The following is a 55923-nucleotide window of genomic DNA, read 5'->3' as shown; positions in this document are numbered from 1 at the left end:
TCGACCGCCGCGCGGATCTCTGCATGAACCTCTGACGCTGTCCGGTCGGTGGGTATGGACGCGCCAACGGTGATGGTCGGCACCCGGTTGCGGCGATGGATCAAGGTGTTCTGCACTTCAAAGCCCATCCCGTCGACAACCTGTTCCATTGGGACCGGGCTGCCATCGACCGGCGAATAGACAACCTGATCCAACACCGTCAGGCCCTCATTGCGTGGTGCCCGCACGATGATCGGGATCAACCGCTCATTTTCCCGATAGGTGCCCGCCGAGATCCCATCCGTTGCCAGCCGCATGGCGGTCGAGATGTCGTCGCGGGTGATGCCTGCTGCTTGCGCACGTTCGGTAGCGTAAAGAGGGCGTAGCACGATTTCCTGTTCGCGCCAGTTGTTGCGCGGGGCCAGGATGTTGTCGGAATTGGCCAGCATCACCTGTTCCGCCTGATCGGCCAGATCGCGCAGCACCGCCGGGTCGCTGCCGGAAAAGCGCACTTCGATCGGGTTTCCGCCGCCGGGCCCAAAGACCAGCCGGGCGGTGCGGAACTCCGCCTCGGGGAAAGCCGCCGCGCCGAACGCATCCAGATCGGCCTGAAGGCCGGGGATCTGGTCAAGCGTTGCAGTGCGGATGATCAGGTGCCCATAGGCGGGGTTCGGGGATTCCGCCCCGTATGTCAGCATGAACCGCGTCGCGCCCTGCCCCACGAAAGTGGACACGGACACGACCTCCTCCCGCTCAGCCAGCCACTCCTCAAACACGCTCATGTTCTGTGCCGTTGTCTGAATCGGCGTGCCCTGCGGCAGCTGATAGTGGACAAAGAAAATCGGCGTGTTGCTGTCGGGGAAGAACTGTTGCCGCACCTGACCGAAGCCCCAGTAGCAGGCAACCGTCACCACCAGCAGCGTAACGACCACCAGCCAACGCAACCGCAGCGCCCCGCGCAGCACAGCACCATAGGCCCGGAAAAGCGCACCGGAATAAGCATCCGCCCCGCCCGACGTGCCGCGCTTGAAAAAATAGTGCCCAAGCAGCGGCGTCACGGTCAGCGCCAGCCCCCAGGACAGCAACAGTGAAATGCCGATGACGGCGAAAAGCGAGAACAGGAATTCACCCGTCGCATCAGGCGACAACCCGATCCCGGCAAACGCCATGATGCCGATCACCGTCGCGCCAAGCAGTGGGATCTGCGTCTTACCCGCCGCCTCATCCGATGCATCGCGGGAAGATTTGCCGCGCAGCATGGCGATCTGCATCCCCTCCGCCACCACGATGGCGTTGTCCACAAGCATCCCCATCGCGATGATCAGCGCGCCGAGCGAAATCCGCTCCATCTCGATGGCGAAGATCCCCATGAAGAAGAGCGTCCCCACAACGGTCAGCAGCAGGGTTGCCCCGACGACCACGGCGGCGCGCCAGCCCATGAAAATGGCCAAAACACCCACCACGATGGCCACTGACATGGCAAGGTTCACCAGAAACGCACCAGAGGCTTCGTCCACCACGACATGTTGCTGGTATATCGGCTGCAACTCGACCCCGTAGGGCAGCTCCGGCAACAGCTCCGCCAACCGCGCATCCACCCGGTTGCCCACATCGACGATGTTTTCGGTAGCCAGCCCCGCAACGCCAAGCGTGAAGGCCTCCTGTCCATTAAACCGGATGATCTGCGCCGGGTGGTCCTGCCGGCCCCGGCTGACAGTGGCAAAATCGACAAGGTTCAGCACCTCGCCCCCCACGCCCACGGACAAACCGGCGATTTCTGACACGCTGTCGGATCCTTCGGGTGACTGGATGATGGTGCGGGTGCGCGCATCGCTTAGCGACCCGGCGGGCGCGACCGAGTTAGAATTGGCCAACGCTTCAAGGATCAGCTGGGGCGAGATATTCTGATGCACCGTGAGCGCCAGGCTGGGCTCTACGAAGATCGCCTCATCGGGCAGGCCCTGTACATCCACATCGGCCACGCCATCCACGGCCAGCAATTCACGCCGCAGGAACCGGGCCAGTTCATGTTGCTCGGCGTCGGAAAAGCCATCTGCCGTCACCGCGAAGAAGATGCCGAACACATCGCCAAACCCGTCATTTACCATCGGTGGGCGCACCCCGTCGGGCAAGTTGCCGGCCGCGTCTGTTACCCGTTCGCGCAGGTCGGTCCAGATTCCGGGAAGTTCATCGCCGTCATAGGTCGAGACGATCTCGACCTCGATCCGCGACAGGCCGGGCCGATTGATCGAAGTGATCCGGTCGACCTCTCCCATCCGCTGAATGGCGGCCTCGAGGGGCTCGGTCACTTCGGTCATCACCTGCTCCGCCGAAGCGCCGGGATACTGGGTGACAACAACAGCGGTCTTGATGGTGAAGGCCGGGTCTTCCAGCCGCCCCAGCGTGGCGAAGCCCCAGATGCCGCCAAACAGGCTGATCAGGATCACGATCCATGTCAGGATCGGCTTGTCGATGGACGCGCGCGCGATGTTCATGGCCCGGACCCTCAGTTGCCGAAGCCGGTGAAACGGCGAACGGTCAGGCCGTCTTCCAAGGCATTCACCCCGGTTGTCACGATCTCGTCGCCATCCGTTATCCCCGACAGCACGACAAAGCCGCCATCGCGCGCCGGTTCGATCTCGATCGCGACCAGTTCAACGTTTCCAAGCCCGTCTTGCCCCTCCACGAACCGCAGCACACCGACCGAACCGTCATTGCCGGTGTGAATGGCAGATGCCGGGATGACCAGAGCCGGATGATCGGGCACCAACCGGGCAAAGACCGTGGCAGATGACCCCGGCAGGATCGACGTATTCTCGGGCCGGGGCATCGCCAGCGTCAGGCGAAAGGTCTGCCCCACGGCCGAAGCTTCGGCAACGAATTCGCGGATCGTCAAAGGGTGTGTTTCACCGCTGACCGGGAACTGCGCCCACAGCTCCACGTTCGGGTTCTGACCGGCCTGCTGGAACAGCACCTCCGGCACGTCGATTTCGATCCGAAGCTCTGACATGTCATGCAGGCGCACAACCGGGCTGCCGGCGCCGATGGTGGTGAAATTGGCGACATTGCGGGATGCCACCAATGCATCGAAGGGCGCGACCAGAGTCGCATGTTCCAGCGCGTATTCGGCGTTCTGAACCGCGATGCGCGCCAGTGCCACCTGCGTTTCGGCGTCATCGACGCTGACCTGAGACACCGAGCTGCCCTGCAACTGCGTCAGCCGCGTCAGTGTCCGTTCCGCCTGTTCCATCTGAACCCGCGCCTGATCGAGCTGCAGTTCGAACGTCTCCAGATCCAGCTGCGCGATCAACGATCCTTCCGTGATCTCCTGCCCGTCCAGAACCGGGAACTCCACGATGCGCCCACCGACCTGAAACGCCAGATCCACCGTCTGTGCTGCGACGACCTGCCCGAAAAACTGGCGCGTCACCCCGTCGGAGTTGCTGGTCACCGTCATCAGCCGAACGGGGCGAATAACCTCGGCGGCAGTATCCTGAGCCATGGCGGCGGGGCTGGCCATAACGGCCATCAGGGCGGCAAGAACTAGGGCTTTCATCAAATCTCTCCTGCGCAATCAATGCTGCGGTATGGGGCTTCGCTGACCTCGGCCAACAGGCGGGCCAGCGTGTCTATGTCATCGTCGGGAAGGCCCGTGGCCTCGGTGAAAATCGCGGCGGCACGGTCGGCCATCCAATGGCGCAGGCGCTGTCCGTCTTCGGTCAGAAACAACCGCCAAGCTCGCCGGTCGTCGGGGTCGCGCTGGCGCCCGATCAGCCCCTTCGCCTCCAGCGAATCTGCTATCGCGGTGATCGAGGACGGTACGGTCTGCAATTCCTGCGCCAGCGCCCCCATCCGCGTAGGCTGCGACAGAACCACCAGCAGATGCCGTTCCGGCTTGGTCAGGGCGGGCTCGGTGCTCAACGCTTCCAGCTGCTCTTCGATCTTTCGAAACAGCATGTGCACCCCCAGGATCGCGCGGGTGCGCGGACCAAGGTCCATCAGCGGGCCGGGGGTGGGAATGAAATCTTCAGAGGACATCGGGTGCCTTTCATGTTGCACGCCAATTTACTTCATATTATGAAACATTCAAGATTAGAAATTTCGAGCCGGGCCACCCGATGACCGAATCCCTGACACCCGACCTACACCCGTCCCGTGATATTCTTTTAACAGAGGGCGGCGGCAGGGCGCGGCTGGTCTGGTATCTGGATTTTTCCTGCAAGCACACACGCCGCATCCGCGATGTAATGCAACGCTCTGCCGGTCGCTTCGGCCCGCAGAACGTGTCGATGGCGGTGCGGTTCCTGCCCGGCGGGGCCGAGCATACCGGGTCCGAGATCGCCGCGCGCGGGGCCATCGCCGCCGCCCATCAGGGTGCGTATGAGGATATGCACCGCGCCCTCTTTTCTCGTCCGCCCCGCTATACCGAGGCGCTGATTCTCTCAATTGGCGAGGTGCTGGGCCTCGATCTGGACCGCCTGAAAGCCGACATGTGGTCCGAGGCGACCGATGCAAGATTGGCCGAAGATCGTATCGTCGCTCATCGCGCTGGTGTCCGCGACACGCCCGCTCTGTTCATCGACGGCAGGCTTTATGACGGGGCCTGGGACGAAACCTCTTTGACGGAAGAGGTGCAAAAGCCAATTGGCGTGCAGATCCGCATTGCCAGCCTGGAGTTCTTTCACTGGGCCGCCTCTGCCGGTTTGGTGCTGATCCTCGCCACGTTGTTGGCGCTGATCACCGTCAATCTGGGCCTGCACGACGCGTATGAACATCTGCGCGAATTGCCGATTGCCCTGTCCTTTGGTGAGACCATCTTTTCCCTTCCGTTGGAGATGTGGGTGAATGACGCGCTGATGGCGCTGTTTTTCCTGCTGGTGGGGATCGAGATCAAACGAGAGATCGTGAACGGCGAACTCTCCGATCCCGCCCGCGCCGCGTTGCCGATTATCGGGGCCATTGGCGGCATGGTCGCGCCCGCCATGATCTATGCGGCAATCAACTGGGGGCAGCCCACTGCCCATGGCTGGGGCGTGCCGATGGCGACCGATATTGCCTTCACCCTTGGCATCCTCGCCCTCTTGGGAGACCGCGTGCCCACCTCGCTCAAAGTCTTTGTATCGGCCCTTGCCATCGCAGATGACCTCGGCGCGATCCTTGTCATAGCGGTGTTCTACGGCAACGGCTTCCACATGCGGGAATTCGCCATCGCCGTGGTGATTTTCGCGGTAATGATAGGGCTCAATCGGGGCCGAATCTATTCCCGCACGCCGTACCTGATCCTCGGCGCGGCCCTGTGGTTCTACGTTCACGAAAGCGGCCTGCACGCGACCCTTGCGGGGGTGCTGACCGCCGCTGCCATCCCGTCGCGCCGGTCTGCCAATATCAGGGGCGTCGCCGCCCAAACCGCCGCGATTTTTGACGCGGAACTGCGCGACCCTGACACCCCCGTCGGCCATGGCACCCTATCCCGGCTTCAGCACGCCGTGGACCGGCTGCGCGAACCCGGCTTCCACCTGCAAAACGCGCTGGAGCATTGGTCGAACTTTCTGATCCTGCCGCTCTTTGCGTTCTTCAACACTGGCATCCTGATCGTCGGCGCGCAGTTTTCCCTGTGGGAGCCGGAGGCGTTGGGCGTTATGGCCGGGCTGGTTCTCGGCAAACCGCTGGGCATCTTTGTGCTGGTCTTCCTCGCCGTCCGTCTTGGCTTTGCGCAGATGTCATCCGAGATTAGCTGGATGCAGCTTCTGGGTGCGGGCAGCCTTGCGGGCGTCGGCTTCACCATGTCGATTTTCATTGGCAGCGCGGCTTTCACGGGCGAGCAGCTGGCATCGGTCAAGCTGGCCATCCTTCTGGCTTCGCTAACATCGGCCCTTGTCGGCTCGCTGATCCTGATCCTTGCGGCCCGGCACACCGACAATCCTGGCTAAGTCCAAGGGCCATCGTCGCGAAATAAGGAAAACCAGTCGCATTCTTTCCCGGAAAATTCCCGCTTTGGGGGCATTTTCATGCGCAAGGGGCGTCATTTCCCGTCTTCACTCAGTTCAGTGCCAAAAGCCAAGGGGGCCGCACCATGCCAACCGTCAGACAAGCCGATTTCGTCATTATCGGATCCGGGTCCGCCGGGTCGGCAATGGCCTATCGCTTGTCAGAGGATGGAAAGCACAGCGTCCTGGTGCTGGAATATGGCGGCTCCGACAAGGGCCCGTTCATCCAGATGCCCGCTGCCCTGTCCTACCCGATGAACATGGCGATGTATGACTGGGGCTTCAAAACGCAACCAGAACCACATCTGAACAACCGCAGCCTCGTCTGTCCGCGTGGCAAGGTCATCGGCGGCTCCTCATCGATCAACGGCATGGTCTATGTGCGCGGCCATGCGCGCGACTATGACCACTGGAACGACAGCGGCGCGGCAGGCTGGTCCTATGCCGACGTGCTGCCCTATTTCATGCGGATGGAGAACTGGCACGATGGCGGCCATGGTGGCGATCCAACCTGGCGTGGGAACAACGGCCCCCTTCACGTCACACGCGGCCCCCGCACCAACCCGCTGTTTCAGGCCTTTGTCGAGGCCGGGCGGCAGGCGGGTTTTGAACTGACCGACGACTATAACGGCGAGAAGCAGGAAGGCTTCGGCCCGATGGAACAGACCGTCTGGCAGGGCCAGCGCTGGTCGGCGGCCAATGCCTATCTGAAACCGGCGCTCAAACGGCCCAACTGCAACCTGATGCGTTGCTATGTGCGCCGGGTGATCATCGAAGAGGGCCGCGCCACCGGCGTCGAGATCGACCGGAACGGAAATATTGAGGTGGTAAAGGCCAACCGAGAGGTCATCGTCGCGGCCTCGGCCATCAACTCACCCAAAATCCTGATGCTGTCGGGCATCGGCCCCGCCGCGCATCTGGCAGACCACGGGATCGAGGTGATCGCCGATCGCCCCGGAGTGGGCCAAAACCTGCAAGATCACCTGGAGCTTTACATCCAGCAGGCCTGCACCCAGCCCATCACGCTCTACAAATACTGGAACCTGATCAGCAAGGGTATCATCGGCACCCAGTGGCTGGCCACACATACAGGTCTCGGGGCCTCCAACCAGTTCGAAAGCGCGGCCTTCCTACGCTCGCGCCCGGGCGTGGACTATCCCGATATCCAGTATCACTTCCTTCCCATGGCGGTGCGCTACGATGGGACAGCGCCGTCCGAGGGCCACGGCTTCCAGGCCCATGTCGGCCCGATGCGGTCAAAATCGCGCGGCGCGATCACGCTGGCATCGAACGACCCGAACGTCGCCCCGAATATCTTCTTCAACTACATGTCCGACCCTGAAGACTGGTCCGATTTCCGCCGTTGCATCCGCCTGACGCGAGAGATCTTTGCCCAGCCCGCCTTCGATGAGTATCGCGGTAAGGAGATTCAGCCGGGTAGCCACGTGCAAACCGATGAGGAGCTTGACGAGTTCATCCGCGACGAAGCTGAAAGCGCCTACCACCCCTGCGGCACCTGCAAGATGGGCGCAGCGGACGATCCTATGTCAGTCGTTGATCCAGAGTGCCGTGTCATCGGCGTCGAGGGCCTGCGCGTCGCCGACAGCTCGATCTTTCCTCGCATCACCAATGGCAACCTCAATGGTCCATCGATCATGACGGGTGAAAAGGCGTCGGATCATATCCTCGGCAAAGGCATGTTGCCCCGCTCTAACCTGGAACCGTGGATGCACCCCGACTGGCAGAACAGCGTCAAGGCCGTGGCGCGCTAACGTCTTTGCGCCACACGGCCGTGAATGCATCTGGGCAGCCACCGCCGCCCAGCGGGTCAAATTGCGAACCGTCTCTGGTCTTGGCTCAGGCTTAGTGATCGCCCGCAAAAGGCGCGTCATCTCCCCATAGCGCCGAGACGCGTGCATCGCGCCCGCAGGCTTCGCGATACAGCCCATAGGCCACCGATTTCCGGCGCGGACCAAAGCGGGTCAGGATCAGATCTTCGCTTCGGTAGTAATTCTGGTGATAGTCTTCGGCCGGCCAGAACGGCGCGGCGTCCAGAACCGGGGTAACGACCGCCTGTCCAAGCTGCGCCTCGGCCCCTGCAATCTCGGCCTCGGCAATCGCACGTTCCTCATCGCTGCCCGCGAAGATCGCGGTGCGATAGCTATGTCCCCGGTCGCAGAACTGCCCGCCATCATCGGTCACGTCGATAGATCGCAGAAACAGGTGGATAAGCTCCTGATAAGGCAACCGCTCGGCATCATAAGTGATTTCCACCACCTCGTAATGCCCGGTGTCGCCACGCGTCACCTCTCGATAGCTGGGGTTGTCCAACGTGCCGCCGGCAAAGCCAGACACCGCCTCAATCACGCCATCGACGCTTTCCAGATCAGCCTCAACGCACCAGAAACAGCCACCCGCGAGGACGGCAGTACGTATCTCTTCCGCATGTGCACGGCTGTGGCTTGCCAAAAGGCCAAGGCCAATAAAAAGGGCAAGGGCGGGGATCTTCAGGTGTTCTGCAATGCGGATGCGGGGCATGGCGTGGGTCTCCTATCTGATCCATGCATCCCGTCAGAGCCGATGAAATACAACGCAAGAGCGCGTGAGCTCACGCTGGCTTGAGCCTCTGTTACACCGCCGCCGGCCCGCTTGCGAAATCGCTCTTCCGTCTGTACGGGGGGAGCACGGGGGGTGTACGCCCGGTGTACGAGGGGTGATCCATGAAAATCGCGATGTGGTCCGGGCCGCGCAACCTGTCGACGGCGATGATGTATGCCTTTGGAAACCGCGCCGATTGCGCCGTGGTGGATGAACCGTTCTATGCCTCTTACCTGGCGAAAACGGGGCTGGATCATCCTATGAAGCCGCAGATCCTCGCCGCCCAGCCGCATGACCCCCAGATCGTTGCCGATGCCCTGTCTGGTCCCAACCCGGATGGGAAAACCCATTGGTATCAGAAGCATATGACCCAACACATGATCTCTGGCGTCCCGCGTCTGTGGATGCGAGGGGTGGTCAATGTCTTCTTGATCCGCCACCCGGCGCGGGTGATCGCCAGCTACGCCGCCAAGCGAGAAAACCCAAGTCTGGACGATATCGGATTCCGCCAGCAGGCTGAACTGTATCGAGAGGTGCTGGCATTCGACGGAAACCCGATTGTGATCGACAGCCACGATATCCGCGACAACCCCCGCGCGATGCTGGAAAAGCTCTGTGATGCCATAGGGTTAGACTTTGACCCCGAAATGCTGAGCTGGCCCGAGGGCGGCCACAAGGATGACGGTGCCTGGGCCCAGCATTGGTATGGCGCAGTGTGGAACAGCACCGGTTTTGCAGGCGCAGAAGGTCCGTTGCCAAAGCTGGACGGCGACGCCGCCGCCCTGATGGACGAAGCGATGCCGTTTTACGAGGAGCTTTCCGCGGTCAGGATCGGGTAGGAAGACGGCCCTTGGAAGGGCCGTAAAAAGCGGTTTCGAAACCACTTCCCCGCGCCCGGTCAAAGCCGTAGTTCACCCCTTCAACAACTGGCTCAGCTTCATCGCCACCGCAGGGTTGCCACTGACCTTGAGCTTGCCCATCATCAGTCCCGTCATCGGGTTGAGCTTACCCGACAGCAGTTTCACCAGATTTTCCTGGCTGAGCGACAGGGTGCAGTTCGCGTCCCGATCCTCGGTCGTGGCCCCGCCATCGGCCAGCACGATCACGCCATCATCGCCGCAATCGAACTTGAGCGATCCCTCGAAAGGCTTGTCCGCCAAACCTGCGTTGATGCGGTCCGCGATCTCTTCCAGTGCCATGTCAGTCCCCAATTGAAAAACCCGCCCAAAGGGATGGGCGGGTCTTCACAATCTGGCAATGCTGACGTGGCTGGAGGTTCAGCCGTTCAGCCGCCGGTTCCGCATCGCGATCAGGCGCAGGCGAAGGGCATTGAGCTTGATGAAGCCCTGCGCGTCCTTCTGATCGTAGGCACCAGCATCGTCCTCGAAGGTCACATGCTCTTCGGAATAGAGCGAATGATCCGACCAGCGGCCCACGCAACGCGCGAGGCCCTTGTAGAGCTTCAACCGCACGGTGCCGGTCACGTGCTCCTGCGATTTGTCGATAGCCGCCTGCAACATCTCGCGCTCGGGGCTATACCAGAAGCCGTTATAGATCAGCTCTGCATATTGCGGCATCAGCTGGTCCTTCAGGTGCATCGTGCCGCGATCCATGGTGATGGACTCGATTGCGCGGTGTGCTTCCAGCAGCAGGGTGCCGCCAGGGGTTTCGTAGATGCCGCGCGACTTCATGCCGACGAAGCGGCCTTCGACCAGATCGAGACGGCCACAGCCATGTTTGCCACCCAGCTCGTTCAGCTTGGTCAGCATCTCGGCGGGGCTGACCGCCTGGCCATTGATCGAGACGGCATCGCCGTTCTCGAACCCGATCTCCACATATTCGGGCTCGTTCGGGGCATCTTCGGGATGCACGGTGCGCTGGTAGACATAGTCAGGCGCGTCAACGGCCGGGTCTTCCAGAACCTTGCCCTCAGACGAGGTGTGCAGAAGGTTCGCATCGACGCTGAAGGGCGCTTCGCCGCGCTTGTCCCTGGCAATCGGGATCTGGTTCTTCTCGGCGAAATCCAGAAGCTTCGTGCGGCTGGTCAGGTCCCATTCCCGCCACGGCGCGATCACCTTGATATCGGGGTTCAGCGCATAGGCCGACAGCTCGAACCGCACCTGGTCATTGCCCTTGCCGGTCGCGCCATGGGCGACGGCATCGGCACCGGTTTCCTCGGCGATCTCGATCAGGCGCTTGGAGATCAGCGGCCGCGCGATGGAGGTGCCGAGCAGATACAGCCCCTCGTACTGCGCATTGGCGCGGAACATCGGGTTCACGAAGTCACGCACAAACTCCTCGCGCACATCCTCGATATAAATGTTCTCCGGCTTGATCCCCAGCATGATCGCCTTTTCGCGCGCCGGTTCCAGTTCTTCGCCCTGGCCCAGATCGGCGGTGAAAGTCACCACTTCGCAGCCATACTCCGTCTGCAACCACTTGAGGATGATCGAGGTATCGAGACCGCCGGAATAGGCGAGAACGACTTTCTTTGGCGCAGACATGGGGTATCTCCGGGAATTCGATTGACCGGGGCGGCGATACCGGGTTTTCAAGGGGGAAGCAAGACAAGCGGAGTGTGAGCGTATGGACTATGGGTATCGGATGCTGCGGCATGTTGTGGCGCAGGTTTTTGGAAATCTCGGGCAAGCGGCGCGTCTGACGCTGGTGCCGACCTTCCTGCCAGCGGCCATCTTGCTGGCGCTGTTCATGAGCTGGGGCTTTTCCTACACAGCTTTCACTGATCCCACGGTTGACCCGTCGCAACTGCCCGATGTGAACCCCGGCGTGATCTTCCTGACCGTTCTGGCTGGCGTTGTTGTCAGCGTCATCACCTATTGCTGGGCCGCCGTCGGCTGGCACCGCTTCGTGCTGCTGGAAGAATACGGGCGCGGCGTGGTGCCGAACTGGCACGGACCCTACATCTTGTCCTATCTGGGACGCGCCTTCCTGATCGGGCTTTTCGCTGTCGCGGTCAGCATCGCAGCCATGATCGTGATCGGTATTTTGTTAAGCATCTTCCAGTCCACAGCCATCGCATTCGTTTTGCTGACAGGCTTCACCCTTGGTCTGACCTGGCTGATCACCCGCGTCGGCCTGATCCTGCCTGCCGCCGCACTTGGTGAGAAGATGACGTTCGGCGAAAGCTGGGAGGCCAGCAAACCCGTCGCCAGTCATCTTCTGGTGCCGCTGTTCTTCATTGCGCTGGCCATGACACTTGCGAACCAGCTGGTCGCGGTGATCTTCGGTCAAAGCGCCCTTGGGATCATTCCGATGGCGTTCCTTTACTGGATCCAGGTGCTGCTGAACCTGTCCTTGCTAACCACGCTCTACGGGACGCAGGTTGAACGCCGCACTTTGAACTGACCTGAAAAGGCCCAAGCCATGAGTGATTTTGCCGACAGGGCCCGCGCGGCCACCGCCGCGATGCGGGACCTGTTCCCGGCCACCCCCTTGCTGCGCAATGCCTTTCTGTCGGACCGCTACGGCGCCGATATCTGGCTGAAGCGCGAGGATCTGTCACCGGTGCGCAGCTACAAGATCCGGGGTGCCTTCAACGCCATGACAAAGCGGCTGGCAGAAGATCCGGACCGCACGCTGTTTGTCTGTGCCAGCGCCGGCAACCACGCGCAGGGGGTGGCCTTCGTCTGCCGTCATTTCGGGGTGCGGGGCGAAATCTTCATGCCCGTCACCACGCCCCGCCAAAAGATCGACAAGACCCGCGCCTTTGGCGGGGACTCGGTCGAGATCAAGCTGGTCGGCGACTATTTCGATGAAACGCTGGCCGCTGCGCAGGACTTCTGCGCTGAAACCGGTGGTGTGTTCCTGTCGCCCTTCGACGATCCCGATGTGATGGAAGGGCAAGCCTCGGTCGCGGTGGAATTGCTGGAACAATTGGGTGGCACGCCCGATCGGTTGATTCTGCCCGTGGGCGGCGGCGGTCTGTCGTCTGGTGTTTTGTCTTATCTTCAAGCGGTGCGGGCGGGAACGCGGGTCAAGCTGGTGGAACCGCTTGGCGGCGCCAGCCTTGCGGCGGCGTTGAAGGCAGGCGAGCCGGTGACGCTGCCCTCGGTCAACAATTTCGTCGACGGGGCCGCCGTGGCGCGGATCGGGGAAGCGCCTTTTGCGGTTCTGTCCACGACCGATCCGGGCGATGTGCTGGCAGCGCCCGAAAACCGCATCTGCGTGACGATTTCCGAGATGCTGAACGTCGAAGGGATCGTGCTGGAACCGGCGGGCGCGCTGGCCATCGACGCATTGAAAGACCTGGGCGCAGCTTTGCGCGGGCAGACGGTTGTTTGCGTCACCTCTGGCGGCAATTTCGATTTCGAGCGCCTTCCAGAAGTCAAGGAACGCGCGATGCGGTTCCGGGGCATAAAGAAATACTTCATCCTGCGAATGCCGCAGCGACCCGGCGCGCTTAAGGATTTCCTCGGGCTGCTTGGCCCGGGCGACGACATTGCGCGGTTCGAATATCTCAAGAAATCCGCCCGGAATTTCGGCTCTGTGCTTATCGGAATCGAAACCCGTGATGCCACGGATTTCGACGGGCTTTTCGCGCGGATGGAGGATCGGGGTTTTGCCTATCGCGACATCACCGATGACGAGGTTCTGTCAGAATTCCTGATCTAGGCTGCTGCTGCTGGAAGGTCCGTGCCAAACGCCTTGACCGACTCTCTGTACAGCCAGTTCAGGTGATCCGTATCCACAGCCTGCCCTTCCGAGGCCAGTTTCTCAGCCTCTGCGCAGGCGGCGGCGAAATCGGCGAATCCGAGGTTCAGCGCGCTGCCCCGCAGCCCGTGAAACGCATCGGAACCGGCATGGCCGGTCGCGTTGCACAACCCGGCCAGGGCTTCGGCCATTTCATCCAGAAACATCGCCGCAACCTCGGCAAAGTCTTCTTCTCCGATTTCTCTTTGGAGTTCTTTCACTCTCTCTCGGTCAATCACCTCTGCCTCCGGTTCATAGCGCCCCGAGGGGAAGGTAGCGCCAGGTCGTTAACGAGAGATTAGGAAACCGGCCTGGATAGAAAGCATTTTAGGCTTCACTTCGCCTTAACTCGTTGCTGCCACGAAGGGACGGTTTCACGAAGAGGGATGGCAGGTGCCCGATGATGCAACAGTAATGGCTGGCCAAAACGGGCAGGTGTCGGGGATGGTGGGGCTGTCCCATGTTCTGGTGCTGGAAAACAGCCCGGCACAGCGCCGATTGCTGGCGACTTTGCTGCGCAAATGGGGGCATGAGGTGACGGTGTGCGAAACGCCGGAACACGCGCTCGACATCCTTTCGCAACAGGACATCCCCATCATCCTTACTGACTGGATGATGCCCGGCATGTCCGGGCCGGATTTCTGCCGCGCCTTTCGACAGCTCGACCGCGAAAGTTATGGCTATGTCATTTTGCTGACATCGAAATCCGAAAAGTCCGAAATCGTACTCGGGCTGGAGGCGGGGGCCGATGATTTCGTGACAAAACCGGTCAATCCGAATGAACTGCGCGCCCGAATCAGGGCCGGCGAACGGATCGTTTCGATGCAGGCGGAACTGGTCAGCCAGAACCGCAAGATTCGCACAACGCTTGCTGAACTTCGCACACTCTACGACGCCCTCGACCGCGATTTGCTGGAGGCCAAGAGGCTACAGGAATCGCTGGTGCGGGAAACTTTTCGACCCGTTCAGAACGGATCTGTCGCGCTGTTGCTGAAATCCAGTGGTCATGTGGGCGGCGATCTGGTCGGGTTCTTTCCCATACCCGGCAATCGCCTGGGGCTGTTTTCGCTCGATGTGTCGGGCCATGGCGTCACGTCGGCGCTGCTGGCCGCGCGCATGGCGGGACTGCTTGGCACCGCCGCGCCGGAACAAAACGTGGCGCTGGTGCAGGCAAAGGGCGGCAATTGGATCGCCCTGCCGCCTGATGAGGTTGCCCACAAACTGAACCAAATGATGTTCGAAGAGGTGGAAACGGACCTCTATTTCACGATCTGCCTTGCTGATGTGGACCTTGAGACCGGCAAAACGCGCATGGTGCAGGCAGGCCATCCGCACCCCGCGATTCTGGGATCGGATGGAACGGTCGAATGGGTTGGCGAAGGCGGAATGCCAATTGGCCTGCTGCCCGGCGCGCGGTTCGAAACGGTGGAGTTTCAGCTGGCCCCCGGTGACAGGCTGCTGCTGCATTCCGACGGGTTTACCGAGTGTTCCAGCCCCTGTGGCGGCTATTTGGGGGAAGATGGGCTCGCAGAACTTCTGATCCGCAACGGCTCGACCACGCCCCAGGAAATGCTGCCCAAACTGGCCGAAGACCTACACGCCTATTCGAATCGCGATGATTTTGACGATGACGTGTCCGCGATTTGCCTGACATTCACGCCCTAAGCACAGCACGCAATTGCGATACGAAATACCGGTCGCCATCGACGCCCAACATCGTTTCCGCTTCATCCCAGGGAAGGAACACCGCGGTGTGATGGGGCTCGGTCGGTTCTGCCAGGCGCGGGCCCAGATGCGCCACGTAGATCGTGCACAGCTTTTGCGCCCAGATGTCATAGTCGGGCATGTAGGTATAGCGGTGGAACATCCCCAACCTTCGGGGGGAATGAATGCGATAGCCGGTTTCCTCGAACACCTCTCGATGCAGCGCCGCTAGGGGCGATTCGCCGGGGTCGATGCCGCCGCCGGGCAGTTGCAATTCCGCCAGTGGTTTTTCCTGAAATGTCGCCAGAATTCCGTCACCCGACAGGATCACTGCATAGACCCCACGCCGGGGAATATAGCGGCGGGCGGGGTCCGGTAGCTGGCCAAAACGTCGGTTCATGAAGGCTCTCCGGGCAAGCCAATGGCGGCTTATGGGTTGGCAAGGCGGTTGTTCCACATATATGGGCGCGGTATGCCAGCCCACGTGGCGGAAGGAAAGACAATGACCCTCAGCACCAAAATCGCATGGGACGACACCGTCCTGCCGTTTCAGCTCGACCGTTGCGACATCCGCGGCCGTGTCGCAAGACTTGACGGCACGATGGACCAAATCCTGTCCCAACATAACTACCCGCGCGGGATCGAAGCGATGCTGGCCGAGATGGCGTTGCTGACGGCGCTGATCGGCCAAACCATCAAACTGCGCTGGAAACTGTCCCTGCAGGTGCGCGGCGACGGCCCGTTGCGGATTTTGGCGACCGACATCTATGCCCCCGCAAAGGAAGGCGACAAGGCGCAGATCCGTGCCTATGCCAGCTATGATCAGGAACGATATGTCGAAGGCGCCGACCCGTTTGCGCAGATCGGTAAAGGCTATTTTGCGATCCTTATCGACCAAGGCGAGGGCAACACTCCCTATCAGGGCATCACGCCGATTGCGGGCGGCTCCTTGGCTGCCTGCGCCGAGGCCTATTTCGCCCAGTCCGAACAGCTGCCGACGCGCTTTTCGCTGTCCTATGGCCACAGCACGGAACCCGGCGGCCAAAGCGGCTGGCGTGCTGGTGGCGTGATGCTTCAACACATGCCCAAGGCCAGCCCCCATGCAACCGGCGAAGGCGGCTCTGGCGAGGGAGGGCTGTTGGCCGCCACCGATTTGCTGGACGATGACGACAGCGAAAACTGGAACCGGGCGAACATTTTGCTCGATACCGTCGAAGAGCTGGAGCTTGTGGGCCCATCGGTGTCCCCCACCGATCTGCTATTGCGCCTGTTCCACGAAGAAGCACCACGGGTGTTCGACGCCACCCCGGTCTCATTCGGCTGCACCTGTTCGGAAACCCGCGTGCGCGAAAGCCTGTCGATCTACTCGGCCAAGGACATCGCCCATATGACCAAGGACGATGGCCGCGTGACCGCCGATTGCCAGTTCTGCGGCGCGCATTACGATCTGGACCCGCTGACGCTGGGATTTCAGGCTGTGAAGAACCCGGATGGCTCCGATATCTGACCTGGGCCGCATAAGCCGCGCGTTGGCCGGGGCTGCCCCGGCCTCGTCGGACTATGACCTGAACCCGGGCATTGTGCTGCCGGAGGGGCGCAAGCTGAAACCCGCCGCTGTGCTTATGCCGATCATCGAGGCAGAGGACGGCGCGCGGGTGATCCTGACCAAGCGCTCCGCGCGGCTCAAGCACCATCCGGGGCAGGTTGCTTTCCCAGGCGGGCGCATTGACGACACCGACGCCGATGCCGCCGCCGCGGCTCTGCGCGAAAGCCACGAAGAAATCGGCTTGCTGCCAGAGAATGTCGAGATCCTCGGTCAACTGCCCCCGCATGAAACCGTGACAAGCTACAGCGTCACCCCCTTCGTGGGCCGCATTCGCGCCCCGTTTACCCCGGTGCCAGAGGCGGGCGAGGTGGCGGAGGTCTTTTCTGTGCCCCTGACGTTCCTGGTGAACCCCGCCAGCTACCGCATCGAACGCCGCCGCTGGCGCGGGGTCTGGCGATCTTACTACGTGGCCCCCTATGGCCCTTACTACATCTGGGGCGCAACCGCGCGGATGCTAAAGGGATTGGCGGATCGGGTGGCGTCATGATCCTCGACACCGACTGGCTGCATCACCAAGGCACGCAGGTGCTGTGCAAAGCGCTGGAGGCCGAGGGGTTTCATGCGCTCTTCGTCGGTGGTTGCGTCAGGAACGGTCTGCTTGGCCTGCCAACGGATGATATCGACATCTCCACCGATGCGCGCCCCGAACGGGTGATGCAGATTGCGGAGGCGGCCGGGTTAAAAGCGGTTCCGACCGGAATAGACCACGGCACCGTGACCGTGATCGCCGATGGCCTGCCGCATGAGGTCACGACCTTTCGCCGTGATGTGGAAACCGATGGCCGTCGCGCAGTAATCGCTTTTGCCGATCGTGTGGAAGAAGACGCCATGCGGCGCGACTTCACCATGAACGCGCTTTATGCCGATGCGGGCGGGAGGGTGATAGACCCGCTTGGCACGGGGGTGGCGGACTTGCGGGCGCGGCGGTTGCGATTCATCGGCGACCCGCATGACCGTATTCGGGAAGACTACCTGCGCATCCTTCGCTTCTTTCGTTTTCACGCCCACTACGGTGATCAGGCTGGGGGACTCGATGCCGATGGTCTTGCCGCTTGTGCAGAGATGGCGGACGGCATCGACCATCTGTCACGCGAAAGGATCGGGCATGAGATGCGCAAACTGTTGCGCGCCGCCGATCCCGCGCCTTCTGTCGCTGCCATGGCGCTGGCGGGCATCCTGCGTCACGCGCTGCCCGGGGCCGATGCCAGGGCGCTGCCGGTCCTTGTTCATGCCGAGACTGATCTGGGCATTGCGCCCGATCATTGCCGCCGTCTGGCCGCACTAGGTGGGGACAACCCCGGCGACGCTCTGCGCCTGTCCAAATCCGACGCCCGCCGAGTGCAGCTGCTGCGCGACGCGGTCGGGTCGATGATGGGCGCGGGCGAGTTGGGCTACCGTGAAGGGTTCGACACCGCCCGCGATGTCCTGTTGTTGCGCGTGGCGCTGCTGGAAATCCCGCTGGCGCAATCGGAACTGGGGGCCGCGCAGGCCGCCGACGGGTTGCAACTGCCTGTGACTGCCGCCGACCTGATGGCCATCGGGCTGCAAGGCCCGGCTTTGGGCGATCGGCTAAGGGAAATAGAAGCGCGCTGGATCGCCTCGGGTTTCACCCTTACCCGCGCAGATCTACTGCCTTGACAGCACCGTCGCGCTGCCGTCCTGTCTGCCGACCGCAATCAGGACCAAGCCCTTGGACCCGCTCTACGCCTTCGTTTTCGCCGGGCTGTTCTCGCCCGGACCGAACGTTATCCTGCTGACCGCCTCCGGCGCGCGTTTCGGCTTTCGCGCGACCCTGCCGCATGTGTTTGGCGTGGCCGTGGGCGTGGGTGTCATCGCGGCGTTGATGGGGCTTGGCATCGGCGCGCTTTTGCTGGCGCAACCGGCGCTGACGCTGGTGCTAAAGATCATCGCGGCGGGCTGGATTCTGTGGATGGCCTATGCCCTGATCCGCGCGGGCGATCTGTCTGGCGGCAAGGCGGGGGAACGTCCTTTCACCTTCTGGCAAGCCGTACTGTTTCAATGGGTGAACCCCAAGATCTGGGCCGTGGCCCTGGCAGCCGCCGCAGGCTATGGCATCGGGCTCAGCCCCTTGGGCGAAGCGCAACGCCTGGCGATGGCATTCTCCGGCATCAACCTCTTTGTCTGCCTGTTCTGGAGCTTCGCAGGCTCACTGCTTGCGTTGTTGCTGACCACCCCCCGTGCGTGGACGGTGTTCAGACTGTGCATGGGCGCAGCCCTTGCCGCCTCTGCTGTCATGGTCTTCCTGTAACGGTCGGGCTATATCTGCCCGCAACAGGACCATTTCCAGCGACGTTTTGATGTTTCGTTTCTTCGAAAATCTGGTTGATCCCTATACGGACTATCCCGAACAGGACAGCCCGCCGCGAAAGCTGTGGCCGTTCCTGTGGGACTATTCGCAGCCCTTCAAACGCCTGTTTCTGATCACCGCGATCATGTCGGTCGTGGTCGCGATCATGGAGATCTGGCTGATCTCTTATATGGGCCGTCTCGTGGACCTTCTGACCGGGGCGGACCCCGCTCAGTTCATCGCGAACAATGGCTGGGAATTGCTGGCCGTGGCTCTGTTCATCCTGTTCCTGCGCCCCATCTTGCAAGGGCTGGACGTGGCGCTGCTGAACAACGGCATTCTGGTCAATTTCGGCACGCTGATCCGCTGGCGGGCGCATCGCCATGTGCTGCGCCAATCCGTTGGCTGGTTCGAGAATGATTTCGCAGGTCGTATCGCCAACCGGATCATGCAGGCCCCCCCGGCCGCAGGCGACGCAGTGTTTCAGGTCTTCGACGCGATCACCTTCTCGCTGGCCTATTTGGTTGGCGCGGCCATTCTGCTGGCCGATGCCGATCTGAGGCTGGTCATTCCACTGCTGGTCTGGTTCGTGCTTTATGCAATGCTTGTGCGCTGGACGATGGCGCGCGTGGGGCCTGCCTCCAAGGCCAGCTCCGATGCGCGGTCCATGACCACGGGGCGTGTCGTCGACAGCTACACCAATATCCATTCGGTCAAGCTGTTTGCCCATCACGACAGTGAAATCGACTACGCGCGCGAAGCCATCGAGCACACCCGCCGCACCTTCGCCGCCGAGATGCGCATCTACACGATGATGGACGTCATGTTGACGGCCCTGAACGGCTTCCTCGTGGTGGCCGTGGTGGGCTGGGCCGTGTGGCTGTGGATCCAGGGCACCGCATCGGTGGGCATCGTTGCGGCTGCCACGGCGTTGACCCTGCGATTGAATGCCATGACCGGCTGGATCATGTGGGCGCTTTCCACCTTCTTCCGCTCGCTCGGCGTGGTGGCCGAGGGGATGGAGACCATTGCACAGCCCATCACGCTGACCGATGCACCGGGGGCAAAACCGCTGGAACTTACCCGCGGCGAGGTCTGCTTGGACGCCCTGCGCCACCATTACGGGCGCGGTTCCGGCGGCTTGCAGGACGTGACGCTAACCATTCAACCGGGCGAGAAGGTGGGCCTGATCGGTCGCTCCGGCGCGGGTAAATCGACACTCGTTAAACTGCTCTTGCGGTTTTACGATCCCGAAGGCGGCCAGGTTCTAATCGACGGCCAGGACATCACCAAAGTCACGCAGGACAGCCTTCGCAGCCATATCGGCATGGTCCAGCAGGACAGTTCGCTGCTGCACCGGTCGGTGCGGGAAAACATCCTTTACGGTCGCCCCGACGCCAGCGAAGGGGAGATGATCCAAGCCGCGAAACGGGCCGAGGCGCATGACTTCATCCTCGATCTGGAAGACCCGCAAGGCCGCAAGGGCTATGACGCTCATGTGGGCGAACGCGGTGTGAAGCTGTCAGGCGGTCAGCGTCAGCGCGTGTCGCTCGCCCGCGTGATCCTGAAAGACGCCCCCATTCTGGTACTGGACGAGGCCACAAGCGCGCTGGACTCAGAGGTCGAGGCCGCAATCCAGGACACGCTTTATGGCGTGATGGAGGGCAAGACCGTCATCGCCATTGCACACCGGCTGTCCACCATCGCCCATATGGACCGGATCGTGGTGCTTGATGACGGTCACATCGTTGAAAATGGTACACATGAGCAGCTGCTGGCGCAAAACGGCCTATATGCCGGGTTCTGGGCGCGCCAGTCGGGCGGGTTCATCGGAACCGAGGATGCCGCCGAATGATGACCCGCCTTGCCAACTTGATCGACGCTTTCCGCCCTGCTGATGGCCCGCCGCCGAACCGGCTGCTGGCCTTCTTCAACTGGTGCCTCAAGGGCGCGTGGCCAGTGCTGATCGGCGCGGCACTGATTTCCGGCCTTGCAGGCATGTTCGAGGTTGGTTCAGCGCTGGTCCTTGGCCTTGTGATCGACGCAGCCAGCTCCACTGATCCCGCCACAATGATCCAGACCCATTCGCCGCTTCTTCTGGCCGGGGTGGCCTTCTTCTTGATCCTGCGCCCGCTGGCTTTCGCAGCGTCATCGGCGGCCAGCACGCTTGTCGTCGGGCCCGCCGTCAACGTGCTGGTGCTGCAACGGCTGAACCGCCACACACTCGGCCAATCCGTGACCTTCTTTGACGACGATTTCGCCGGTCGCATTGCGCAGAAACAGATGCAGACCGCCAGCGCCGTGACCAATGTAGTGACCGAGTTTGTGAACGTGGTGGCCTTCGCGCTGGCGTCCCTCATCGGCTCGCTTCTGCTGCTGATCACCATCGACGGGCGCATGGCGCTGGCGCTGTTTGTCTGGCTGATTGCCTATTTCTCAACGATCAGCTTTTTCCTGCCCCGCGTGCGGAAACTGTCCAAATCCCGGGCAGGCGCGCGGGCGGCTGTATCCGGCCAGGTTGTCGATACGATCACCAATATCAAGACGGTCAAGCTTTTCGCCCATCACGATTTCGAGGACCGCTCGGCGCTGAACGCGATGGAGAAGTTTCGTCAGAAGGCCATCGGTTTCGGGCGCATCTCAGCCGGGTTCCGGCTGGCACTGATGACGGTTGCTGGCGCGTTGCCGGTGATCCTGATCGGCGGCACCGTCTGGTTGTGGACCCAGGGCATTGCCAGCACCGGCGACATTGCCGCCACTGGTGCCGTGTCGATCCGCATCGCGCAAATGACCGGCTGGGTCAGTTTCGTTTTGATGGCGATCTATTCCAATCTGGGCGAGGTCGAGGACGGGATGAACACGCTTTCCCCGCCGCACACCCTAACGGATCGCGACAACGCGCTAGAGGTAGAACGCGCGCACGGCCACATCCGGTTTGACGATGTCAGCTTCGCCTATGGGCGGCAATCGGGCGGGGTGGAACGGCTCAGCCTTGATGTGAAGCCGGGCGAAAAACTGGGCATCGTCGGGGCCTCGGGCGCCGGTAAATCCACGCTGGTCGCGCTGCTTTTACGGCTTTACGACGCCGAAGAGGGCTGTGTGCTGCTCGATGGTTGTGATGTGCGAGAGATCACGCAGGAAAGCCTGCGCCGCCAGATCGCCATGGTCACGCAGGAAACCGCGATGTTCAACCGCTCCGCCCGCGACAACATTCTCTACGGTCGCCCAGGCGCAAGCGAGGAAGACATGGTCGATGCCGCCAAACGCGCCGAAGCGCATGACTTTATCCTCGGGCTGGAAGATCACACGGGCCGCAAAGGCTATGACGCCTACCTTGGCGAACGTGGCGTCAAACTGTCGGGCGGACAGCGCCAGCGCATCGCGCTCGCCCGTGCCTTCCTGAAGAACGCCCCGGTTCTGGTACTGGACGAGGCCACAAGCGCGCTGGATTCAGAGGTCGAGGCCGCCATTCAGGACACGCTAGGCGAGGTGATGGAGGGCAAGACCGTCATCGCTATCGCGCACCGCTTGTCCACCATCGCTCAGATGGACCGCATTATTGTGCTGGATGACGGCCATGTCGTCGAAGAAGGTACCCATGACGCCCTGCTTGGCGCGGGCGGCCTCTATGCGCGCTATTGGAACCGTCAATCGGGCGGCTTTATCGGGATCCGGGAAGCCGCTGAGTAATCGAGGTGTGCCCATGGATCTGGAAACCGTCCCCGCCGAGGAATTCGGCCGCAGCCTGACCGGCATCGGCGTCAACCTGCTATCTCCCGATGTGCGCAGGTTGGCCGCGTTCCTGAAAGACGTCTTCGGTCTGCCCGCCTACCAGCTAACCGATGACTTCGCCATCATCCGCCACGGCAGCATGATGATGCAGCTTCATTCCGACGGCACCTATCACAGCCATCCGCTGCTCGGCTTTGTCCCGGAAGCGCCCCCGCGTGGCGGCGGCCTTCAGCTTTTCCTGTTCGGGATCGACCCCGATGACGCAGCCGCGAAAGCCGAAGCCGCAGGTCACATGGTTCTGGAACCGCCCGCCGACAAACCCCACGGGCTGCGCGAAGGCACGATCCTCAGCCCCGAGGGCTACGCGTTCAGCCCCGCGATCCCCAAGTCATAACGGCTTCCAGCCGGGCCGAAACCGCGCTATGCGCTGACCATGGAAATCACGATTCAAAGACTTGGCCATAAGGGCGACGGCATTGCCGAGGGCCCAATCCTTGCGCCCCTGACCCTGCCCGGCGAAACCGTTGAGGGCGACGTTCAGGACGGTCGCTTGGATGCCCCCCGCATCCTTACCCCGTCGTCCGATCGGGTAAAGGCGCCTTGTTCGCATTTCCGCCAATGCGGTGGCTGCGCGCTGCAACATGCCTCTGACGCTTTCCTCGCCCGCTGGAAGCAGGAGGTCGTCGAAACCGCCCTCTCCGCGCAGGGACTGACGGCTGAATTCCGCCCCATCCACGTCTCGCCTCCGCGCAGCCGCCGCCGCGCCACCCTTGCCGGCACCCGCACCAAGAAAGGCGCGCTTGTCGGCTTTCACGCCCGACGGTCAGGTACCATCGTGCCGATCACCGATTGCCACGTGCTGCACCCGGACCTGATGACAGTGCTTCCCGCGCTGGAACAGATCACCCGCCTTGGCGGATCCCGCAGCGCCACCCTGTCCTTCGCACTGACCCGCTCTGACACCGGCATCGACTGCGCCGTGACGGGCGGCAAACCGCTGGACGAGGCCCTGCGCCTGGCGCTGCCGCAGTTCATCCGCCAGTTCGCGCGGCTGACATGGGACGATGACACTGTCTTTACGGAATCGCCGCCCGTTCAGCAGTTTGGCACCGTCGCCGTCACCCCGCCCCCCGGTGCCTTCCTGCAAGCCACGCCCGACGGCGAAGCCACGCTTGTGGCCGCGATGATGGACGCCACGCAGGGCGCGAAACATATCGTCGATCTCTTCTCGGGCTCCGGCACCTTTACATTCCCCCTGGCCGCCCGCGCGCCCGTCCATGCCGTCGAAGGCGACCGCGACATGATCGCGGCGCTCGACCACGGCCTGCGCCACGCCACCGGCATCAAGAAGGTGACCACCGAGGTCCGCGATCTGTTCCGCCGCCCCCTGATGGGTGACGATCTGGCCCCCTTCGACGCTGCCGTCATCGACCCACCCCGCGCCGGCGCCGAGGCACAGGTCAGCGACCTGGCCGTGTCCGATATTGCCAAGATCGGCTTCGTTTCGTGCAACCCCATCACCTTCGCACGCGATGCAAAGACGCTCACCGATGCGGGCTATCGCCTCAATTGGGTGCAGGTGGTCGATCAGTTCCGCTGGAGCCCCCATGTGGAACTTGCCGCCAGCTTCACCCGCGCCCATATCTAGCGTTCGCACAAAGGAGGGATCACATGCGGCACTGGCTTGAAACCCAGCTGGAAACAGCGCTGGTACGCAACACCATCATTGGCGTGATCCTGTTCAACGCGGTGATCCTCGGGCTTGAAACGTCAGACGCCGCCATGGCGCAAGCGGGTGGGCTTATCACCGTGCTCGACCGGCTGTGCCTGATGATCTTCGTGATCGAACTCTCTGCCAAGCTCATCGCCTACGGCCCGCGCTTCTTCCGCTCCGGCTGGAACCTTTTTGACGCTGCAATCATCGGTATGGCGCTGGTCCCCGGCGGTCAGGGTTTCTCCGTTCTCCGCTCACTGCGCATCCTTCGTATCCTGCGGGTGATTTCGGTCGCTCCGCGCCTGCGCCGCGTGGTCGAAGGGTTCGTTCGTGCGCTTCCCGGCATGGGCAGCGTGTTTCTCCTAATGGGGATCATCTTCTATATCGGCGCGGTCATGGCGACGAAACTCTTCGGGGCCAGCTTCCCGGACTGGTTTGGTGATCTCGGCCGGTCCTTCTACACGCTCTTCCAGATCATGACGCTGGAAAGCTGGTCCATGGGCATCGTCCGCCCGGTGCAAGAGGTCTACCCCTATGCCTGGGCCTTCTTCGTCCCCTTCATCATGATCACCACCTTCGCCGTGGTGAACCTCTTGGTGGGCCTCATTGTGAACTCCATGCAGGACGCCCATTCCGAGGAGGAAACGGCCCTGACGGAAACCTATCGCGACGAGGTGCTGGAACGGCTGAAGGCAATCGAGGCACGGCTGGATCGGCACGGCTGAGGCTGCGTAAGGGACTGCCCGTCGCCCCTTCTTCTTGGCCTAAATACTCCCGCCGGAGGCATCCATCGCTGCAACCTGTTCCGGCTCACCCATGTGAGGCACCCACCCTTTCGGTATCCCGTGGCAACGCGGCCCGAGGAGGGCCCCAAAGGGGCTTGACGAGGGCCGCTCCCGGATCGACGCCGCAGGCGGCGAAACCGCATATCGTCTGCACGCATGGTGTTCGGAGGATGCACAGGGGGTGTACGCATGGCACCCCCCTTTTTCGACCCCTAGGCTTGGCGGCTCAGCCGCGCCACGCCGAGCACATCCAGCACCTTCGCCTCGATATGCTCCGCGTTCATCGCTGCCGTGGCGTACATGTCTTCAGGGCTGGCCTGGTCAATGAAAATATCGGGAAGAACCATGGATCGGAACTTCAGCCCGCGATCGAAAACGCCCTCATCCGCCAGAAGCTGCGCCACATGGCTGCCGAAGCCGCCAACCGCGCCTTCCTCGATGGTGATGAACGCCTCGTGATCAGCCGCGAGCTTCAGAATAAGCTCCGAATCCAATGGCTTGGCAAAGCGTGCATCGGCAATCGTAGGTGTAATTCCACGAGCGGCCAGAGCCTCGGCGGCCTTCTGCACCTCGCTCAGCCGGGTGCCGAAGGACAGGATCGCGACCCGCGCACCCTCTTGGATCATCCGGCCTTTACCGATCTCCAGCGGCACGCCGCGTTCCGGCATGTCCACGCCCACGCCCTCACCCCGCGGGTAGCGGAAGGCAATGGGGCCTTCGTCATGCGCCGCTGCGGTCGCCACCATATGCACCAGCTCTGCTTCATCGGCCGCCGCCATCACGACGAAACCCGGCAAATTGGCAAGGTAAGCCACGTCGAAAGACCCCGCATGCGTTGCCCCGTCGGCGCCGACTAACCCTGCGCGATCAATGGCAAATCTGACGGGCAGGCGCTGAATGGCCACGTCATGCACGACCTGGTCATAGCCGCGTTGCAGGAAGGTCGAATAAATCGTGCAGAAGGGTTTCATCCCCCCCGCCGCCATCCCCGCACAAAAGGTCACGGCATGCTGTTCGGCAATGCCGACATCGAAGACGCGCTTTGGGAACCGCTCACCGAAAATGTCCAGACCGGTGCCATCCGGCATCGCGGCGGTCACGGCAACGATCTTGTCGTCAAGCTCTGCCTCGCGGATCAGGCTTTGCGCAAAAACCTTTGTGTAGGAGGGCGCGTTGGACGGCGCCTTTCGCTGCTCGCCGGTCACCAGGTCGAACGGTGCGCGGGCGTGGCCCCTGTCGGGCGTACCTTCCGCGTGGCGAAATCCCTTGCCCTTCTTTGTGATCGCATGGATCAGAATTGGCCCGTCGGCGCGCGCCTTCACCGTCCGCAGGACGGAGACAAGCTGCTCCATGTCGTGCCCGTCGATAGGACCGACATAGGAAAAGCCCAGTTCCTCAAACAGCGTCCCACCCACGGTTGCCGCCTTGAGCAGTTCCTTTGCCCGTCGCGCGCCTTCCTGGAAAGGCTCGGGCAGCAACGAAACCGCGCCTTTGGCGGCGGATTTCAGTTCCTGAAAAGGCGCACCGGCATAGAGCCGCGAGAGGTAGGAAGACAGCGCGCCCGTGGGGGGTGCAATGCTCATCTCGTTGTCATTCAGGATCACGATCAGACGCTTGCCCAGATGGCCTGCGTTGTTCATTGCCTCAAACGCCATGCCACCAGACATCGCGCCATCCCCGATCACGGCAATCGCATCGCCCGCACCCGTATCGGGCACGCCCCCCAGGTCACGCGCCACGGCAAAGCCAAGCGCCGCCGAGATAGAGGTAGAGCTATGGGCCGCGCCGAACGGATCATACGGCGACTCGCTGCGTTTGGTGAAACCGGAAATACCGTCCTTCTTTCGCAAGGTTGGCATCGCATCGCGGCGACCGGTCAGGATCTTGTGGGGATAGCACTGGTGGCTCACGTCCCAGATCAGCTTGTCGCGCGGGGTGTCGAAAACCGAATGAAGCGCCACGGTCAGCTCCACCACACCAAGGCCCGCGCCCAGATGCCCGCCGGTTTGGCTGACTGCGGCAATGGTTTCGGTGCGAAGGTCGTCGGCCACACGGCGCAGCTCGACCACCGATAGCCCTCGCAAATCGGCCGGGGATTTGATCCGGTCCAGATGGGGCGTTTCGGGGCGGTGGCTCATGTGGCTCTCCGATTTCGGTTACTGGTCACGGGCGATAACGAAACGGGCCAGCTCCCGCAAGGTTTCGGCGTCGGAGCCATATGGTTCCAGCGCCTCAACGGCCTCATCAATCAGCGCCTTCGCGCGGAGCTTGGCTCCCTCCAGTCCGAGCAGAGACAAGAACGTTGCCTTGCCAGCCTCGGCATCCTTGCGCAGCGCCTTGCCGGCCTTTTCGGCATCGCCCTCCACATCCAAGATGTCGTCAGCGATCTGAAAGGCAAGGCCGACCGCGCGTGCATAGCGCCGCAGGGGGTCAGGGTCTGCACGGCCAAGGATGGCCCCCGCGACCACGGGCCATTCCAGCAGGGCCCCCGTTTTGTTGGCCTGCAATTCAGTGATCTGGGCAAGCGTCAGGGGGCTATCCGCCGTTTCAGCGGCAATGTCCTGTGCCTGCCCAAGCACCATCCCTTGCGGGCCAGAGGCGCGGGCAAGGGTCAGCACCAGTTCGGCACGCTGCTCGGCGTCGCCCGTTGCGGGATCGGCCAACAGTTCAAACGCAAAGCTTTGCAGCGCGTCGCCCACCAGCACCGCTGTCGCCTCGTCCCATTTCTTGTGAACGGTTGGCAGGCCCCGGCGCAGGTCGTCGTCGTCCATGCAGGGCAGGTCATCATGAACCAAGCTATAGGCATGGATACATTCCACGGCGCAGGCCGCCTGCATCGCGGCCACGTCGTTGCCCCCGGTCAGTCGTGACGTTTCCAGCACGAGAAAGCCGCGCAGCCGCTTACCGCCCGCCGTGGTGTAGCGCATTCCCTCGGCCACCCGGTCGGATCCAAGCACCGCCATGCGGTCCGTAAGGGCACGCGCAATCGCGTCCTGCGCCTCTTTCAACTTCTGTGTAAACAAGGGTTACAGCCCTTCGACCGGCTTCGCCCCCGTGGGCTGCCCATTGGCGTCCAGCGTGATTTGCGCCACCTTTTCCTCGGCTTTCTTCAGCTTCGTTTCGCAACGGGCCTTCAGCGCCGCGCCGCGTTCATAAAGCTTGATGGAGTCCTCAAGCGCCACATCACCCCGGTCGAGCTGACCCACCACCGTTTCCAGTTCCCGGATCGCTTCCTCGAAGCTCATTTCCTCGATCTTTTTCTGGTCGCTCATCCGCTTCTCTCCGTCAAAACGCGCACATGGGTGGCGGCCGAGGCCGCAAGGGCGTCCAGATCATAGCCGCCTTCGAGAGTCGAGACCATGCGGCCGCCGCAATACCGATCCGCAATATCGCAAAGCCGGTGCGTGAGCCACTCGTAATCCTCTTCGACCCAGGCCAGTTGCGACAGAGGGTCGGCGGCGTGGCAGTCGAATCCGGCGGAGGCGAGCAGCAGTTCTGGCCGGAACGCCTCTAACCTGGGGAACACCACGGCTTCGTAGGCCTCACGCAGGGCCTTGCCACCTGTGCCGGGGGCGAGCGGTACGTTCACCACGTTGTTATGCGCGCCGGTCTCTGAGACATCACCGGTATCGGGCCACAGCGGCATTTGCTGCGAGGTGATCACCAAGGCACGGGGTTCATCCCATAACAGCGCTTGCGTGCCATTGCCGTGGTGCACGTCGAAATCGACGATGGCAACGCGCGACAGCCCATGATGATCCAGCGCATATTTCGCACCCAAAGCCACGTTGCCGAAGAAACAAAACCCCATGGGCAGTTCCTGTTCCGCATGGTGCCCGGGCGGACGTATGGCGGCGAAGGCGTTGGTCAGCTCGCCTGACAGCACAAGGTCAATTGCACGATGAACACCCCCAACCGCGCGGTAAAGCGCAGGCAGGGAGGTGGGCGACAGGAAGGTTTCTTCGTCTGTATCCGGGTCCAGCATCGTGAACCCGTCCAGCGGTACAGAGCTGCGGATGTGATCCAGATAGGCGGGCGTGTGAAGCGTCAGAAGCGTGGCGTCGCTGGCCAACGGGGCCTCGTAGCGGAACACTGGCAACCCCTCCAACGCTTGTAAAACGCGGGCCAACCGGGCGGGCTGTTCATGGACATGGGCAGGCGTCACATGCGCAAGGCAATCAGGATGGGTGACTAGCCCGGTGGCCACCTCAGGCGTCCATCAGTTCGGAGACATGGGCCGCGACGGATGCCGCCAGGGCATCGAGGTTATAGCCCCCTTCCAGCGAGGACACGAGCTTGCCGCCGCAGGTTTCATCCGCGACCGTGCACAGTTCCCGAGTGATCCACGCGAAATCCTCGGTCGTCCAGTTGAGGTTTGCCAACGGGTCGTCTTCATGGGCGTCGAACCCGGCCGAGATCAGCAGTAGCTGGGGCTCGAACTCCCGCACGCGTTGCAACAGGCGAGAGGAATAGACTGAGCGCATGGTCGCGCCATCGGTTCCGGGCGAGAGCGGCGCGTTGATCACGTTTCCATGCGCGCCCCTTTCATGGGCCGCACCGGTGCCGGGATAGAGCGGCATCTGGTGGGACGAGATGAACAGCGTCCGCGGCTCGTCCCATAGAAGGTCCTGCGTGCCATTGCCGTGATGGACGTCGAAATCGACGATGGCCACCCGTTCCAACCCGTGACGTTCCAGCGCGTGTTTCGCGGCGATGGCTACATTGCCAAACAGACAGAATCCCATTGGGCGGGTCTTTTCGGCATGGTGGCCGGGGGGCCGCGTGGCGACAAAGGCGTTCTTTGCTTCACCCGCGAATACCGCGTCGACGGCGGCAAGGCAGCCACCAACGCCCCGCAGGGCGGCTTCCCATGTGCCGGGAGACATCGAGGTATCGGGGTCGAGCGCAACGTAGCCCGTTGCAGGTGCCACATCGCGGATGGCGTCCACATGCGCCGCAGGATGAGCCAGCAAAAGATCGGCTTCGGTGGCCATTGGTGACGGGCGACGGTCCAGCGCGGCAAACTCCGGCGCAGACAACGCGCGGTTCACATGCTCAAGCCGCGCGATCTGCTCGGGGTGACCCGGGGGCATCTGGTGCAACAGCCCCGCGTCATTGGTCATCAGAAGAGTCATCGGAACACCTTAGTCGGGGGCCAGCATATAGCCCGCGCCACGGACCGTTTGCAGATAGCGGGGTTGTTTCGGATCGGCCTCGATCTTGCGGCGCAGGCGGGTGATCTGCACATCAACAGCGCGCTCCTGGCTGGTCGTGCTGCCTGCACCCTTGTCTCGGCCCAGATCCTCGACCAGCTGCGCGCGGCTGACCGCTTCGTTCGGGCAGGCCGAAAAGATGCGCATCAGGGCGGATTCTGTCGCAGTCAACCGAATGGGGGTCTGGCCTTGCCACATCTCACCACGTTCCAAATCGTATCGGATGGGGCCTAGATGCAGCATCTTGGGGGCCGTCTGCGTCTCGGACACGCTTGGCACACGCCGCAGGATCGCGTTGATCCGCAACAGCAATTCGCGCGGTTCGAACGGTTTTGGCAGATAGTCGTCTGCCCCTGCCTCCAACCCCGTTATCCGGTCGCTTGCCTCGCCCCGTGCGGTCAGCAACATGATGGGTGTCGACAGGGTTTCACGAAGTGCCTTCGTCAGGCTGATCCCATCCTCGCCCGGCATCATCACGTCCAGCACGATCAGATCAAATTCCAGCCCCTCCAAAAGACGGCGCGCATGGGCCGCATCGCGGGCCGAGCTGACGATAAATCCATTGCGGATAAGGAACTTCTGCAGAAGACCGCGAATGCGTTCATCATCGTCGACAATCAGAAGATGTGCGGCCGGATCTGTCATGCGCCTCCCTCGGTATTGGCAAGGTAATGGTGGCGAAGCTCCGGGTCCATCATCTGTTCAAGCACAGTGCGAAAACCGGCCACAGCCTCTGGTCCTGCCGCACGATAGGCCGCACGCATCCGCGTTCGCTGCGCCTCGGACAATTCGCGTTCCAGCGCAATACCCTGATCGGTCAGGTAAAGGTGCCGTTCCCGCTTGTCGCGGGTGCCAACGCGGCTTTCGACCAGCCCATCCTCGACCAATGTGCGCAACACCCGGTTCAGCGATTGCTTGGTCACGCCCAGGATGGCCAGCAGGTTATTCACCGTGGTCCCCGGAGTCCGATTGATAAAGTGAATCGCCCGATGATGCGCGCGTCCGTAAGCATGGTTTTCAAGAATGCGATCAGGATCTGCCGTGAACCCGCGATAGGCGAAGAACATCGCTTCGATCCCGCGCCGAAGTTGCTCGTCGGTCAGAAAAAGCAGGCTTTCCCCGCTGGTTGCAGATGATTGTGCGGCGCCACGTTCGGCCATGAATTGCGCTCCTCCCGGGGTCCTGTCGCCTTTCGCCCGACTTTATGTCAGCCTTGTTGACTTTCCAAGAATCAATTGTTACCGAATGCCCGGTTTTACGTAATTTTATGTCCGGTTCGGACGTATTTTGCGCAACAAACCGAAAATACCAAGACTCCTGCCGAAGGTGAAAACAATGGGCGCTGCTTACGACGATCGCGACGGAACCATCTGGATGGATGGCAAGCTCATCCCCTGGCGGGATGCGAATGTGCATATTCTGACCCATGCGATGCATTATGCCTCGTCCGTGTTCGAAGGCGAGCGCGCCTATAACGGCAAGATTTTCAAAAGCCGCCTGCATTCCGAACGCCTGCATTTCTCGGCCGGTCAGCTCGACTTCCAGATTCCCTATACCGTCGACGAGATCGAGGCGGCCAAGCAGGAAGTGCTGACCGCCAATGGCTTGACCGACGCATATGTCCGTGCGGTTGCCTGGCGTGGCGCGGGCGAGGATATGGGCGTTGCATCTGCGAAGAACCCCGTCCGGCTGGCGATCGCCGCCTGGGAGTGGGGCGCCTATTACGGCGATGCAAAGATGAAGGGCGCAAAGCTCGACATTTCCAAATGGAAGCGCCCCAGCCCCGAAACCATTCCAAGCCACGCCAAGGCCGCCGGTCTTTACATGATCTGCACGCTGTCGAAGCACGCGGCAGAAGCCAAAGGCTGTTCCGACGCAATGATGTTCGACTATCGCGGCTATATCGCGGAAGCGACCGGGGCCAATATCTTCTTTGTCAAGGATGGCGAGGTTCATACCCCCCTGCCCGATTGCTTCCTGAACGGTCTCACCCGTCAGACCGTTGTGGGGATGCTGAAGGACCGTCAGATCAAAGTGCACGAACGCCACATCATGCCCGAGGAACTGGAAGGTTTTCAGCAATGCTGGCTCACCGGCACCGCCGCAGAAGTGACCCCCGTGGGCCAGATCGGCGACTACAACTTCGAGGTCGGCGCCATCGCCCGCGAGATTGCCGAAGGGTATGAGAAGCTGGTGCGGGAGTAACCGCGTTCTGGAATGACGAAAAAGGCCCCGGCGTTCTCGCGCGGGGCCTTTTCTATCTGGCGTAGTCCCCCGGCGGAGCGGACTGGGTGGGGGCAAGATAACCGATCCGCCGGGGGCGAGCCTATGCTCGTCACTACAAGGATATGTTTGGCCTCGGGTCAGGGCGATTTGAGGGACAGCAGGCGAAAAAGCAGCGGCTCTTTCAAGGCAATTGAATGGCGGACCTTGATAAGTCTTCGCATGAGCGCCAAGCTCGTCCCATGGACATGCAGATTCAGCCCTCGGGCCCGGTCCCCCCACAGCAGGAACAGGTGGCGTTCCACCGAACCGAGCTTGGAGTCATCCTTGGCGTCTATGGCCGGATGGTCGCCGCCGGTGAATGGCGGGATTACGGCATTTCCTGCCTGCGGGATGTTGCGATTTTTTCCATCTTTCGGCGCACGGCGGAACATCCCATCTATCGTATCGAAAAGCGCCCGAAGCTGCGGGACCGTCAGGGGCAGTATTCGGTCATAGGCATGGACGGGCGCATTCTGAAACGCGGGCATGACCTGAAAACCGTGCTGCGGGTACTGGAACGCAAGCTGATCCGGGCGGTGGAATAGGCCTTTAGTCGCCGGGTTTGAGGAACCTGCGCCGCGCCGTGATCGGGCCTTCACCCTTGTCTTCGATCCGCGCCGCCGCGTCTTTCAGCGGTTCATAGGCCACGGCCATATGGGTGGCGTTGGCGTGCAGCAGCATCCGCTCATTCGCCATAAAACCCACATGCCCTTTCCAGAACACCAGATCACCGCGCACGAAGGGTTCGCCATGATGCAACTCGCGGCCCAGAACGATCTGCTGATCGCTGTCTCGCGGGCAGTCGAAACCGCAGGCCAGCAGGGCCATCTGCACAAGGCCGGAACAGTCGATGCCCCACCGGCTGGACCCTCCCCAAAGGTAGGGCGAGCCAAGGAACAGGTCCGCAACCCCAACCGGATCGCCAAAACGGGCGCGGATCGGTTGCAGGTGCGGTCGCGGGATGAAATGGCCGGTATGGATGCGGAGGTAGTCATCGCGCTCTCCGACCACTTTCACGGCAGACCCAAAGAATATGGCCACTTCCGGCGGGGCCTTGAGGTCAGGCTTGGGGTAGAGATGCGTTGCAGGGGCCGTCACCCAGTGGGTCGGCTCCTCGGGTGAAACCAGCGCGCCGGACAGCACATAGCCAACCTGCCCGTCGCGTTCCGCCTGACCGAAGGCAAAACCGTCATAGGTTTCCAGCACGTGAAAGATCTCACCAAACAGCAGTTGGCTGACCCGTTTGCCGCGCGGCTCATCGGTGATGTTGGCCATCGGCTGCATCACCATCATGCGCCGACCTTGCACGAATTTTTCGGCCTCGACCTGACCTTCAAGGCTGACATGGGCGACATGGCCATTGGTGGGGGTGATACGGGGATCTGGCATGTCAGTCATTGCTCAAAACCTCGGGCAAAGCGGAAAAGATCGCCCGCGCGGCCTGACCGACGCCGCCCTTGGGGCGGGCAGGGGCATCTGCGGGTTGCCAGCCGTAAATGTCAAAATGGGCAAAGCGAGGCGCGTCCTTTGCGAAGCGTCGCAGGAACAGCGCGGCGGTGATGGACCCGGCAAATCCACCCTTGGGGGCATTGTCCAGATCAGCGATGCCGGGTTCGATCATCGACTCGTAGGGCGCATGAAACGGCATCCGCCAAACCGGGTCCGACACGCGGATGGCGGCGGCGGACAGTGCCCCGGCAAAGCCATCGTCATCGGTATAGAACGGAGCGATATCCGGGCCCACGGCAACCCGCGCGGCCCCGGTCAGCGTGGCCATGCAGATCAGAAGATCGGGGGGTGTTTCACTGGCCAGCGACAGCGTATCGGCCAGCACCAGGCGCCCCTCTGCATCGGTGTTGTTGATCTCGACGGTCAGACCGTTGCGCGCGGTCAGGATGTCACCGGGGCGAAAGGCATTGCCCGCCACAGCGTTTTCCACTGCGGGGATCAGGACGCGCAACCGCATGTCCAGACCGGCCCCCATGATCATGCGTGCCAGCCCAAGTACGGTGGCCGAACCACCCATGTCCTTCTTCATCAGCCCCATGGAGGCGCCGAGTTTCAGGTTCAGCCCGCCTGTGTCAAAACAAACCCCCTTGCCGACCAGAGTCAGCTGAGGGCCTTCGCTGCCCCATGTCATCTCGATCAGCCGCGGGGCCTGCGCGGCGGCACGGCCGACGGCGTGAATCATCGGGAGATTGCCCGTCAGCAGGTCATCGCCCTTGATGACGGAAACAGACGCTCCGAACCCCTCTGCCAGATCTCGCGCTGCAGCTTCCAACTGATCGGGGCCCATATCGTTTGCGGGGGTGTTGATCAGGTCGCGTGTCAGCGCCTCTCCCGCTGCGATGTTTTCAAGCGCGGCGGTATCAAGCCCCTCTGGTGCGACCAGTTGTGCTTTGGGGGTGAGGGCATCCTTGTAGCGACCAAAGCGATAGCCGGACAGCAGCCAGCCAAGCGCGGCCTCTTCGCGTTCAGTCTCTGGCAGGCCGTCTACAAGGCGGTAGGTGCCCTCTGGCAAAGCGGCCAACGCTGCGCCGATTGCAAAGCGCTTGCGTGCTCTTGCCGCGTCCGTCCCAAGCCCAAGCAGGACGCGAGCGATCCCGCCTTCGGGATCTGGCAGAACACAAGGCTCAGCAAGCGACGCTGCAAAGCCCGTGGACCGCGCCCAAGCGGCTTGTGCTGCAGGCAGAGCGTCAAGCGCCCCCTCCAAAGCATCGGGGGAGATGCAGGTTACGGGGATTGCGCCGGGATCGGCGGGGGAAAAGCGTCTGTCCATGGTCATCCGTCACAAAAATGGCTTGCAACAGCCTAGCGTGACGGGCCGTGGCTGCAAGGCGGATCAGCCCGATACATCCTCCAAGTCCCAGATTGCGTGGATGGATCTTTCCCCTACACGTACGAGGCGCGCATGAGTCGAGGCCAGCGCCACCACATCGCCCGTCGCCACACAGGCCAGCACGTCGCGCGCCACCCGTGCCAGCGTTGCCATCCCGATCCGGTCCGATGCCGCCGCCAGATGGCGGGCAGGGCCTGCCAGGTCCGACCCATCCTGGACCGGATGAATTCTGCGAATGTCCTGCAGATGCGCGTTGATCGTCTGCAACGCACTGGCAACTTCGTGTTCTGCCCGGATCTCTCCGATCTCATCGCAGAGCCGCTCCAGCCGTTCGGGATTGAACCGTGCCGGTTCCTCCGGTCGCAAAAATCTTACGTCCTGCTCCATCACTCACTCCACTTCCGCCCCCACGGATAGCGCGGACTTTGCCCCGGCTTGCTGAAGAATCCGTTATGCCTGCGACCAAAAAATAGCTCGAACTTTCGAGGAATGCGCCCTATCAGGGTCGACGCGACGACAGAGGACGCTAAATGGAATATGTTTCCCTCCTGCCGACATACCTGACGCGGCGCTACCACAGCTGGAAAGCAACGGAATACGCAGAGAACCAAGCTTGGTTCCGGCGTCTTGCAGAAGAAGGTCAACGTCCGCGCGCCATGGTGATTTCCTGCTGCGACAGCCGGGTTCACGTGACCTCTATCTTCGGGGCAGAATCGGGCGAGTTCTTCATTCATCGCAATATCGCCAATCTCGTGCCTCCCTATACGCCGGATGGCGATCATCACGGCACCTCTGCGGCAGTCGAATATGCGGTCACGGCGCTGAATGTTTCCAACATCATGGTTCTGGGCCATTCCAATTGTGGCGGCGTGAGCGGCTGCATCCAGATGGTTTCTGGCAACGCGCCGGAACTGGAAAAGCCCACCAGCTTCGTCGGCCGCTGGATGGATATCCTGCGCCCCGCCTGCGAAGAAACCGCAAGCATCACCGACGAACACGAACGTCAGCGGGCGTTGGAACAGCGCTCGGTCCTGGTGTCTCTGGCCAACCTTATGACCTTCCCCTTCGTGGCCCAGGCCGTCGAGGATGGGCGTCTCTCCTTGCATGGCCTATGGAACGAAATCGCATCTGGGGCCTTGGAAATGTATGATTCGGACGTTAATTCCTTTGTGAAAGTGTAGGGTATTTCGGATTCGTTCCAGCTGGGACCTGAAAGACCAATCGGAACACGGGGACGAAATGGACCAAATACTTTCTCTGGCGGCAGAGAACCTGTTGTCGCCAATCATCCTGTTTTTTGTGCTTGGATTTGCGGCGGCATACGCCAAATCCGACCTGACAGTGCCAGAGGCTGTGGCCAAGGCCATGTCGCTCTATCTGCTCTTTGCCATCGGCTTCAAGGGCGGGGCCAGCGTGGCCTCGCACGGGGTGGATACGACGTTGATCCTGTCGCTCGTTGCGGGCGTGATCTTGTCGTTCGTTCTGCCGCTGGTAGCTTTTGCATTGCTGCGCGTCATGTCGGGATTGGACGTCACCAACGCCGCTGCTGTCGCCGCACATTACGGGTCGATTTCCATCGTCACCTTCGTGGCTGGCACTTCGGTGCTCGACTCGGCAGGGCTGGCGGGAGAGGGGTTCATGGTCGCTGTTGCCGCCGCGATGGAGGCCCCCGCCATCCTGGCCGCCCTTTGGCTGATCGCGCGCTACGGTGACAAGTCGAATAGCGAAGAGATGGATGGAGAGCTGCTGCGGGAAATCCTGCTCAATGGCTCCATCGTCCTGCTGATCGGGTCTTTCCTGATCGGGGTAATCACGGGGGCGGACGGTCTGGCCCGGATCGAAAGCTTTATCGTGGCGCCGTTCCAAGGGGTTCTGTGCCTGTTCCTGCTGGATATGGGGCTGGTTGCCGGGCGCGGCTTGCGCAGTGCGGCAGGGGTTCTGCGACCCGGCCTTTTGGCCTTTGGGATCGTCATGCCGCTGGTTGGCAGCGTCTTCGGCCTTGCCGCCGGGATGCTGATCGGCTTGTCGGCGGGAGGCGTGGCGCTGTTCATGGTGCTGTCGGCCTCGGCCTCCTATATCGCGGTGCCCGCGGCTATGCGCGTGGCCCTGCCAGAGGCGAACCCGTCCATCTACCTGACGCTATCGCTTGGCGTCACCTTCCCCTTCAACCTGACCTTGGGCATCCCGATCTACCTGGCCATTGCCCGCACCGTGACCGGAGGCTGACCCATGCAGACCCACAAGGCAAAACGTGTTGAGATCATCATCGAAGCGATGATGGAGCGCCGCCTGACCGAAGCGCTGCGCAAAGCCGATGTGACGGGCTACACCATTCTGCCCGTCAAGGGTGGCTCTGGCCGGTCAGGGGAATGGAGCCGCGCAGGACAGGTCAGCCGCGCAGGTGGAATGCTGGCTGTTGTCTGCATCATCAAGCCGGAACGGCTGGACGCGCTGCTAGATGCCGCCTTCGCCGTTGTCGAACGCCATATCGGCGTGGTGAGCGTCACAGATTGCGAAGTGCTGCGGGCCGAGCGGTTCTGACGCCCGGCCCCTTCACTTACGGACGCCAGTAGAGGTCATAGCCCTCGGGCCAGGACATCTCCGCCTCCATACGGATCGTGCGGGTTTCACCTGGGGCGACGGTCAAATCCCATGCGTGAATGCCCCGCCGCCCGTCGAGATTTTCCTCGCTTGGCGCGATGGAGAGGGTCAGATCCAGTTCCAGATCGTCTTGTTCGGTGTAGGGCACGGCATAGAGAATGCGCACATCTTCCGGCTGGTCCGAGACATTGGTCACGCCAAATTCCACCACCTGCCGCTGCACGTTGGACCGGTTGAAGAATCCCTCATCCCCTTCGTTCCGCGACAGGTCGCGCCAGAAGAGTTGCAGGTGATCGACCGATCCGAAGGGCAGCTCCACCTCGCCGCCGGGGGGGATGGTGTCCATGTATTCATCCGCCAGAAACGCTGCGTCGCGGTAAACGGCCATGTCACCGGGGATCAGCGGCTGGCCGGTCGTGTTCTCGGCCCGTGCGATCAGGAAGGCCGTATCGTCACGGCGCGGATTGGCTTCGATGGTGATCTCAGCGTCGAAGCTGAGCGTATCGAACGGCACAAGTGTTTCACCCCCTTGCCCAAGCGTCTGTGGCTCGGCAATCTCAGCGTTGAACGACAAGCCGAAGCTTTCGAACGTTGCGCTTTCCTCGGTTATGATCACAGGTTCCAGGACGGGCTCAACAAAAGCGCCGCCAGCAACTCGATCCTGAAAGATTTCTGGAGGCCGTTCCTCTTCGATGCGGGCGAGCGAAGGCCGCACGCCTGTCATGTCCAGAACCTGTCCCCATTCTTCGCCCGACAGTGTCAAGGCAACCTGTTCCCACCGGTCAGGCAAATAGCTTTCCAGCCGCGCGGTGCGCGCCAGCGTTAGCGCGCCATCCCCGGTCGATAATCTTGCGGTATAGGTCATGTGCCAGCCCAGGCCAGTGGCTAGGTAAGTAAGATTGACCGCCAGATCGGCTGCTTCCGTCACCTCAATCGGGATCGCCAAAGCGATGCTGTCCGCACCCAGGGGAAAAAGCGCGCGCAACTCCGCCTCGGCATCGCTTAGGTCTGCCTGCAATTCAGCGATTGTGGCGAGCTGCTCATCCTGCTGGTGCTCGCCTTCCAGCAGCTCCGTCGTCAGCTCCTCCATCTGCTGTCCCAAGACGCTTAGCACGGCGCCGATCTCATCCGGGGCCGTCACCTCGCCCGAGCCGCTGGACGCATAGCTTTCCAGATAGCGGCGCTGCAGGGCGATGGTGCCAAGCCCGGCTTCGATATGTGCAAGCTGATCCTCTGCCTCTTCAATCTCGGCCTCCAGCACCTCGATCCGGGCGCGCAGGGCGGCCTGTGCTGGCGTGTCGAACTGGCCATCCTCGAAACCGGGGGTTGGGTCCGTGCGCACCGGGCCAAGCGGGGTGCCGTCGGACAGCGCGGCGCTGACGACGCCCGCGTCCTGCATGTATTGTGGTACCGGCACCAACAGCCGATGCGCACCTGCGGGAACCGTCACCGATGCCTGTCGCGTCACCTCTGCCGCGCCGCCATAGATCGTGGCGTGGGTCACGTCGGCGCGCACTGGAATGTCTTCGGCATGGGCCATGCCTACCGTCAAAACACCAACCGCAAATATATGAAATCTCATTGAAAAACCCTTCCTGCTCGGATGTCAGGAAGGGTTCATCTTCTTCATCGAATCGTCAAGCGAGCTTTCGGATCAGCCCTTTTTCAGCACCCGATTGCCGAGCGTTTCGGCGATCTGCACGGCGTTCAACGCCGCGCCCTTGCGCAGGTTGTCCGACACGCACCACAGGTTGATGCCGTTCTCGATGGTGCTGTCCTGACGGATGCGGCTGATGAACGTGGCGTAGTCGCCAACGCATTCCACCGGGGTCACGTAGCCGCCAGCCTCGCGCTTGTCGACGACCAGGATACCAGGCGCCTCGCGCAGGATGTCGCGGACTTCATCCTCGTCAATGAACTCTTCGAACTCGATGTTGATCGCTTCCGAGTGGCCCACAAAAACCGGCACCCGCACGCAGGTTGCCGTGACCTTGATCGAGGGGTCCACGATCTTTTTGGTTTCGGCCACCATCTTCCACTCTTCCTTGGTCGAGCCGTCCTCCATGAAGACGTCGATATGCGGAATCACGTTGAAGGCGATCTGCTTGGGGTAAACCTTGGGGGCCACTTCCTGACCCGGCACATACATGCCCTTGGTCTGGTCCCACAGCTCGTCAATCGCGTCTTTGCCGGTGCCGGACACTGATTGATAGGTGCTGACCACCACCCGCTTGATCCGCGCACGGTCATGCAACGGCTTCAGCGCCACCACCATCTGCGCAGTCGAGCAGTTGGGGTTCGCGATGATGTTCTTGTTCTTATACATCTCAACCGCTTCGGGGTTCACTTCCGGAACAACCAGCGGAATCTCTGGGTCGTAACGGTAGAGCGAGCTGTTATCGATGACGATGCAGCCCGCCTTGGCAGCCTTGGGGGCATAGGTCTTGGTCGCGTCCGAGCCGATGGCGAACAGCGCAATATCCCATCCGGTGAAGTCGAATGTATCCAGATCCTGAGTCTTGATAGTCTTGTCACCGAAGCTGCACTCGGTCCCAAGCGAACGACGCGATGCCAGTGCGGCAAGTTCGTCCACAGGGAACTGGCGCTCGGCCAGGATGTTCAGCATTTCGCGGCCCACGTTTCCCGTGGCGCCGACAACGGCAACTCTGTAGCCCATGATCTTGTCCTCTTTGCTGGGAACAGCGGCGCACATAACGCAAGCCTGAGGGAATCAAAAGGGGCAACAGGCTTGACTTATGCTGCAATTGCGAACATGTGACACCCATGCCTTTCTGCCGCGTGAGCAGTGAAGCCTGCGCAGATGCGCCAATGGCTCAGGGCAACCCTATCTTCCAGTCCCCATCACGCAGGGTCTGACGGTCCGGCCGGTTCAATGGGATCCGCCCGTTTCGCAGAGCGCCTGACCGCACCCTCGCTGTTCCCGATTCTCGGGAGCGATGATCTGTATTCACCCGTGCGCGACACCGCGCCGGAAAGGAAAAACGTGTTCGATTTTGATATGCTCGGCCTCTCGCCGACACTGCTGGCTGCAGTAAAATCCGCGGGCTACGACAGCCCCACCCCGATTCAGAACCAGGCGATCCCGCTGGCGCTGGCGGGTCACGACATTATGGGCCTTGCCCAGACCGGCACCGGCAAGACGGCTGCCTTTGGACTGCCACTGGTGGAACACCTGCTAACCCATCAGGGCAAGCGTGAACCCAAGTCCGTCAAGGCGCTGATCCTCGCGCCAACGCGCGAGCTGACTAACCAGATCGCGGAAAACCTGCGCGCTTATGTGAAGGGCTCTCATCTGCGCGTCGGCACCGTCGTTGGCGGACAGTCGATCAATGTGCAGATGCGGTTCCTTGAGCGCGGCACTGACATTCTGGTCGCGACCCCCGGTCGACTGATCGACCTGATGGACCGCCGCGCCGTGCGGCTGGACCTTGCGCAGTTCCTTGTGCTGGACGAAGCCGATCAGATGCTGGACCTCGGCTTTATTCACGCGCTGCGTCGGATTGCGCCGGAACTGGGAACGCCCCGCCAGACCATGCTGTTTTCGGCCACCATGCCCAAACAGATGGAAGAACTGTCACGCACCTATCTGACCAATCCGCGCCGGGTGCAGGTCTCGCCCCCTGGCAAAGCCGCAGACAAGGTTACGCAATGCGTGCATTTTGTTGCCAAAAGCGAAAAGCCCGCCATGCTGCGAGAGCTTCTGCGCCGCCATCCTGATACGCTGAGCCTTGTATTTTCACGCACCAAGCATGGCGCCGAAAAGCTGATGAAGGGGCTGGTTGCCGACGGGTTCGACGCCGCGTCCATTCATGGCAACAAGAGCCAGGGCCAGCGCGACCGTGCCATCAAGGCGTTCAAGGACGGCCAGGTGAAGATCCTCGTCGCCACGGATGTGGCGGCACGCGGAATCGACATTCCCGATGTGCGCACCGTCTATAACTACGACCTGCCGGAAGTGCCCGACAACTATGTCCACCGCATCGGCCGCACCGCGCGTGCGGGCCGCGATGGCGAGGCGATTGCCTTTTGTTGCGCTGAAGAGGTTGGTCTGCTGAACCAAATCGAGAAAGTGATGAAGGTTTCGATCCCGGTTGGCAGCGGCCGCAAGCCCGAAGAGGTGAAGGTCGAAAAGCCCAAGCGCGGGGGTGGTGGCGGTGGCCAAGGTCAGCGTCGCCGCCGGTCCGGTGGTGGCGGTGGTGGCCAGGGCCACGGCCAAGGCCAGGCCCCGGCCCCGGCCAAGCCACGTCAGGCCCGCCGCAACAAACAACGCCGCAAACCGGCGGCATAAAGAAAAAGGGGCCGCATCGTGCGGCCCCTTTTTTATGTTTGCATCAGTGCCAGCTCAGACCGCAGCCTTGCGCATTTCCTCAAGATAGATCTCGCGGATGCGCGGGGCGATGTTGCCCACCTTGCCGGTACCTACGGGCTGACCGTCGATCTCCACAACCGGCATTACGAAAGCCGAAGCAGAGGTCACGAAAGCCTCTGCCGCGTCCTGCGCCTCTTCGATGGTGAAGGGACGTTCTTCCACCTTCATCTGTGCTTCACGAGCGAACCGCAGTACGGCGGCGCGGGTGATGCCGTGCAGGATGTCGTTGGACAGCTGCCGCGTGACGATGGTGCCATCCTTGGTCACGATATAGGCGTTGTTCGAAGTGCCTTCGGTCACGAACCCATCCTCGACCATCCAGGCATCATCACAGCCCGCTTTCTTCGCAGCCATCTTGCCGAGCGAGGGGTAGAGCAGCTGAACCGTCTTGATATCACGGCGGCCCCACCGGAGGTCTTCGACCGAGATCACTTTCATACCCACCTTGGCCTGCGGCGCATCCGCCAGACCCGGCTTGTTCTGGGTGAACAGAACGATGGTCGGCGCGGTGTCCTCGGGCGGGAAGGCAAAGTCACGATCCGCGGGCGCACCGCGAGTGATTTGCAGGTAGATCAGGCCATCGGTGATGCCGTTCCGTTCAACCAACTGACGGTGAACCTCCAGCAGATCCTCGGTGCTGATCGGATTGGCCATTTCCAGTTCATTCAGTGACCGTTCCAGCCGCTTGGCGTGACCGGCGAAGTCGATGAGCTTGCCACCAAGCACGCTGGTCACTTCGTAAACGCCATCGGCAAAAAGGAACCCCCGGTCGAAGATAGACACCTTCGCCTCGTTTTCCGGCAGATACTCACCGTTCACATAAACAGTGCGGGTCATGGGCGTGATTCCTTTTCAGACTTGGCGAACAGCGCCCTTGGCGGCGCTGGTGGTAAGGGCGGCATAAGCTTTAAGCGCGGTCGAGACCTTTCGGGCGCGCGGCTTGGCGGGTTTCCAACCGGCAGCATCCTGCGCCGCACGGCGGGCGGCCAGCTCTTCGTCGGACACAGCCAGATTGATTGTGCGGTTGGGAATGTCGATTTCGATCTTGTCACCGTTCTGGACAAGACCAATCGCGCCACCCTCTGCCGCTTCGGGAGAGACATGGCCGATGGAAAGACCCGAGGTGCCACCAGAGAAGCGGCCATCCGTCAGCAGGGCGCAGGCTTTACCGAGCCCCTTCGACTTCAGGTAAGAGGTCGGGTAGAGCATCTCCTGCATCCCCGGCCCGCCGCGCGGCCCCTCGTAACGGATCACCACAACGTCACCTTCCTTGACCTTACCGGTCAGGATGTTGCTGACCGCCTCGTCCTGGCTTTCACACACATGCGCGGTGCCGGTGAATTGCAGAATGGACGCATCCACACCGGCGGTTTTCACGATGCAGCCATCCTCGGCGATATTGCCGAACAGAACCGCAAGGCCGCCATCCTGGCTAAAGGCGTTTTCCTTGTCGCGGATCACGCCATTGGTGCGGTCAGTGTCCAGTTCCTTGTAGCGGTTCGACTGGCTGAAGGCCTGCGTCGTACGCACGCCACCGGGCGCGGCCTTGAACAGGCTTTCGGCCTCGGGGTTGTTCGCCACCGCGATATCCCATTTGGCAATCGCCTCGCCCATGGTGCTGGAATGCACGGTGTGACAGTCGTTGTGCAGCAGGCCCGCGCGGCTGAGTTCCCCAAGGATCGAGAAGATGCCACCGGCGCGATGCACGTCTTCCATATGGACGTTCGCAGTGTTTGGCGCGACCTTGCACAGGCAGGGCACCTTGCGGCTGAGCCGGTCCATGTCGGACATGGTGAAATCCACCTCGCCCTCATGGGCGATGGCCAGAAGGTGCAGCACGGTGTTGGTGGACCCGCCCATGGCGATATCGAGGCTCATCGCATTCTCGAACGCCTCGAAGGTCGCGATCTCGCGCGGCAGCAGGCCCTTTTCCTCGCCCTCGTAATGCCGCTTTGCGATCTCGACGATCTTGCGACCAGCTTCGAGGAACAGCCCCTTGCGGTCGGAATGCGTCGCCAGCGTCGACCCGTTGCCCGGCAACGCCAGACCCAGGGCCTCCGCCAGACAGTTCATCGAGTTCGCGGTGAACATGCCGGAGCACGACCCGCAGGTCGGGCAGGCGTTTTCCTCGATATGCTGGACCTGTTCGTCGGTAAAGGCATCATTCGCGGCGGCGACCATAGCATCCACAAGGTCGATCTTGCTCATCTCCAGATCTTCGATGTCGATCTTGCCCGCTTCCATCGGCCCGCCCGAGACGAAAATCGCCGGGATGTTCAGCCGCATCGCGGCCATCAGCATACCCGGCGTGATCTTGTCGCAGTTGGAGATACAGACCATCGCATCGGCGCAATGGGCGTTGACCATGTATTCGACGCTATCCGCGATGACCTCCCGCGAGGGCAGCGAATACAGCATCCCGTCATGGCCCATGGCGATGCCGTCATCGACTGCGATGGTGTTGAATTCCTTGGCAACACCGCCCGCCGCCTCGACCTCGCGCGCGACCATCTGGCCGAGGTCCTTCAGGTGCACATGCCCCGGCACGAACTGGGTGAAGCTGTTGACGATGGCGATGATGGGCTTGTCCCAATCGCCATCGGTCATGCCGGTGGCGCGCCAAAGGCCACGGGCGCCAGCCATGTTGCGGCCATGGGTGGTCGTGCGGGAACGGTATCTGGGCATGTCGGTCCTCCTGTCGAGCGGGGATTGCTTAGCGCAAAGATCGGGGGAGGGCCATATGGGGAAAGGGGAAATTGGTGTTGAGTGTGAGGGAGCGCGATGGCCAGACCGCGGGATGGCGATCCGACCTTTGAACGGAGTGCTTTATCCCCGCCAAATCCGGAAGACCTCTGACCGGAGCGCCTGCATCACCCAATCGCCAGCCCGGGGGGCCGGTCTGGCTATCGCGCGGTGCCTTTGGCGCTATTCGCGCGGGGTGGTGAATAGACTTCGGTTGCAATGGGCGTAGTCGAACAAAACTGTATTATTGCAAATTCCACGCATGCTAAATTCCACGCGCGTGAATCAATATGTTAGTTGAGCATGGGGGTGCTTTTGACCGGTTCCAAGTATGAAGAACTTCAGGTGCTCACCGAAAAGTACGGTTTAGAGACCTTGGCATTCTACGAGAAAGTAAAAGCCATCGGGCCGAATATCGTCGAAGCGTATATTGATTATCTTGGCGGACCAAAAACCGCAGCAAATGCTGTTCCGCCAGATGGCGATTTTGATCCGAGCATGCTTCATCGGGATGCTGCTTTCGACTGCTACGGACGTGGGACGATATTTCTTGAACCCATTCGGATGGGCGTTTGCACCGAGATTAGAAACCAGTCAGATCGGGGGGCGACATGGGTTCGAACTGTCTTGAGTTTTTTCCCTGACGGAGGGAGAATCCGGCTTTTTATCGGCAGCAAGGAACATCAGATTCACGTAGGCGAGATTGTGGACGACGTCATGGCAGAGATATGCGAAGCGATTTTCACAGATGCCCGCGAGGCATTTTCGATTGAACTTGATGAAGCACAGGGCCGTTCTCGCATCGGATTCACTTCGCAAACGGGTTGAGGCTGAGGAAAGAAGTCCGAGTGGGCGAACAATATCACGTAGGGTAGGCAGCCCTGCCCACCACCAACACCGGGGCTCCGCCCATTCGCGCCCTGAAAGGTCCATTGGACCTTTTACCGGCCAAAGGCCGGACCGGCGCTCACCCCCACAGCTCCGCACTTGCCGGATGCACACCCGCCGCGTCGTAGACCAGCGGCGGTTCCCGGTCCTCAGCCAGCAGCAAGGGCCCGTCCAGGTCCACCACCTCGGCCCCTTGCGCCACCAGAACGGCGGGGGCCATGGCGAGCGATGATCCGACCATGCAGCCGACCATGACCTTATAGCCCTCGGCGCGGGCGGCGTCGCGCAGCGCGAGCGCTTCGGTCAAGCCGCCGGTCTTGTCCAGCTTGATGTTGACCATGTCGTATTTGCCCCTCAACCCCGGCAGGCTGGCGCGGTCGTGGCAGCTTTCATCGGCACAGACGGGCAAGGGCCGCTCGATCTCCGCCAGCATGTCATCGGATCCAGCAGGCAGCGGCTGTTCCACCATCTGCACGCCGAGGCGCAGCAAATGGGGCGCGAGATCGGCATAAACCTCCGTCGTCCAGCCCTCATTCGCGTCGACGATGATGGGGGATTTCGGCGCGCCTTCGCGCACCGCCTCCAGCCGCGCCATGTCGTCGGGCGTGCCGAGCTTGATCTTGAGCAGCGGTCGATGCGCGTGTTTCGCGGCCTCTGCCCGCATGTTCTCAGGCGAATCCAGCGACAGCGTATAGGCGGTGATCATCGGGCGCGGCGCAGGCAGCCCCGCCAGTTGCCACACTGGCGCGCCGGTCTGCTTGGCCGCCAGGTCCCACAGGGCGCAGTCCACGGCATTGCGGGCGGCCCCGGCGGGCAGGGCATCCTGCAAATCCTGCCGGGAAATGCCCTCGGGCAACCCCTTGATCTCAGCGGTCACGCTGTCCAGCGTCTCACCGTAGCGGGCATAGGGCACGCATTCCCCCTGCCCGATCACGCCATCTGCAAAGGCGCGGACGGTCAGGACATGGGCCTCGGTCCGGCTGCCGCGGGCGATGGTGAAGACCTGCGCCAGCCGGAAGGTATCGGCAGTGACAGACAGCATCAGATCGCGTCGAGCGCGTCCACCAGACGGCCTGCGCCCTGGCGGAACGGGTCGACGGCGGGCAGGCCCATCCGCTTTTCGGTTGCTTCCAGATAGGACAGCGCCTCGTCCTCACCCATATTCGCGGTGTTGATCGAGATGCCAACGACCTGACAGGCGGGATTGGCGATGCGCGCGAGCGGCAGCGCAGTGTCGCGCAGAGCCTCCAGCGAGGGCAGGTCATAGCCCGGCAGACCGCGCATATGGGCGCGGGTCGGCTCATGGCTCAGGATCAGCGCGTCGGGCTGGCCGCCATGGATCAGCGCCATGGTCACACCGGAATAGGACACGTGGAAGAGGCTGCCTTGCCCCTCGATGTGGTCCCAGTGATCGTCATCGTTGTCCGGGGTCAGCCATTCGATGGACCCGGCCATGAAGTCGGCGATGACGGCATCGAGCGGCACACCGTTGCCGGTGATCAGGATGCCGGTCTGACCGGTGGCGCGGAAGCTCGACTTCATGCCGCGCTTCTTCATCTCGGCATCGACGGCCAGCGAGGTGTACATCTTGCCGACCGAACAGTCGGTGCCCACGGCAAGGCAACGCTTACCGGACCGTTTCACACCATTGGCGATCGGGTATTTGACGTCCGGCACCCGCACGTCGTGCAGCTTACGGCCGGTGGCTTCGGCGACGGCAACAAGATCGGCTTCGTCGCGCAGCAGGTTGTGCAGACCAGAGGCAAGGTCAAACCCCTCCTCCAGCGCCATGACCAGCACCTTCTTCCATTCCTGGCTGATCACGCCCCCACGGTTGGCAACACCCACAACAAGCGTTTTGGCCCCGGCCTCTTTCGCGGCAGAAAGGTCCATGTCAGGCAGTTTCACATTGGCGCCGCAGCCCTCCATCCGAAATTGCCCAATGGCGTTGTCAGGCCGCCAGTCACGGATGCCTTGGGCCACTTTGGCTGCGAGCTGATCGGGCGCATCGCCCAGGAACAACAAATAGGGAGTCTGGATCATCGTGGACCTCGGCTAACGGAAATGGGCGCCTAAAACGGCGTGTTTCAATCCCGCTTACAGCGGGATGCCCCCACGATGCAAAGGCCAAACTTAGGGTTTCGACCAGTCCAGTAGCGCGACAGGCGCATCAAGTTCCTGATAGAAGTCACGCGGTGCATGATCGGAAGCAACCGTGTTGCGCTTGAATTCGTACCGCATCAGGTCATCCTTCATTTCAGATGCCACGATCAGAGCCTGATAAAGATGCCGGGGGCCTTCATAGATATCGACAAGCCCCCGCAGATGTGGGGCATGTTCCGCGTCCAGCGCAAAGCCTTCTTCGGCAAACTGCAGGATCGGATATACTTCATCACCCACATGCACGGACCGGCGGCTGCGCTTACGCTCGGCCTTCTTTTGGGCGGCGCGAAGACCGTCCATCACTTCCTTGGGCAAAAAATCAGACATAGGTCCAGATCCCTAACGGTTCCTGTGGACAAAATGGGGTGCTGAGAGATTCGGACAAGGCCACTGCACCGCCGCAGCGCAGCACGTCGCATTCCCGCCACAGTGTCCATTTGGCCAACACCAGGCACATGGGCAAAGGACCGCGGACACGCATTTTAGATTTTCACGGGCGCTTTACTTAGCCCCTGCCCTGCGGCACGATACGCAAAGCGAATAAGAAAAGAATACTCCGAGGCAGTGCAGTACCAATGACCAAAGCGATATCACGCTCTGAACCGGGCGCAGGACATCCGTTCCTGACCTTCCTGAACACCGTTGCCGATGACGGCAAGACGCGGCAGATCAACAGTTTTCAGAATGCGACCGTGCTTGTGCGATTGCTGGAGGAAGAAGGCTTTGCCGCCCCATCCGAGCCGATTACGTCCACGCAGATGCGCAATATCCTGATCCTTCGGGAAACGGCCTATGCCGCCTTTTCGGCCATCGCGGCGGGACGGGCCCCAGGGCGCGAGGATGCGCTTTATCTGACTGAGACGTTGAAAACTGTCTATCAAGAGGCGGAGCTGAATATCGGCGCTGAGGGTCTTGCCGTTGCGCCAAGCCCGCTCGGTCGGGTCTATGAGCAGCTGGCATTGTCGATGGACGATCTGCTGCGGTCCGACCAATTTGGCCGGATACGCGAATGCCGACGCTGCACGCATCTGTTCATCGACAAGGGGCGCGGCGTCGGGCGGCGCTGGTGTTCCATGTCGCGCTGTGGCAATCGCGCCAAGGCCGAGAGCTTCCGCGCCCGTCAACGTCACGCGGCCTGACCAAACGGAATGTCGCGGCGCATTGCGCGCCGACCCGTGCGAGGGGTGCTGCCCAACGCGCCCGCCGGAGTATTTTCACGAAGAAGAAAGCCCACCTGTGCACAAGGGCAGATCAGGCCTGCGCGGCTGAAGGTGGTCATGGCCCCTGCGATAGCTATCTAGCGTAGTACAGATCAAAAGGAGCGCACGGTATGGGAATGCTGGTTGACGGGAAATGGTTGGACAAGTGGTATGATACCAAATCCACCGGCGGCGCGTTCAAACGCAGCGAGGCGCAGTTTCGCAACTGGGTGACCGCCGATGGCGCGCCCGGACCCTCGGGCGAGGGTGGTTTCAAGGCCGAAAGCGGGCGCTATCACCTCTATGTCAGTCATGCCTGCCCCTGGGCCAACCGCACGATGATCTATCGCAGCCTGAAGGGGTTGACCGATCATATCGATGTATCTGTCGTGCACCCCGACATGCTGTCAGACGGATGGACCTTTGACACCGACTTTCCCGGCGCGACCGGTGACCGGCTGTTCGATTCCGGCTTTGCCCGAGACATCTATCTGCGCGCCAAACCCGACATGACCGGGCGGGTGACCGTGCCCATTCTGTGGGACAAAAAGCAGGGCACCATCGTGTCCAACGAAAGCTCTGAAATCATCCGCATGTTCAACACCGCCTTCGACGGGATCACCGGTGATCGCCAGGATTTCTATCCAGAGCTGTTGCGGGCCGAGATCGACGATTTGAATGCGCGCATCTATGACGACGTGAATAACGGCGTCTACAAGGCCGGGTTCGCGACCACTCAATCCGCCTATGACACCGCCGTTCACGCGCTGTTCGATGCGCTGGACTGGATCGAGGATATTCTGGCGCGCAATCGCTATCTGACCGGTGATCAGGTGACCGAGGCCGATTGGCGGCTCTTCCCCACGATCGCCCGTTTCGACGCCGTCTATCACCTGCATTTCAAATGCAACCGGGCTCGGATCATCGACTATCCAAACCTGTGGGGATGGGCGAAAGAACTGTATCAATGGCCCGGCATTCGCGACGTGGTGAAGTTCGACCATTTCATCCGGCACTACCATTACAGCCACGACAGCATCAATCCGCACCGGATCATCCCCATCGGGCCGCGGATCGACTGGGATGCCCCCCATGGACGAGAGGCATTGCGGGCGGCCTGAAAATCGGGTTGAACCGTCCCCGGCGAACAGGGGACGGCGCATGACCGGGATCGAAGGCAAACGCGACCATGGCGGCGGGGTAGACGGCGCGGCGGCCCGATACGGTGGCACGCGTGCAGACTGGATCGACCTGTCAACCGGCATCAACCCCCTGCCCTATCCGGTACCGGAATTTACTGCCGATGCCTGGACGGCACTGCCCGACCGGGGCGCGTTCGACGCGCTTTATGCTGCTGCGCGGGCGTTCTGGAACGTGCCCGACGGGGCTGGCATCCTCGCCGCACCGGGCGCCTCTGCACTGATCGCGCGCATCCCCGCGCTTGAGCCTGCTGGCCGGGTTCACATTCCTGCCCCCACTTACAACGAACACTGGGCCGCTTTCCGCGCCCACGGCTGGCAGGAAGGGCAAGGCGATGCGCTTGTCGTTGTGCATCCCAACAACCCAGATGGCCGTATCTGGACCGGTGCTGACCTGGCGGGTGATCGACGTCTGACGGTGATCGACGAGAGCTTTGGCGACGTGATGCCGGCGGCTAGCCTCGTGCATCTGGCGGAACAACCGGGCGTGATCGTGCTAAAGAGTTTCGGCAAGTTCTGGGGGCTGGCGGGGCTGCGTCTTGGCTTCGCTATCGCGCGGCCCGAAACGATTGTCCGGCTGGCCGAGTTGATCGGGCCATGGGCAGTTTCCGGTCCAGGGCTGGAAACGGGGGCAGCCGCGTTGCGCGACATGGACTGGGCGGAAGTGACCCGCCAGCGGCTGGCACAGGAGTCAGAACGGTTGGATACGAGTATGACTCGCGCCGGGGCCACTGTCGTTGGCGGTACCACGCTGTTCCGGCTTTATGACGTGGGCGATGCGATGGCATGGCAGGACCGGCTGGCGCAGAGACATGTCTGGAGCCGGATCTTCCCCTATTCCGACCGCTGGCTGCGGCTTGGCCTTCCGGGGCGCGAGGCCCATTGGGCACGGCTTGAAGAGGCGTTGTCATGACCGCCTGGCTGCTGCTTGGGGCCATGGCGCTTGATGCGGTGATGGGTGAGCCGCGATGGCTTTGGTCCCGAGTGCCGCATCCTGCCGTGCTGATGGGTCGGGTGATTGGCTGGTGTGACGCCCGGTTCAATGTCTTTCCCCAATGGCACAATGGCGTTCTCGTGGTGATGGCGCTTGTCTCCGGGGCGGGCCTTCTGGGCGCGGTGATCGAGGCGCTGCCTTTGGGGTGGCTATGGTCCCTGATCGGGGCGGCGATCCTGCTGGCACAGAAAAGCCTCGTTCAGCACGTTCAGGCCGTGGCCGACGGGCTGCGCTATGGCGTGGGCGAGGGACGGCGGGCGGTCGCGATGATCGTGGGCCGCGACACCAGCAACATGGATGAACCTGCCGTGGCACGCGCCGCGATTGAGAGTGCCGCCGAGAATTTCTCGGATGGGGTAATCGCGCCCGCCTTTTGGTATCTGGTCGGCGGGCTGCCCGGCATTCTGATCTACAAGGTGGTCAACACCGCCGATTCCATGATCGGCTACCGTACCCCCCAGCACGAGGACTTCGGATGGGCGGCCGCGCGATTGGATGATGTGTTGAACTGGGTGCCCGCACGGATCACCGCGGGGTTGATCGCGCTGGCCTTCTGGTCCGAACGCGCGGTGGACGTGATCCGGCAGGACGCGCACCTTCACCGCTCGCCCAATGCGGGCTGGCCAGAGGCGGCAATGGCGGGCGTTCTGGACATCGCCCTGTCCGGCCCACGCAGCTACCACGGCGAAACCCGCGACTACCCTTGGGTTAACGGCAGCGGCGCGCGGGACATTGGTATTGCAGAGGTGGATGCCTCTGTCGCTGTCCTGTGGCGGGTCTGGGCTGTCTTCGCTGCATTAACACTCGTGCTTGCCCTGTTCTGAGCGCCTGATACTCTCTGGCCAACAACAGCCACAGGATTTTCCCATGCGACTGATTTCAGCGACCCTTCTTTCTCTTGCCCTGACAACCGCTGCGCACGCGCAGCAATGCGGGGGCAGCTTTTCGGCCTTCGTCGACGGGCTTCGGCAGGAAGCGCTGCGGAACGGCCATTCCGCACAAAGCGTCAACGCCTTCTTCAACGGTGTCAGCCAAGACCAGGCGACCCTGAACGCCGACCGGCGACAGGGAATTTTTTCCACCCCATTTGTCGAGTTCTCTCGTCGCCTGATCAGCCAGAACCGGATGGATCACGGCCGCATCAACGGCGAACGCTATCGCAGCGTCTTTGACCGGATGGAGCGCGAGCTTGGTGTCAGCCGTGGTGTGCTGCTGGCCTTCTGGGCGTTCGAGACCGATTTCGGCGCCTTCCAGGGCGACTACAACACCGTGAATTCACTGGTCACGCTGGCCCACGACTGCCGCCGGCCGGAACTGTTCCGCCCGCAGGTCTTCGCGGCACTCGACCTGTTCGAATCCGGCGATCTGGACCCGCGCAACACCACCGGGGCCTGGGCCGGGGAAATTGGCATGGTGCAGATGCTTCCCGAAGATATCCGCGATCGGGGCATCGACGGCGATGGCGACGGGCATGTGGACCTTCAGAACTCGGCCCCCGATGCATTGATGTCCGGAGCCAACATGCTGCGCAGCCTTGGCTGGCAGGCAAACCAGCCCTGGCTGGTGGAGATCGAGGTACCGTCGAATTTCGACTGGTCCATGTCCGGTCTGGAAACCACGCGGCGCGTGTCGCAGTGGCAGCAGATGGGCATCCGCAGTCGCAACGGTGCGCTGACGAATACGGGGCTACAGGCCTCAATCCTGGCACCGCAGGGGCGCAACGGACCGCTCTTCATGGCCTATCCAAACTATTCTGTGTTGTTCGAATGGAACCAGAGCTTTGTCTACGTAACCACAGCGGCCTATTTCGCGACCCGTCTGGAAGGCGCCCCGGTTTACAATGCCGGTAACCCTGACCCCGGTCTCGACCAGACCCAGATGCGCCAGCTGCAGCAGCGCCTGACCCAGTTGGGTCATGACGTTGGCGGGATCGACGGCATTCTGGGAGCCCGGACCCGCGCCGCCGTACAAGCCGAACAGGAACGTCTTGGGATGCCTGCGGATGCCTGGCCGACAGCGGAATTGTTGCGCAGGCTTTGACAGGGGTTTCGCCGCGCGCCGCGCGTCGACCCGCGAGCGGCCCTTCTCAACCCCCCGCTTACGCGGGAGGCCTCGAAGAGCCGCGTTGCCACGGGATATTGTCGGCGGGCGGTCCGCCAAGGCTGATCATGGTACAGGATGCGCTGGCTGGATGCCTCTGGCGGAGGTATTTTTGCCAAGATGAAAGAGGACCGCCCGTTAGGGTCAGGCCACCATCTGCTCGGCTTTTTTCAGGTCCACCGATACCAGCTGGCTGACACCCTGTTCGGCCATCGTCACACCGAATAGCCGATCCATCCGACTCATCGTCACCGCGTGGTGGGTGATGATGAGGAAGCGGGTGTCGGTCTGTCGGGTCATCTCATCCAGAAGATCACAGAACCGCGTGACATTCGCATCATCGAGCGGCGCATCGACCTCATCCAGCACGCAGATGGGCGCGGGGTTGGCAAGAAAAACCGCGAAGATCAGCGCCAGCGCGGTCAGGGTCTGTTCGCCGCCCGAGAGCAGCGACAGCGTAGACAGTTTCTTACCGGGGGGCTGGCAGAGAATCTCCAGCCCTGCCTCCAATGGGTCGTCACTCTCGACCAGCACCAGCTTGGCTTCACCGCCTCCAAAAAGATGGGTGAAGAGCATGGCAAAGTTGCGGTTCACCTCTTCAAACGCGGCCAGCAGACGTTCGCGACCTTCGCGGTTCAGGCTGGAAATCCCGCCGCGCAGTTTCCGGATGGCTTCCTCCAGATCCACCTTCTCGGCGGCCAGCGTATCGCGCTCTTCGGTGACCTCGCGGGCGTCTTCCTCGGCCCGCAGGTTCACCGCGCCAAGCGCATCGCGCTGACGGCGTAAGCGCATCACATCGGCTTCGATATGGTCTACCGACGGCATCCGCTCCGGGTCAGCACCAAGCTGGTCCAGCAGCTTCGCGGGGCCCACTTCCATCTCTTCCTCGATGCGGTCAGCGGCGGCGGCCAGCACCTCGGCGGCGCTGTCGCGGCGGGCCTCGGCGCGGGCGCGGGATTCGCGGGCATCGGACGCCGTTCGTTCCGCCTCGCGCTCTCCCTGAACCGCCTCTCGCAATCGGGTTTCGCCAAGCGCCAGAGCGTCAGCCGCTGCCTTGCGGCGTTTCTCTGCCGTTTCGATCGTATCGGCCAGCTGTTCCTTGCGCGCGACGATCTGATCGGGGGCCTTCTGGGCCGCCTCAAGCTCTACCTCGGCAAAGCCTTTGCGGTTCTCCAGCTCTTTGATCCGGGTCGCGGCGTTGTCCAGCCGCTTCTGCCAGGTCGAGACCTCTTCCGAAATCCGGGTCAGGCGGCTGTCGCGGGCTTCACCGGCGCGTTTCAGCTCTCCATGGGCGGACCGGGCCGCAAGCAGGGCAGAGCGGGCGGTTTCCACCTCGGCACGGGCCTCTTCCACTCGGGCGCGGGCAGTGTCCAGATCATCAAGCTCGGACCGGGCGCGAGTGGCATCTGCAAGGGTCTGGCGCGCGGCCTCGGCTTCCTCGCCGTGGCGGGCGGCGGCCTGGCGGAGGGTTTCAAGGCGACCTTCCAAGATATTTCGATCCGCCTCGGTCCGGGAAAAGGCACGGCTGGCATCGGCCATCTGCTGATCAGCGGCGCGGCGGGCAGCACGGGCCTGCTTGTCGGCCTCGGTCAGCGCCGCCAGCCGGTCCGCATTGGCCCGGTGTGTGGTGCGAGACCGGTCAACGGCAACAGCTGCGCGTTCCAGTTCAGCCGACATATCGTTCAGCTTGTTGGCCTGCTCCAACCGTCGCGCGGCGGAGGAAGAGCTGTCCGCCGCGGCCAGCGCGAAACCATCCCATCTCCACAAATCGCCGGTGCGCGTGACCAGACGCTGACCAGGCAGCAGTTGCGCTTGCAGGCGCGGGCCTTCGCCGTTTTGCAGCACGCCGACCTGCCGCAGACGACGCGCCAGCACCGGCGGCGCATCGACATATTCGGCCAGCGATACGACGCCAGCGGGCAGCGGCTGCGGCGTGTCGTATTGCGGTAGCGTGGTCCAGCCAGTGCCCTCATCTGCCTCAGGGGACTTCAGATCATCGGCCAGCGCCGCGCCAACGGCGGCCTCGTATCCCGGCGCCACGCGGACCCGGTCGAGCAGCTGATTGCGGCCGCCGCGTTCGCGTTCCAGCAGCTTGGCGAGCGCCCGAACTTCGGCATCTAGCGTATTCCATTCGCCTTCTGCCTCGGCCAGCACCGACCGCGCCTCCGCCTCGTGGATCTGCGCGTCGGACCGGGCGGCTTCGGCCT

At 62.1% G+C, this 55923-nt stretch carries 53 protein-coding genes (1 of these 53 only partly in view); 27 read left to right on the top strand and 26 right to left on the bottom strand.

Features of this window, described 5'->3' with window-relative positions; translation table 11 throughout:
* The 3 genes in view from ACROHD_RS12475 to ACROHD_RS12465 are tightly spaced (at most 11 nt apart) and all read right to left on the bottom strand, a layout consistent with a single transcriptional unit that may run on beyond the window.
* Nucleotides 1-2474 carry the 5' portion of an efflux RND transporter permease subunit gene (locus ACROHD_RS12475; protein ID WP_432678229.1) on the bottom strand. Its footprint begins 565 nt before the window's first position, so 2474 of the gene's 3039 nt are visible here — the first part of the coding sequence; it begins with the start codon at nt 2472-2474; its stop codon lies off the left edge, out of view.
* A gap of 11 nt (nt 2475-2485) precedes the next feature.
* Nucleotides 2486-3535 carry an efflux RND transporter periplasmic adaptor subunit gene (locus ACROHD_RS12470; RefSeq protein ID WP_432678228.1) on the bottom strand — a complete coding sequence of 350 codons (1050 nt, stop codon included), beginning with the start codon at nt 3533-3535 and terminating at the stop codon, nt 2486-2488.
* On the bottom strand, nt 3535-4017 hold the full coding sequence (locus ACROHD_RS12465; RefSeq protein ID WP_432678226.1) for a MarR family winged helix-turn-helix transcriptional regulator: 483 nt from the start codon (nt 4015-4017) through the stop codon (nt 3535-3537). The genes ACROHD_RS12470 and ACROHD_RS12465 overlap by 1 nt, the downstream gene beginning before the upstream one ends.
* An 80-nt stretch (nt 4018-4097) precedes the next feature.
* On the opposite strand from ACROHD_RS12465, the gene nhaA reads away from it, so the two are divergent.
* Nucleotides 4098-5909: a Na+/H+ antiporter NhaA gene (gene nhaA, locus ACROHD_RS12460; RefSeq protein WP_432678224.1), complete on the top strand. Its 1812-nt coding sequence runs from the start codon at nt 4098-4100 to the stop codon at nt 5907-5909.
* 143 nt (nt 5910-6052) lie between these two features.
* Nucleotides 6053-7738 (top strand): choline dehydrogenase, encoded by a 1686-nt coding sequence (betA, locus tag ACROHD_RS12455; RefSeq protein ID WP_432678222.1) that lies wholly within the window; start codon nt 6053-6055, stop codon nt 7736-7738.
* Nucleotides 7739-7829: 91 nt separating this feature from the next.
* Here betA and msrA read toward each other — a convergent pair whose 3' ends face one another.
* On the bottom strand, nt 7830-8504 hold the full coding sequence (msrA, locus tag ACROHD_RS12450; RefSeq protein WP_432678221.1) for a peptide-methionine (S)-S-oxide reductase MsrA: 675 nt from the start codon (nt 8502-8504) through the stop codon (nt 7830-7832).
* Between the two features lie 182 nt (nt 8505-8686).
* Here msrA and ACROHD_RS12445 point away from each other — a divergent pair, with 182 nt between their 5' ends.
* A complete protein-coding gene (locus tag ACROHD_RS12445; RefSeq protein WP_432678220.1) occupies nt 8687-9403 on the top strand; it encodes a sulfotransferase-like domain-containing protein in 717 nt (238 codons plus the stop codon).
* 72 nt (nt 9404-9475) lie between these two features.
* Here ACROHD_RS12445 and ACROHD_RS12440 read toward each other — a convergent pair whose 3' ends face one another.
* Complete coding sequence (locus ACROHD_RS12440) at nt 9476-9763, bottom strand: SCP2 sterol-binding domain-containing protein (protein WP_432678219.1); 288 nt, start codon at nt 9761-9763, stop codon at nt 9476-9478.
* A 78-nt stretch (nt 9764-9841) separates the two neighbouring features.
* Nucleotides 9842-11068: an argininosuccinate synthase gene (locus tag ACROHD_RS12435; RefSeq protein ID WP_432678217.1), complete on the bottom strand. Its 1227-nt coding sequence runs from the start codon at nt 11066-11068 to the stop codon at nt 9842-9844.
* Between the two features lie 82 nt (nt 11069-11150).
* Here ACROHD_RS12435 and ACROHD_RS12430 point away from each other — a divergent pair, with 82 nt between their 5' ends.
* Together ACROHD_RS12430 and ilvA are read left to right on the top strand one after the other, a co-directional pair.
* Nucleotides 11151-11930: a hypothetical protein gene (locus ACROHD_RS12430; RefSeq protein ID WP_432678215.1), complete on the top strand. Its 780-nt coding sequence runs from the start codon at nt 11151-11153 to the stop codon at nt 11928-11930.
* Nucleotides 11931-11948: 18 nt separating this feature from the next.
* Nucleotides 11949-13196 carry a threonine ammonia-lyase IlvA gene (gene ilvA, locus ACROHD_RS12425; protein ID WP_432678214.1) on the top strand — a complete coding sequence of 416 codons (1248 nt, stop codon included), beginning with the start codon at nt 11949-11951 and terminating at the stop codon, nt 13194-13196.
* Here ilvA and ACROHD_RS12420 read toward each other — a convergent pair.
* A complete protein-coding gene (locus tag ACROHD_RS12420; protein ID WP_432678212.1) occupies nt 13193-13495 on the bottom strand; it encodes an Hpt domain-containing protein in 303 nt (100 codons plus the stop codon). The two genes, ilvA and ACROHD_RS12420, sit on opposite strands and share 4 nt — an antisense overlap.
* Nucleotides 13496-13667: 172 nt before the next feature.
* Here ACROHD_RS12420 and ACROHD_RS12415 point away from each other — a divergent pair, with 172 nt between their 5' ends.
* Entirely contained in the window at nt 13668-14939 is a 1272-nt protein-coding gene (locus tag ACROHD_RS12415; RefSeq protein WP_432678211.1) for a PP2C family protein-serine/threonine phosphatase, read from the top strand.
* Here ACROHD_RS12415 and ACROHD_RS12410 read toward each other — a convergent pair.
* Nucleotides 14929-15378, bottom strand: coding sequence for an NUDIX hydrolase (locus ACROHD_RS12410; RefSeq protein WP_432678210.1), 450 nt, complete (start codon nt 15376-15378; stop codon nt 14929-14931). The two genes, ACROHD_RS12415 and ACROHD_RS12410, sit on opposite strands and share 11 nt — an antisense overlap.
* Before the next feature lie 102 nt (nt 15379-15480).
* Here ACROHD_RS12410 and hslO point away from each other — a divergent pair, with 102 nt between their 5' ends.
* The 9 genes from hslO to ACROHD_RS12365 are packed head-to-tail and all read left to right on the top strand — an operon-like array spanning nt 15481 to nt 25063.
* Complete coding sequence (gene hslO / locus ACROHD_RS12405; protein WP_432678209.1) at nt 15481-16485, top strand: Hsp33 family molecular chaperone HslO; 1005 nt, start codon at nt 15481-15483, stop codon at nt 16483-16485.
* Nucleotides 16469-17071 (top strand): CoA pyrophosphatase, encoded by a 603-nt coding sequence (locus tag ACROHD_RS12400; protein WP_432678208.1) that lies wholly within the window; start codon nt 16469-16471, stop codon nt 17069-17071. Before hslO ends, ACROHD_RS12400 begins: the two co-directional genes overlap by 17 nt.
* Nucleotides 17068-18222 carry a CCA tRNA nucleotidyltransferase gene (locus ACROHD_RS12395; protein ID WP_432678207.1) on the top strand — a complete coding sequence of 385 codons (1155 nt, stop codon included), beginning with the start codon at nt 17068-17070 and terminating at the stop codon, nt 18220-18222. Before ACROHD_RS12400 ends, ACROHD_RS12395 begins: the two co-directional genes overlap by 4 nt.
* A gap of 52 nt (nt 18223-18274) precedes the next feature.
* A complete protein-coding gene (locus ACROHD_RS12390; RefSeq protein ID WP_432678206.1) occupies nt 18275-18853 on the top strand; it encodes a LysE family translocator in 579 nt (192 codons plus the stop codon).
* Between the two features lie 49 nt (nt 18854-18902).
* Nucleotides 18903-20747 carry an ABC transporter ATP-binding protein gene (locus ACROHD_RS12385; RefSeq protein WP_432678205.1) on the top strand — a complete coding sequence of 615 codons (1845 nt, stop codon included), beginning with the start codon at nt 18903-18905 and terminating at the stop codon, nt 20745-20747.
* Entirely contained in the window at nt 20744-22582 is a 1839-nt protein-coding gene (locus ACROHD_RS12380; RefSeq protein ID WP_432678204.1) for an ABC transporter ATP-binding protein, read from the top strand. Before ACROHD_RS12385 ends, ACROHD_RS12380 begins: the two co-directional genes overlap by 4 nt.
* 13 nt (nt 22583-22595) lie before the next feature.
* Nucleotides 22596-23018 carry a VOC family protein gene (locus tag ACROHD_RS12375; protein WP_432678202.1) on the top strand — a complete coding sequence of 141 codons (423 nt, stop codon included), beginning with the start codon at nt 22596-22598 and terminating at the stop codon, nt 23016-23018.
* 39 nt (nt 23019-23057) lie between these two features.
* Nucleotides 23058-24272 carry a class I SAM-dependent RNA methyltransferase gene (locus ACROHD_RS12370; RefSeq protein ID WP_432678200.1) on the top strand — a complete coding sequence of 405 codons (1215 nt, stop codon included), beginning with the start codon at nt 23058-23060 and terminating at the stop codon, nt 24270-24272.
* 23 nt (nt 24273-24295) lie between these two features.
* The gene (locus ACROHD_RS12365) at nt 24296-25063 is read left to right on the top strand and encodes an ion transporter (protein WP_432678199.1); all 768 of its coding nucleotides are present in this window, start codon (nt 24296-24298) and stop codon (nt 25061-25063) included.
* Nucleotides 25064-25335: 272 nt separating this feature from the next.
* Here ACROHD_RS12365 and dxs read toward each other — a convergent pair whose 3' ends face one another.
* The 7 genes from dxs to ACROHD_RS12330 are packed head-to-tail and all read right to left on the bottom strand — an operon-like array spanning nt 25336 to nt 31496.
* Entirely contained in the window at nt 25336-27261 is a 1926-nt protein-coding gene (gene dxs / locus ACROHD_RS12360; RefSeq protein WP_432678198.1) for a 1-deoxy-D-xylulose-5-phosphate synthase, read from the bottom strand.
* Between the two features lie 18 nt (nt 27262-27279).
* Nucleotides 27280-28146 carry a polyprenyl synthetase family protein gene (locus ACROHD_RS12355; RefSeq protein WP_432678197.1) on the bottom strand — a complete coding sequence of 289 codons (867 nt, stop codon included), beginning with the start codon at nt 28144-28146 and terminating at the stop codon, nt 27280-27282.
* 3 nt (nt 28147-28149) lie between these two features.
* Nucleotides 28150-28395, bottom strand: coding sequence for an exodeoxyribonuclease VII small subunit (locus ACROHD_RS12350; protein WP_432678196.1), 246 nt, complete (start codon nt 28393-28395; stop codon nt 28150-28152).
* A complete protein-coding gene (locus tag ACROHD_RS12345; RefSeq protein ID WP_432678195.1) occupies nt 28392-29330 on the bottom strand; it encodes a histone deacetylase family protein in 939 nt (312 codons plus the stop codon). Before ACROHD_RS12345 ends, ACROHD_RS12350 begins: the two co-directional genes overlap by 4 nt.
* Nucleotide 29331: 1 nt before the next feature.
* Nucleotides 29332-30258: a histone deacetylase family protein gene (locus tag ACROHD_RS12340; RefSeq protein ID WP_432678194.1), complete on the bottom strand. Its 927-nt coding sequence runs from the start codon at nt 30256-30258 to the stop codon at nt 29332-29334.
* Nucleotides 30259-30267: 9 nt separating this feature from the next.
* The gene (locus ACROHD_RS12335; RefSeq protein ID WP_432678193.1) at nt 30268-30981 is read right to left on the bottom strand and encodes a response regulator; all 714 of its coding nucleotides are present in this window, start codon (nt 30979-30981) and stop codon (nt 30268-30270) included.
* Entirely contained in the window at nt 30978-31496 is a 519-nt protein-coding gene (locus tag ACROHD_RS12330) for a MarR family winged helix-turn-helix transcriptional regulator (RefSeq protein WP_432678192.1), read from the bottom strand. Before ACROHD_RS12330 ends, ACROHD_RS12335 begins: the two co-directional genes overlap by 4 nt.
* 175 nt (nt 31497-31671) lie before the next feature.
* Here ACROHD_RS12330 and ACROHD_RS12325 point away from each other — a divergent pair, with 175 nt between their 5' ends.
* Together ACROHD_RS12325 and ACROHD_RS12320 are read left to right on the top strand one after the other, a co-directional pair.
* Nucleotides 31672-32541 carry a branched-chain amino acid aminotransferase gene (locus tag ACROHD_RS12325; RefSeq protein WP_071691165.1) on the top strand — a complete coding sequence of 290 codons (870 nt, stop codon included), beginning with the start codon at nt 31672-31674 and terminating at the stop codon, nt 32539-32541.
* A gap of 266 nt (nt 32542-32807) precedes the next feature.
* The gene (locus ACROHD_RS12320) at nt 32808-33146 is read left to right on the top strand and encodes a DUF2794 domain-containing protein (RefSeq protein WP_432678251.1); all 339 of its coding nucleotides are present in this window, start codon (nt 32808-32810) and stop codon (nt 33144-33146) included.
* 4 nt (nt 33147-33150) lie between these two features.
* On the opposite strand, the gene ACROHD_RS12315 is transcribed toward ACROHD_RS12320, so the two are convergent.
* The 3 genes from ACROHD_RS12315 to ACROHD_RS12305 all read right to left on the bottom strand — a co-directional run bounded on the left by ACROHD_RS12315 (nt 33151) and on the right by ACROHD_RS12305 (nt 35827).
* Nucleotides 33151-33990 carry a C40 family peptidase gene (locus ACROHD_RS12315; RefSeq protein ID WP_432678191.1) on the bottom strand — a complete coding sequence of 280 codons (840 nt, stop codon included), beginning with the start codon at nt 33988-33990 and terminating at the stop codon, nt 33151-33153.
* A 1-nt stretch (nt 33991) separates the two neighbouring features.
* Nucleotides 33992-35380: a leucyl aminopeptidase family protein gene (locus ACROHD_RS12310; RefSeq protein WP_432678250.1), complete on the bottom strand. Its 1389-nt coding sequence runs from the start codon at nt 35378-35380 to the stop codon at nt 33992-33994.
* 63 nt (nt 35381-35443) lie between these two features.
* Complete coding sequence (locus ACROHD_RS12305; RefSeq protein WP_432678190.1) at nt 35444-35827, bottom strand: hypothetical protein; 384 nt, start codon at nt 35825-35827, stop codon at nt 35444-35446.
* A 143-nt stretch (nt 35828-35970) separates the two neighbouring features.
* Here ACROHD_RS12305 and ACROHD_RS12300 point away from each other — a divergent pair, with 143 nt between their 5' ends.
* From ACROHD_RS12300 to ACROHD_RS12290, 3 genes are read left to right on the top strand one after another with little or no spacing between them, the layout of a single operon-like run.
* Nucleotides 35971-36621, top strand: coding sequence for a carbonic anhydrase (locus tag ACROHD_RS12300; protein WP_432678189.1), 651 nt, complete (start codon nt 35971-35973; stop codon nt 36619-36621).
* A gap of 58 nt (nt 36622-36679) precedes the next feature.
* Nucleotides 36680-37666 carry a sodium-dependent bicarbonate transport family permease gene (locus ACROHD_RS12295; protein ID WP_432678188.1) on the top strand — a complete coding sequence of 329 codons (987 nt, stop codon included), beginning with the start codon at nt 36680-36682 and terminating at the stop codon, nt 37664-37666.
* 3 nt (nt 37667-37669) lie between these two features.
* Nucleotides 37670-37981: a P-II family nitrogen regulator gene (locus ACROHD_RS12290; protein WP_432678187.1), complete on the top strand. Its 312-nt coding sequence runs from the start codon at nt 37670-37672 to the stop codon at nt 37979-37981.
* 16 nt (nt 37982-37997) lie between these two features.
* Here the strand turns inward: ACROHD_RS12290 and ACROHD_RS12285 are convergent, their stop codons facing one another.
* Together ACROHD_RS12285 and ACROHD_RS12280 are read right to left on the bottom strand one after the other, a co-directional pair.
* Nucleotides 37998-39623, bottom strand: coding sequence for a mucoidy inhibitor MuiA family protein (locus ACROHD_RS12285; protein ID WP_432678186.1), 1626 nt, complete (start codon nt 39621-39623; stop codon nt 37998-38000).
* A gap of 72 nt (nt 39624-39695) precedes the next feature.
* Complete coding sequence (locus ACROHD_RS12280) at nt 39696-40718, bottom strand: aspartate-semialdehyde dehydrogenase (RefSeq protein ID WP_432678185.1); 1023 nt, start codon at nt 40716-40718, stop codon at nt 39696-39698.
* A gap of 327 nt (nt 40719-41045) precedes the next feature.
* Between ACROHD_RS12280 and ACROHD_RS12275 the strand changes: the two genes are divergently transcribed.
* On the top strand, nt 41046-42350 hold the full coding sequence (locus ACROHD_RS12275) for a DEAD/DEAH box helicase (protein ID WP_432678249.1): 1305 nt from the start codon (nt 41046-41048) through the stop codon (nt 42348-42350).
* A 54-nt stretch (nt 42351-42404) separates the two neighbouring features.
* On the opposite strand, the gene ACROHD_RS12270 is transcribed toward ACROHD_RS12275, so the two are convergent.
* Together ACROHD_RS12270 and ilvD are read right to left on the bottom strand one after the other, a co-directional pair.
* A complete protein-coding gene (locus tag ACROHD_RS12270; RefSeq protein WP_432678184.1) occupies nt 42405-43268 on the bottom strand; it encodes a D-amino-acid transaminase in 864 nt (287 codons plus the stop codon).
* A 15-nt stretch (nt 43269-43283) separates the two neighbouring features.
* On the bottom strand, nt 43284-45116 hold the full coding sequence (gene ilvD / locus ACROHD_RS12265; RefSeq protein ID WP_432678183.1) for a dihydroxy-acid dehydratase: 1833 nt from the start codon (nt 45114-45116) through the stop codon (nt 43284-43286).
* Nucleotides 45117-45476: 360 nt separating this feature from the next.
* Between ilvD and ACROHD_RS12260 the strand changes: the two genes are divergently transcribed.
* A complete protein-coding gene (locus tag ACROHD_RS12260) occupies nt 45477-46001 on the top strand; it encodes a hypothetical protein (RefSeq protein ID WP_432678182.1) in 525 nt (174 codons plus the stop codon).
* Between the two features lie 139 nt (nt 46002-46140).
* Here ACROHD_RS12260 and dgcA read toward each other — a convergent pair whose 3' ends face one another.
* The 3 genes from dgcA to ACROHD_RS12245 all read right to left on the bottom strand — a co-directional run bounded on the left by dgcA (nt 46141) and on the right by ACROHD_RS12245 (nt 48551).
* Nucleotides 46141-47103 (bottom strand): N-acetyl-D-Glu racemase DgcA, encoded by a 963-nt coding sequence (gene dgcA / locus ACROHD_RS12255; RefSeq protein ID WP_432678181.1) that lies wholly within the window; start codon nt 47101-47103, stop codon nt 46141-46143.
* The gene (gene dgcN / locus ACROHD_RS12250; RefSeq protein WP_432678180.1) at nt 47103-48104 is read right to left on the bottom strand and encodes an N-acetyltransferase DgcN; all 1002 of its coding nucleotides are present in this window, start codon (nt 48102-48104) and stop codon (nt 47103-47105) included. Before dgcN ends, dgcA begins: the two co-directional genes overlap by 1 nt.
* A 90-nt stretch (nt 48105-48194) precedes the next feature.
* Nucleotides 48195-48551: a hypothetical protein gene (locus tag ACROHD_RS12245; RefSeq protein WP_432678179.1), complete on the bottom strand. Its 357-nt coding sequence runs from the start codon at nt 48549-48551 to the stop codon at nt 48195-48197.
* A 248-nt stretch (nt 48552-48799) separates the two neighbouring features.
* Between ACROHD_RS12245 and ACROHD_RS12240 the strand changes: the two genes are divergently transcribed.
* The 5 genes from ACROHD_RS12240 (at nt 48800) to ACROHD_RS12220 (ending at nt 53656) form a co-directional block, all read left to right on the top strand.
* Nucleotides 48800-49363: a CGNR zinc finger domain-containing protein gene (locus ACROHD_RS12240; RefSeq protein ID WP_432678178.1), complete on the top strand. Its 564-nt coding sequence runs from the start codon at nt 48800-48802 to the stop codon at nt 49361-49363.
* A gap of 191 nt (nt 49364-49554) precedes the next feature.
* Nucleotides 49555-50544: a glutathione S-transferase family protein gene (locus tag ACROHD_RS12235; protein WP_432678177.1), complete on the top strand. Its 990-nt coding sequence runs from the start codon at nt 49555-49557 to the stop codon at nt 50542-50544.
* A gap of 40 nt (nt 50545-50584) precedes the next feature.
* Entirely contained in the window at nt 50585-51535 is a 951-nt protein-coding gene (gene cobD, locus ACROHD_RS12230) for a threonine-phosphate decarboxylase CobD (RefSeq protein WP_432678176.1), read from the top strand.
* Complete coding sequence (gene cbiB, locus ACROHD_RS12225) at nt 51532-52440, top strand: adenosylcobinamide-phosphate synthase CbiB (protein ID WP_432678175.1); 909 nt, start codon at nt 51532-51534, stop codon at nt 52438-52440. Before cobD ends, cbiB begins: the two co-directional genes overlap by 4 nt.
* 43 nt (nt 52441-52483) lie before the next feature.
* Nucleotides 52484-53656, top strand: a complete 1173-nt coding sequence (locus tag ACROHD_RS12220; protein WP_432678174.1) for a lytic murein transglycosylase — start codon at nt 52484-52486, stop codon at nt 53654-53656.
* A 204-nt stretch (nt 53657-53860) separates the two neighbouring features.
* Here the strand turns inward: ACROHD_RS12220 and ACROHD_RS12215 are convergent.
* Nucleotides 53861-55923 (bottom strand): chromosome segregation SMC family protein (locus tag ACROHD_RS12215; RefSeq protein ID WP_432678173.1); only part of this gene is annotated, 2063 nt, incomplete at its 5' end.

Source organism: Nioella aestuarii (assembly GCF_050896395.1).
GTDB classification, from domain to species: domain Bacteria; phylum Pseudomonadota; class Alphaproteobacteria; order Rhodobacterales; family Rhodobacteraceae; genus Nioella; species Nioella aestuarii.
The sequence above is the reverse complement of the archived record's forward strand: the minus strand, read 5'-3'. Positions and strand labels throughout refer to the sequence as shown.

Excerpts from the sequence above, each read along its gene's own strand:
- betA (WP_432678222.1), top strand. The coding sequence starts at position 6,053 with ATGCCAACCGTCAGACAAGCCGATTTCGTCATTATCGGATCCGGGTCC.
- ACROHD_RS12315 (WP_432678191.1), bottom strand. The coding sequence starts at position 33,990 with ATGCCAGATCCCCGTATCACCCCCACCAATGGCCATGTCGCCCATGTC.
- ACROHD_RS12410 (WP_432678210.1), bottom strand. The coding sequence starts at position 15,378 with ATGAACCGACGTTTTGGCCAGCTACCGGACCCCGCCCGCCGCTATATT.
- ACROHD_RS12370 (WP_432678200.1), top strand. The coding sequence starts at position 23,058 with ATGGAAATCACGATTCAAAGACTTGGCCATAAGGGCGACGGCATTGCC.
- dgcA (WP_432678181.1), bottom strand. The coding sequence starts at position 47,103 with ATGCTGTCTGTCACTGCCGATACCTTCCGGCTGGCGCAGGTCTTCACC.
- ACROHD_RS12220 (WP_432678174.1), top strand. The coding sequence starts at position 52,484 with ATGCGACTGATTTCAGCGACCCTTCTTTCTCTTGCCCTGACAACCGCT.
- ACROHD_RS12430 (WP_432678215.1), top strand. The coding sequence starts at position 11,151 with ATGGACTATGGGTATCGGATGCTGCGGCATGTTGTGGCGCAGGTTTTT.
- ACROHD_RS12295 (WP_432678188.1), top strand. The coding sequence starts at position 36,680 with ATGGACCAAATACTTTCTCTGGCGGCAGAGAACCTGTTGTCGCCAATC.
- ACROHD_RS12365 (WP_432678199.1), top strand. The coding sequence starts at position 24,296 with ATGCGGCACTGGCTTGAAACCCAGCTGGAAACAGCGCTGGTACGCAAC.
- ACROHD_RS12335 (WP_432678193.1), bottom strand. The coding sequence starts at position 30,981 with ATGACAGATCCGGCCGCACATCTTCTGATTGTCGACGATGATGAACGC.
- cobD (WP_432678176.1), top strand. The coding sequence starts at position 50,585 with ATGACCGGGATCGAAGGCAAACGCGACCATGGCGGCGGGGTAGACGGC.
- hslO (WP_432678209.1), top strand. The coding sequence starts at position 15,481 with ATGACCCTCAGCACCAAAATCGCATGGGACGACACCGTCCTGCCGTTT.
- ACROHD_RS12245 (WP_432678179.1), bottom strand. The coding sequence starts at position 48,551 with ATGTCTGATTTTTTGCCCAAGGAAGTGATGGACGGTCTTCGCGCCGCC.
- ACROHD_RS12330 (WP_432678192.1), bottom strand. The coding sequence starts at position 31,496 with ATGGCCGAACGTGGCGCCGCACAATCATCTGCAACCAGCGGGGAAAGC.
- msrA (WP_432678221.1), bottom strand. The coding sequence starts at position 8,504 with ATGCCCCGCATCCGCATTGCAGAACACCTGAAGATCCCCGCCCTTGCC.
- ACROHD_RS12270 (WP_432678184.1), bottom strand. The coding sequence starts at position 43,268 with ATGACCCGCACTGTTTATGTGAACGGTGAGTATCTGCCGGAAAACGAG.
- ACROHD_RS12285 (WP_432678186.1), bottom strand. The coding sequence starts at position 39,623 with ATGAGATTTCATATATTTGCGGTTGGTGTTTTGACGGTAGGCATGGCC.
- ACROHD_RS12445 (WP_432678220.1), top strand. The coding sequence starts at position 8,687 with ATGAAAATCGCGATGTGGTCCGGGCCGCGCAACCTGTCGACGGCGATG.
- ACROHD_RS12440 (WP_432678219.1), bottom strand. The coding sequence starts at position 9,763 with ATGGCACTGGAAGAGATCGCGGACCGCATCAACGCAGGTTTGGCGGAC.
- ACROHD_RS12260 (WP_432678182.1), top strand. The coding sequence starts at position 45,477 with ATGGGGGTGCTTTTGACCGGTTCCAAGTATGAAGAACTTCAGGTGCTC.
- ACROHD_RS12350 (WP_432678196.1), bottom strand. The coding sequence starts at position 28,395 with ATGAGCGACCAGAAAAAGATCGAGGAAATGAGCTTCGAGGAAGCGATC.
- dgcN (WP_432678180.1), bottom strand. The coding sequence starts at position 48,104 with ATGATCCAGACTCCCTATTTGTTGTTCCTGGGCGATGCGCCCGATCAG.
- ACROHD_RS12290 (WP_432678187.1), top strand. The coding sequence starts at position 37,670 with ATGCAGACCCACAAGGCAAAACGTGTTGAGATCATCATCGAAGCGATG.
- ACROHD_RS12340 (WP_432678194.1), bottom strand. The coding sequence starts at position 30,258 with ATGACTCTTCTGATGACCAATGACGCGGGGCTGTTGCACCAGATGCCC.
- nhaA (WP_432678224.1), top strand. The coding sequence starts at position 4,098 with ATGACCGAATCCCTGACACCCGACCTACACCCGTCCCGTGATATTCTT.
- ACROHD_RS12395 (WP_432678207.1), top strand. The coding sequence starts at position 17,068 with ATGATCCTCGACACCGACTGGCTGCATCACCAAGGCACGCAGGTGCTG.
- ACROHD_RS12470 (WP_432678228.1), bottom strand. The coding sequence starts at position 3,535 with ATGAAAGCCCTAGTTCTTGCCGCCCTGATGGCCGTTATGGCCAGCCCC.
- ACROHD_RS12385 (WP_432678205.1), top strand. The coding sequence starts at position 18,903 with ATGTTTCGTTTCTTCGAAAATCTGGTTGATCCCTATACGGACTATCCC.
- ACROHD_RS12305 (WP_432678190.1), bottom strand. The coding sequence starts at position 35,827 with ATGGAGCAGGACGTAAGATTTTTGCGACCGGAGGAACCGGCACGGTTC.
- ACROHD_RS12320 (WP_432678251.1), top strand. The coding sequence starts at position 32,808 with ATGCAGATTCAGCCCTCGGGCCCGGTCCCCCCACAGCAGGAACAGGTG.
- cbiB (WP_432678175.1), top strand. The coding sequence starts at position 51,532 with ATGACCGCCTGGCTGCTGCTTGGGGCCATGGCGCTTGATGCGGTGATG.
- ACROHD_RS12435 (WP_432678217.1), bottom strand. The coding sequence starts at position 11,068 with ATGTCTGCGCCAAAGAAAGTCGTTCTCGCCTATTCCGGCGGTCTCGAT.
- ACROHD_RS12280 (WP_432678185.1), bottom strand. The coding sequence starts at position 40,718 with ATGGGCTACAGAGTTGCCGTTGTCGGCGCCACGGGAAACGTGGGCCGC.
- ACROHD_RS12325 (WP_071691165.1), top strand. The coding sequence starts at position 31,672 with ATGGGCGCTGCTTACGACGATCGCGACGGAACCATCTGGATGGATGGC.
- ACROHD_RS12400 (WP_432678208.1), top strand. The coding sequence starts at position 16,469 with ATGGCTCCGATATCTGACCTGGGCCGCATAAGCCGCGCGTTGGCCGGG.
- ACROHD_RS12380 (WP_432678204.1), top strand. The coding sequence starts at position 20,744 with ATGATGACCCGCCTTGCCAACTTGATCGACGCTTTCCGCCCTGCTGAT.
- ACROHD_RS12235 (WP_432678177.1), top strand. The coding sequence starts at position 49,555 with ATGGGAATGCTGGTTGACGGGAAATGGTTGGACAAGTGGTATGATACC.
- ACROHD_RS12300 (WP_432678189.1), top strand. The coding sequence starts at position 35,971 with ATGGAATATGTTTCCCTCCTGCCGACATACCTGACGCGGCGCTACCAC.
- ACROHD_RS12375 (WP_432678202.1), top strand. The coding sequence starts at position 22,596 with ATGGATCTGGAAACCGTCCCCGCCGAGGAATTCGGCCGCAGCCTGACC.
- ACROHD_RS12240 (WP_432678178.1), top strand. The coding sequence starts at position 48,800 with ATGACCAAAGCGATATCACGCTCTGAACCGGGCGCAGGACATCCGTTC.
- ACROHD_RS12465 (WP_432678226.1), bottom strand. The coding sequence starts at position 4,017 with ATGTCCTCTGAAGATTTCATTCCCACCCCCGGCCCGCTGATGGACCTT.
- ilvA (WP_432678214.1), top strand. The coding sequence starts at position 11,949 with ATGAGTGATTTTGCCGACAGGGCCCGCGCGGCCACCGCCGCGATGCGG.
- ACROHD_RS12310 (WP_432678250.1), bottom strand. The coding sequence starts at position 35,380 with ATGGACAGACGCTTTTCCCCCGCCGATCCCGGCGCAATCCCCGTAACC.
- dxs (WP_432678198.1), bottom strand. The coding sequence starts at position 27,261 with ATGAGCCACCGCCCCGAAACGCCCCATCTGGACCGGATCAAATCCCCG.
- ilvD (WP_432678183.1), bottom strand. The coding sequence starts at position 45,116 with ATGCCCAGATACCGTTCCCGCACGACCACCCATGGCCGCAACATGGCT.